This window comes from Chryseobacterium sp. Bi04, assembly GCF_918698085.1.
GTDB lineage: Bacteria > Bacteroidota > Bacteroidia > Flavobacteriales > Weeksellaceae > Chryseobacterium.
This window is the reverse complement of sequence record NZ_CAKKLP010000001.1, coordinates 921,955-979,625: the sequence shown is the minus strand read 5'-3', so window position 1 is coordinate 979,625 and position 57,671 is coordinate 921,955. Positions and strand designations below refer to the sequence as shown.

The following is a 57,671-nucleotide window of genomic DNA, read 5'->3' as shown; positions in this document are numbered from 1 at the left end:
AATGTTTTTCCAACATTTCCATGGCCTATAATTGCCAGGTGAACCGTTTTTGGTTTTTTGAATATTTCAGATTCTAAGATATTTCTGGTTTTTTCATCCTGTGACGATGTTACTACGATGTTTACTCTGTTTTCTCCTGAAACCTGGTTTAAAAGCAATGGAAAAACATTATTTCTGGCCAGCTCAGCAAGGACTTTATTAAAATCTTCTGCTACAAATCCAAGTACAGAAACATTATTGATGCTGTAGATTTGGGAAACTTTTCCCGATTTTCTTTCTGCTTCAAATTCATCGATAAGACAAGCCACTGCTTTTTCTGCATCATTTTCCTGAACCAAAATAGAGATTCCGTTTTCTATAGCTTGCTGGGAAATTACCCCTACACTGATACGCGCTAAAGTGAGCGCTTTGAAAATTCGTCCGTCAATTCCGATTTCTCCAAGGAAATCTTCTCCTTCAAATTTAATGATTGATCTGTTCTTCAAAAATTTTATTTCGTTAGCATTTTTCATGAGTATATAAAATATTTTTTATGATAGTATTTAATTGTTGGTATTCCATTAGGAAGGCGTCATGCCCATGTACTGATTGGATCTCGTGATAAGAAACATTCTTATTTTTCTCTGCCATTCTTTCAAAACACATCCTGATCTCAGAAGCAGGAAAGAATAAATCTGTATCAACGGAGATCATGTGCATTCGTGCCTGGATTTTATCCAGCATTGATTCATCTGCATTGATATTCATTAACAGATGGTTCATGAGCTTATATGCTTTTAAACTAAATCTATCGTTTAATGCATTACCGTGATAAACCAGCCAATCTTCCGATTCTAAGCTTTTTTTCTCCTTATTGTATTTGTTTTGAAATCTGTTATTGAGTGATTGTGGAGTCCGGTAACACAACATAGCATGAATTCTGGCTTTTTGCAGAGGTTCATCTTTATCATTCAATAAAAACTTCTGAACCAGACATTGTGCATGCAGCCAATCGTGAGTTCTGTAATCACAGGCTATAGGAATAAATATTTCCGCCAGTTTAGGCTGCTTTGTAAGCATTTCCCAAGCAATGCTTCCTCCCAGAGAGCCTCCAATAATGGCATATAGTTTTTTGATCTGTAAAGTTTCCAGCCCTTTCAAAAAGATATTGGCAATATCTGCCGGGGTGAAATCTTCATAATCTTCAATTAAAAAATTATCATATCCGTTTCCGGGAATATTAAAACACAGAACTGTATATTTTTTTGTATCAACTACCTGATTTTCACCAATTAATTGTTTCCACCATCCTTTTTCTCCGGATACATTTGAGTTTCCGGTTAGCGCATGATTGATTAAAATAATGGGTGCAGTAAACAGGTCTGTCCCGAAAAGCTCATAGCTCAACGGGATATAATATTCCTTTTGGGAATTGGTTTGATACGAAAGATTAATATAGTTTAGTTCTGTTTTCAATTCTATTATTTTTAATACAATTGAAAATGCCACAGGAAATGGCTGAAAAGAACTTCAGTAAGTTATCTGTCCAAAATTATTTTGGTAGAACGTAGCACCTTCTTTGCTTGCACAAAGGGTTGCTAAGGTTTCATAGGGTCTAATCCCTCAACCTTTCTTGATAACATTTTCAATATTTGAATGAACGAATGATGCAAAGGTAGTTTTTTTCTTTTAATTTCAAAAAAAAAAAAATTAATATTTTAATATCCCCAATAAATACAAGTATTTCAAGGGTATATTAAGAATTATTCAGATGATAGGAATTGGAATTACTTTTCAAAAAAACTAACTTCGTATAGAAAAATGATGTGATATGACCTCCGAAAAAGAAAGATTACAAGATTCCAAATGGAAAAACTGGGGACCTTATGTAAGCAACCGGCAATGGGGAAATGTACGTGAAGATTACAGCCCAAACGGAAATGCGTGGAACTTTACCAATCATAACAATGCAGAAAGCTATGCCTACCGTTGGGGAGAAGAAGGTATTGCAGGTATTTCCGATGTCAAGCAGCTGTTCTGTTTTGCATTTTCATTTTGGAACAAGAAAGATAAAATTGTAAAAGAGCGGTTCTTTGGGTTGAGCAATCCTCAGGGAAACCATGGTGAAGATATCAAAGAAATTTTCTATTACCTGGATAATACTCCTACTCATAGCTATATGAAAATGGTTTATAAGTATCCGATCAATGCATTTCCTTATGATGAGCTTCTTACAGAAAACGGAAAACGCAGCAAAAAGGAACCGGAATATGAAATTTTTGATACCGGAATCTTCAACGACGATGAATATTTTGATATTTTCATTGAATATTGTAAGGCTGACCATAACGATATTTTAGTAAGGGTTACGGTATGTAACCGAAGCCAGCACGCCGCACCAATTGTGGTAGCACCAACGGCATGGTTCAGAAACAACTGGAAATGGGGATATAATACCTATAAAGGCGAAATGACTTCTTCTCATGATGGGAGTATCAGCATTGGTCATGACAGTATTTCGATTAAAAAGCTATATTCCAGAAATGGGAATGCAAAACGGGTATTTTGTGATAATGAAACCAATACTTCCAAGCTTTACGGAGCTCCCAAGATTGAAAACACTTACTTCAAAGACGGTATTAATGACTTTATTATTCACAAGGGAGACACTGTAAATCCTGAGAAAAGAGGAACAAAAACATCTTTTCTGATTGACGAACTTATTGAAGGCGGACAATGTAAGATTTTTGAATTCAGACTGTGTCCTGACGAAACTGATGAACCTTTTCAAAACTTTGATGAGATCTTCAATACCAGGAAAGCTGAAGCTGAAGAATTTTACAGCGAAATTCAACATGACACCACTGATGAAGATGAAAGGAATGTTCAAAGACAGGCCTTTGCCGGGCTTCTCTGGAATAAACAGTTTTATCATTACAATATTGGAAAGTGGCTGAAAGGTGATCCTAATTTTGAAGCACCCAGAAACTTTAATGAATACGTAAGAAATACAGAATGGAATCATCTCCACAATAAGGATATTATTTCCATGCCTGATAAATGGGAATATCCCTGGTATGCTACCTGGGATCTGGCTTTTCACTGTGTTCCTTTATCCATGATAGATGCAGAATTTGCCAAGGGACAGCTTTTGCTATTGACCAAGGAATGGTATATGCATCCTAATGGGCAGCTTCCTGCCTATGAATGGAATATGAGCGACGTAAACCCACCTGTACATGCATGGTCCTGCTTCAGGGTTTTTAAAATTGATGAGAAAAATAATGGAAAACCTGATCTTTTATTTCTGGAAAAAGTATTCCAGAAGCTTCTCCTGAACTTTACCTGGTGGGTAAACAGAAAGGATAAAAATGGAAAGAATATCTTCGGGGGCGGTTTCCTGGGTCTTGATAACATTGGTGCTTTTGACCGGAATATGGTTTTAAAAGACGGGCAGCATCTTGAACAGGCTGACGGAACAAGCTGGATGGCTATGTACGCTTTAAATATGATGCGCATTGCAATGGAACTGGCCCAATATTACCAGGTGTATGAAGATATGGCTATTAAATTTTTTGAGCATTATCTTTATATCGCAGAAGCAATGGAAAATCTGGGTGAAGGAACCAAAGGCCTCTGGAATGAGGAAGACGGTTTTTTCTATGATGTTCTTCAACTTGGAAACGGAGACAGTGTATCTTTAAGGCTGAGAAGTATTGTGGGATTAATTCCTCTTTTTGCTGTTGAAATCGTAGACCACAGATTACTGGAAAAGATGCCGAACTTCAGAAGCAGAATGGAATGGATCTTAAAAAACAAACCTGAACTTACTAAGCTTGTTTCTCATTGGGATGAGGAAGGACATGGAAGGAAACACTTAATGAGTATCCTTCGTAAAAACAGACTGACAAAAGTTTTAACAAGAATGCTTGATGAAAAGGAGTTTTTAAGTTCTTACGGAATTCGTGCCATGTCTAAAGTATATGAAGAAAATCCTTTTATATTTTCTGTTCACGGAACGGAAAATATAGTTTATTATACTCCTGCAGAAAGTGACAGCAGAATGTTTGGCGGTAACAGCAACTGGCGTGGCCCTATATGGTTTCCTATTAATTTTCTGATTGTGGAAAGCTTACAGCGTTTTCATTATTATTATGGGAACAGTCTGAAAGTAGAGTTTCCAACAGGAAGTGGGGATAAAAAAAATCTTGATGAAGTAGCCCAAAATATCAGTAAAAGACTTTGCTCTATTTTCTTAAAGGATGAACATGGCCAACGTGCTTTTAACGGCGGAAATCCGAAATTTAATCATGATGAACACTTTAGAGATTATATCACTTTCTTTGAATATTTCCATGGAGACAATGGACGTGGCGTAGGGGCTTCCCATCAGACAGGATGGACTGCTACCGTAGCTAAACTTATTAAACCAAGGCTGACATTTTAATAGGCTGTGAATCATAAAAAAACCGGATGAGACATCCGGGTTTTTTTATTTTTTAAGACAATAGAATTAAATTTTATCTCCATTCACAAAAACTTCGTATCCGATTTCTACATTCGGTTCTAACGTTTTTGATACGGAACAGTATTTTTCAAAAGATAATTCTGCTGCTTTTAATGCTTTCTTAGGATCAATTTCTCCTTCCAAAAGGAATTTTACTTTAATAGATTTAAAAGGCTTTGCATCATCTACCTGAATTCTCTCTCCTTCCACTTCTGCCTGAAAGCTTTTAATATCCTGACGCTGCTTTTTTAAAATAGAAACCACATCAATTCCGCTGCAGCCTGCTACAGCCATCAGGACACTTTCCATTGGAGAAACACCTTTAGCTCCCGGCTGGGAAGTATTGTCCAAAAGAATAGAGTTTCCTTGGGAGTTGGTACATTCAAATAAAAAGTCGTCGTTTATTCTGTTGAGTGTTATTTTCATTATTGCTTGTTGCTTGTTGCTTGTTGCAAAGTTATAAAATTCCTCTCGCTTTTATCTCCAAGTATTTATTGATAACATCAATATTCAGGTTTTCAGGAAGGGTATATACGGTGTAAATTCCATATTTACGCAGCTCCTGGATAATTAGTTTCTTTTCAAATTCAAATTTTTCAGCGACGATCTCATCATATATCTCCTGCATATTTTCGGGATTTTTATTGATCAGCGCCTGGAGCTCAGCATTTTTGAAAAATACCACTACCAGCAAGTGATTTTTAGCAATTCCACGAAGGTATTTCAACTGGCGGTTTAATCCGTCCAGTGTTTCAAAATTGGTAAAAAGCAAAATTAAACTTCTCTGGTTGAGCGAATATTTTACATCCTGATACAACCGGTTGAAATCACTTTCAAAGAAATCTGTTTTAATATTGTAAAGGGCTTCTGAGATTTTTTTCAACTGTCCGGATTTATTATCGGCAGCAATTTTATTTTCTGCTTTTTTTGAAAAAGTCATCATTCCGGCCCGGTCTCCTTTTCTCAAAATAATATGAGACAATGCCATGGCAGCATTAATAGAATAATCCAGCAGACTTAGTCCATTGAAGGGCATTTTCATTGTTCTGCCTTTATCAATCAGTATAAAAATACGCTGTGATTTCTCATCCTGAAACTGGTTAACCATTAAGCGATTGGCTTTGGACGTTGCTTTCCAGTTGATGGTTCTGATATCATCTCCCGGAACATAATCCTTGATCTGTTCAAACTCCATGGTATGCCCTAACTTTCTGACTTTCTTAATTCCTCCCAGCATAAATTCGCTCTGCAAAGCCATCAGTTCATATTTTCTGAGATGGATAAAGGATGGATAGGAAGGTAAGATCGCATCCTTCTGAAAACTAAATCTTTTGGAAACCAATCCCAATGGTGAAGAGGCATATACATTCAGACTTCCAAAATGATATTCTCCTCTTTCTTTAGGTTCCAGTGCATATTGGAAAAAAGTATTTGTCCCGGAATGAATATGTTTTTCAATTAAAAAATCTCTTTTCTGAAACTGGAAAGGTATTTCATCAATAATTTTGGTGGTAATCTTAAAACTGTAATTGTTTTTAATATCAATTTTCACAAAGTTTTCGTCGCCATTGGATAATTTCTCCGGCACTATTCTTTGAGCCTGTAATGCACTTTTCTGATTAAAGAGAAGTAGGTAATCAACCATTACCGCAAGAAAACATACCAGTAACACGATATGGGCAACCCACATCAATGCCGGGAAGAAAAATGCCAAAACATACAGAACCCCCACTCCGATGAGCGTAAAGAAGAAACGTGTATTGATGTATAAGTTTTTCATTGTTTAGGTTGCAGATGACAGGTTTTAGGTGAGTGTTTATTAGCTTTATCACAATCATTTATTGCTACCTATCTCGGAATTTCTATTCCCTCTAAGATTTGACGGATAATTTCATCTGCCGTAAGACCTTCCATTTCTCTTTCCGGAGAAACGATCACTCTATGTCGCAAAACAGCATAACTTGCTTCTTTAATATCTTCCGGAGTTACAAAATCTCTTCCTCTCAATGCCGCAAATGCTTTTGAGGCTGTGAGAAGCGCCAATGAAGCTCTGGGAGAGGCGCCCAGATATAAAAACTGGTTTTCTCTGGTATTGATGATAATTTTAGCAATGTATTCCATCAACTGTGCTTCCACAATGATTTCTTTTACCAAATGCTGATAGCTCTTCAGCTGTTCTGCTGTAATTACATGATTTACGCCTTCGGTTTTATCTTCTTTTTTACTTTCATGCTGATTTCTGATAATGGCTATTTCCTGTTCAAGATTAGGGTATCCCACATTAATTTTGAATAAGAAACGGTCCAGCTGAGCTTCAGGAAGCCTATAGGTTCCTTCATGCTCTATTGGGTTTTGGGTAGCCACCACAAGGAAAGGTTCATCCATTATATAACGGGTACCATCCATTGTAATCTGTCTTTCTTCCATGACCTCAAAAAGAGCAGCCTGTGTTTTTGCAGGCGACCTGTTGATCTCATCAATTAATATGAAATTGGAAAAAATAGGTCCTTTTTTAAATTCAAACTCCGAATTTTTCACACTGAAAACCGATGTTCCTAAAATATCGGAAGGCATAAGGTCCGGGGTAAACTGAATTCTGCTGAAGCCTACATCAATCGTTTTTGCCAGTAGTTTTGCAGTAATTGTTTTAGCAACTCCCGGAACACCTTCAATTAAAACATGACCGTTTGAGAGTAATGCAGCCAACAGATGTTCTATCATATTCTCCTGCCCTACAATTACTTTTCCTATTTCAGATTTTACTTTATCAATGCTTGCACGAAGTTCAATCATATCTATTCTGGATTGAAACTGGTCTTCGCTTTTATTAAGGTTTCTCGTGCTTTGATTTTCTATGTTTTCGTTATCAAGGTTTTCCATAATTTTATCTTTGGTTTTTTGACAGGCTTCGTTCTATCTCTACATTGTCCAATCAGGACTTTACTTTATTTAAGAATCTCATCAAGGAGTTTATTGATCCTTGCCAGGTCTTCTTTCATGACACTTGCATATGGGTCCTGAGCTTTTTTAATAAGCCCTATTGCCTCATCTATCATCTCTATTGTTTTTCCGGTTTTCAATTGCAGTTTTTTTGCAAATTCCGAATCTAATTGCTGGGTATCAATCAGCAGGTCCATTCTCACTTTATTTAGGAAATATTGGGCTTTTTTGGCCATCATATCGTGAAAATCACCTTCCTGAAGATAAAGATTCCCTATGCTTTTAACAAAATCTAAAGAGGTATTTCTCAATGGTTCTATAACGGCTACTACCCTTTGCTTTCTTTTAGCATTAAAGAAAATAAACAGGGTAAGTCCGCCTAAAAGAACCCACCAGGCATATTTCAAAGCAGGATTTGACAATACAAACCTCATAAAGAAGCGTGATGCTTTAGTGCTGCTTGGTACAAACCAAACCGTTTCCCTATCCTGAAGATAAGAAAAAACATCCTGTGTGTATTTTACATTTCCGGGCTTCAGAAGATAGTAGTTGGTGAGGAAAAGCGGTTCACAGTGAGCATAAATATTACCTTTCCCAAATTTTACTTTAATAAAATTGGCCTGATCCGTATTCTTTCTTTCCACTGTCTTACCGAGTATCTCAATCTGGGGCTTAATAAATGAAAAACCTCTTCCGGACGGAAATTTATCCAGTTTTATAAAATCGTTCTGATATTTTTTATCGGTAAGCTTCAGCACATTCTCTTCTTCAAAAGAAATATCTGAGTCATAATAACCAATACTGTCGGATATTTCTTTGGGCATGCTGCGTTCCATAATCAACATCGCATCGGAACCATTGGATACCTGATCCAGGATTTTCTTCCATGACTCTTTGTCAATATTGTTTTCGATAACAACAATATTATGGATTCCTCTTTTATGTTGATTATAATACTCGTAAGGTGTCTGCTCAGTTTTTTTGAGCTTATTTTTAAAGAGATCCTTTGCTTCATTATTAAAAACAAACAGCCCGAAAGGAGACTTCTCGTTAATATCGAAGTTTTTGCGCCAGTTTGTAGTCTCTTTTTTGTTAACTTCAAGCAACGCCAGAATAACCATCACAACGATGAAAATTACAGCATATATTTTGAAAGTTTTATTCATGGTTAATCTTTAATTATGGTTTAAACACCTGATACTGGTTTTTAAATTTCCTGTAACTCTGTTCTTCAATATTGAATTCCCCATACCATACATAATCGAAGATATAGGCAAGGCTTGAAAATTCGTTTTTCAGATGGGTTGCTTTTAGCTCCATTGTATAATCTTTGTTCGTTTTTTCGGGGTTCCAGTCGATCAGTTTTTTATCACTTAATTTTTTAAGAATAAACAAGAACTGATAACGTACTGCCGAACGGTAATCTCCTTCATGTTCAAACTTTGCAATACTTTCAGGAAAATTAATCTCATGGATATTTTCATGAAGTTCTTCTACCTTAATATTTATTTTTTTATTCTTTCTACCAAAAATAAAGCTTCCGTCTTTTCCCAGCATATATCTGATGATAAAGTAGAGAAGAAATCCTACCAGGATAATGGCAAATAGCCGAATGAGAACTGTAGTGAGCTCTGCAGATTTGGAAAGAGCTGTTTCTCCAAAAATACTCTGCAAAAGCTGTCCAATCTTTCTCATTAGCTTCTGCCAGAAAGATTCTCTTGGCTTGGTTACAGAATAGTCGTATTCTTTACCTTTATATCTGGAAGGAATGTTTTCTTTAAATTCCTTTGAATATACCCTATTTTCTGATACAGGATTTTTCATCAATACAGAATCTGCACGCAGCATATTGTGGTAATGATTTCTACTCAAAGAATCTCCCAGATAGTCATCCACAGGAATATTTTCCTGAGCATTAATCAATTCCAGGGACAAAAAAAACAGTATGAAAAACAGAAATTTATTCATTATTACCAATGGTGTCTATTTCTTCAAGTTCCACTTTCTGGTGAAGATCTGTTCTGCTGTCATAATACATCAGCCCTCCGTTAATATACATCAGATTGGAAAGGAAAAATGAGAGAAGCATTGAAATACCATAAAAAACAAAAAAGGCAATACCTATTGCACCTGTAAAGGGATTTTGTTCAAAGTTTGCATCCGGAGCAGTGGTAAGGATTGATCCGTAAAAAAATATCATCGGAATGTAGGTAAAAAATGAAGCCACAATGGAGATAATAATCACCATCACAAATGCCGCTCCCCAATACTTCCAGTATGGAGATTTTTCACTTCCGTTCGGATAGGAAAACTGTGCCCTCATTGAATAACTCAAACTTTCAAAAAAACCTCTGTTTGAATTAAAATAATCATACATCAGAAATGTAGTGACATTAAATATTGTAGGATACACAAGAAATATCAGGAAAAAACCAATTACAATAAATATCAGGAGATAGGAAAATCCAATCACAAACAGGGCCAGCGGTGCTACAATAAAAATAATTCCAAGGCATAACTTCACTATTTTTCCGGCATTGTTTTTAAAATCACTCAGGATTTCATCGGTTTTTATATTTTTTGCCCCCTGGGCAATTCTTTTCACATAGAAAACAGGAAACAGATAATTGACGATGGCCAGGACCATAAAAAGTAAAAACGTAAGCAGCCCTACTACAATCAGCATTCCTCCGTTTTCTGAAAAATATTGCTCAAAATAGTACGTATCACCACCCAGATTGGATCCGAAAAGCTGAGAAAAGAGCTCTTTATATCCGAAAACCACGACAGTTACCATAAGAATTAACAATAAGCCATTAATCAAAAGATAGCTTTTGAAATAGTTTTTTCCGTATAATTTGAAAAAATTGAAACTGTCACTTATAAAAGTTCCAAAATCCCTTTTTTTATAAAACTGTATCATTGATTTGGTTATTAATTTTTTTATTGACGATTGACGGATATACAAAATAATAAAATCCAATAATCACAAGTGAACTGAAAATAATTGCTATGTTCAAAACCAAAGGCATTTTCAGCGCATGCCTTGTCACATATCCTTCAATAATTCCTGCACAAATAGTGAATGGAATGGTACTCAAAAATATTTTAAATGAATCTTTAAATCCCCTCTTAAAAGAATTAAACCTTGAAAAAGTTCCCGGAAACAAAATAGAAGCTCCTAAAATTAATCCACACATGGCTTCTACTACCATAGCAAAAATCTCAAAGACCCCATGGAGCCATATTCCTCTTGCACTGTCCTTCAAAGCTCCATATTCATAGAAAAAATACTGAAAAGAACCTAACATGACACTGTTGGAAAGAAGAGCAAACAGCGTTCCCACTCCTCCCGCAATACCATACATGTATAATTTGGCTCCTACCTGGATGTTATTAAAAATAATTCCTATGGTACTTCCCCATGTAGATCCGCTTTGATAAATTCCTACAGCATTGTTATTCTTTATATTTTCAATAGTTTCATTTACATAGCTTTCCCCAAGGATAATATTTGCAAAATCTTTATCATAGACGGCAGAGAGCACACCTATTGAAGTAAACAGAATAAAGAAAAGAAAAGCATACATCAGGTATCTTCTATACTGATAAACCAATAATGGAACTTCTGTTCGGAAAAAATAAATCAACCGGTTCTCTTCTACCCTTTTTGTTTTATAAATTTTCTGAAAAATCTGAGACGACAAGTGGTTTAAGTAAACAGTTGTATTGCTTTTAGGATAGTATGTCTGTGCAAAAGACAGGTCATTGATCAAATTAATATACAGTGAAGACAGGTCATCAGGATTTTTTTTAATTTTTCCTTGAATAACCTGTTCTATTCCCAACCATTTTTCTTTATTTTGTTTAATGAAATAAACTTCTCTCATAATTGTAAGGCTAAAATAATAAAAATTATGTCTCAAATTGCGATAAATACTTCACAAAATGTAAATATTAACTTCAATACGGCCAGTGTAGGAGAAAGAATGCTTGCATTTATTATTGACCTTTTGATAAGAGTTGCTTTTGTTGTTATCGTATTTTATACTTTTTTTAATATTTTAGATTTGGGATATTTATTAAGTGGCCTTGACCAGTGGTCTATGATGGCTGTTTATATTGTTCTTACCTTCCCAACTTACATTTATCCTGTAGTGTTTGAGAGTTTGACAGAAGGACAGACTCCCGGTAAAAAACTGATGAAAATAAGAGTGGTAAAGATTGATGGTTACCAGGCCAGCTTTGGAGATTATATGATCCGCTGGGTTTTCAGGCTCGTTGATGTTTCTTTTGCCGGAATAGTAGGTTTAGTTTCAATGATTATCACCAAAAACAATCAGCGACTGGGAGATATCGCTTCCGGAACAGCAGTAATTTCTTTAAAAAACAATATTAATATCTCTCATACTATTCTGGAAAATATCCACGAGGATTACATACCCTCTTTTCCTCAGGTTATTGCATTAAGTGATAACGATATGAGAATTATTAAAGACAACTACACCAAAGCATTGGAAATAGATGACCGTCAGATTATCACTAAGCTTTCCAATAAGATCAAGAGTATTTTAAAACTGGAGATAGACGCTACCCAAATGACGGAAAGACAGTTTATTAATGTAATTATCAAAGATTACAACTACTATACAGGAAAGGATAATTAATGACAATTAGCAATAATTGGCAATTTTGCGATGCAGTTGAATCGTCAATTTGAAAATACCCTGTAGAAACTCAAGATAAAGCTTATCTATAATTACTCATTACTGATCATTCATACTCATAGTAACCAGTGGTGCAATTTTTGCATCTTTAGTCCTAAAGCCTTACATCATGAATTTTGAAAACAATAAATCCGGAAACGGCGGAGTTCTGACACTAAATAATGAAATAAAGGAAATAGGAAGACTTACTTATACCATTTTCCCTGAAGACCATAAGCTGATTATTTCTTTCGTATTGGTTCACCCTGAATTTGAGGGAAGAGGAATGGGGAAATATTTGGTAGAAGAAGCCATAAAGTTTGCCAGAGAAAATAACTGGCAGGTATATCCTCACTGTTCCTATGCAAGATCAGTAATGATGAGAATGAGTGATGTAGATGATATCCTTTTAAAGAATTAGAACCTCATTCAACAGAATCTCCTCAATATTGTTGGGGTAGTCTACTTTTAAGTGATAGTCAGAAGCTACCCATTCCATAATTTCCTGTAGATTTAAAACTTTAGAATTTGGAATTCCCATTTTATCTAAAGCACAGGCATTACATTCCTGTTCATATTGATTATGAATAGGGATTACGAATAATTTTTTATCCATAAAAAGTGCCTCAGCCGGAGTTTCAAAACCCGCGTTGCATAAAATCCCCTCGCAGCCTTCAAAATATTTCAGATACTGGCTTTCATCTATAGGAAATACTTCAACATTTTTTACTTTCACCTGTACCTTGCTGTATTTAGAGAATACCTTCCACTCTACCGGAATTTTTCTAAGAACTTTAATAATATTTTCATCTGCAAAACTGGGAAGATAAACTACATAATACCCCTGTTTATAAGGATTCAGGTTTCTGATTTTCTTTCTTATAACCGGCTTCTTGATCTGAGGATGATAATTTTCAAAATGGAAACCTATTTTCCTTTCGCTGGGAACATAATATTTTAAGATCATTTCTCCGAGGAAATCTTTCTTTTCAGGTTTTGGGGTCTCCGAAAAGCTCATTGATGCCTGATGACTCAGTTCTATCATCGGCAGTTTCTTCAATTTGGAAGCCCATCCCGTTAGAGGCTCGTAGTCATTGATGATTAAATCATATTTAGAAAGCTCCAGTTCCTTTATTGTTTTGACAGCTTCCAGGAATTTATTCTCAGTAAATGTTTTGAGATAGGATAGACCGCCTGTTTTGTTATAAAGCAGAGAGATGCCTTTATGTTGGAAGTTGATGTCGAAATCAGCCTTTAATTGGGATTGATGACCACTGATCAGTGTATCTACCGAAGCATATTTTTTAAGAATAGGAATTATTTCCTGTGCCCTGGCCATATGGCCATTTCCGGTTCCTTGAAATGCATACAGAATTTTCATTTAAGTGAAATTGGTTACGATTTTTAAAAGGTCAGAGCTGTCCATCTCCTGAATTTCTTCAGCTTCGTCATCTTTCAGCAGATGTTTATGTTCGTCGTAGTAAAAGATACTCCATTTTTTCTCATTATATTCCAATGCCGATAAATTTTCTATCCAATCACCGGAATTTAAATAAGTACAGGATCCTTTTTTAGTAACGACCTCCCGAATCTGGGGCTGATGAATATGGCCACAGACAACATAATCGTAATGATTATCTATAGCCAGCTCAGAAGCAGTAAGCTCGAAATCTCCGATATACTTAATCGCTTTTTTCACATTATTTTTGATCTTTTTTGAAAATGAATATTTTTCTTTACCCATTTTTTCTAAAAACCAATTAACAACATTATTGATGATAATTAAAAGATCATATCCTTTTCCGCCAAGCTTGGCAATCCATTTGGAATGTTGAACTGATGCGTCGAACACATCACCATGAAAGATCCAGGTTTTTTTTTCGTCTATTTCCAGGCAGATTTTATTGCAGACCTTTAGTTTTCCCAATTCAAAATCAGTAAACTTGCGGAACATTTCATCGTGATTGCCTGTAATATAATAAACCTCTGTGTCTTTGGTAGCAAATGAAAGGATTTTTCTGATCGCTTTCAAATGAGGTTTAGGGAAGTAAGACTTTTTGAATTGCCAGATATCAATGATATCACCATTCAAAACTAACGTTTCGGGCTGGATAGAATTGAGATATCTCAACAATTCTTTAGCCTTACATCCATAAGTTCCCAAATGAACATCCGATATAACAACTAATTCAACGTTTCTTTTCATAGTTTTATACAAAGAAACTAATTGAAAATTAACTGTATATGAATGCTATATTATTTTTTATAAAGAGTTCATCAGCTCTTCGGTAATTTCCATGTTATGGTAAACGTTTTGTACATCATCATCCTCTTCAAAACGGTCAAGCATCTTCATGTTAGCTTTGAACTGTTCTTCGTTTACTTCTTTTGTATTGTTTGGAATTCTTTGAAGTTCTGCACTTTTAGCTTCAATTCCAAGTTCATCTAATTTATGAGATAAGGAACCGAAATCTTCAAACGCTGTTGTAATCATTACTTCATCTTCATCTTTTTCCACATCTTCTGCTCCCCCATCAATCATTTCCATTTCAAAATCATCCCAGTCCATTTTTACCTGAGCCAGATCAAGGGTAAAAATTCCTTTTCTATCGAAGATAAATGCTAATTCACCATTCTTCCCGAGGTTTCCGTCAAACTTATTGAAAATAGCCCTTACATTAGCTACCGTTCTCGTTGTATTATTTGTAGTACATTCTACAAAAAAAGCAACTCCTCCTTGCCCGTAACCTTCATAAGTAATCTCTTCGTAGTTTTCAGCATCAGCACCACTCGCTTTTTTAATAGCTCTTTCTACATTATCTTTAGGCATATTAGCCCCTTTAGCATTCTGGATGCATCTTCTTAAGGCCGGATTAGCCTCGGGGTCTGTTCCACCCGCTTTTACAGCCAGTGCAATATCTTTACCTATTTTGGAAAATGTTTTGGCCATCTTATCCCATCTGGCCATTTTAGAAGCTTTTCTATATTCAAATGCTCTTCCCATTTTAATTTTAAATTTTCAACAAAATTAACTAAAAGTCAACAAAAAAAAAATACCTCCAATCAAATTGGAGGTATTCATTATTTAGAAAAATTAATTATTTTCTTTTTTTAGCCGTAGCTTTTCTCTTAACTGGAGCTTTTTTAGCTTTTTTCACTACAGTCTTCTTCTCTACTACTTCTAGATCAGATTTCTTAAGTGAATCCCATGCAGCACCATTTACAGCTTCTACAACTACTTTTCTGTCAACCATTCTGTCAGCATCTGAAGCTTTAGCAGAAACTTGAGCATCTCTAGAACCAACACCAGTAGATTTTAACTGGTTAGCGTTAACTCCTCTAGACTCAAGAGCACCTACTACAGCAGCAGCTCTTTCTCTTGAAAGTTTCAAGTTGTAAGCAGCAGCACCTTTAGCATCTGTGTGACCAGTTACTAAGAATGTACCGTTAGAAGATTGCTTAATGATCTTAGCAGCTTCATCTAATTTACCATTAGATTCTGGTCTGATAGTAGCCTTGTTAAAGTTGAACAAGATTCCTTTAAGAGCACCAGTAGCTTCTTCACTGATTACTTTTTCTGGCTTAGGACATCCGTTGTATTCTGGAAGACCTGGAACAGTAGGACAAGCATCATCTTTATCTAAGATACCGTCACCGTCTGTATCTGGCCAAGGACAACCGTTGTTTTCAGCAGGACCTGCTACAGTAGGACAAGCGTCATCTTTGTCGATTACACCATCACCGTCTGTATCTGGCCAAGGACAACCATTGTTTTCAACTGGACCAGCAACATCTGGACATTGATCGTCTTTATCTGGAACTCCGTCACCGTCAGTATCAGGACATCCCTGGAATTCTGGTAAACCTGGAGTATCTGGACAAAGATCGTCTTTGTCTAGGATACCATCCTTATCTCTATCTCTGTTTCCGAATCTGAATAAGATAGATGCAGAAGCTTGCCAGAAGTTAGCAACAGTAGATTTATCACCTGGAGTTGATACATAGTCACCTTGAATACCAAGACCGAAGTTCTTAGTTACCCAGAAGTTAGCACCAGCACCTGTAGCTACAGCAAAGTGGTTAGCTTTACCATTCTCGTTTCCATCTTTTCCGTTTTCAACAGTTTCGATTGGGTTACCATTAGCATCTACACTCATTCTTGGGAAAGAAAGTGCAGTATAGTCATGTCTAAGGTAGTTAGCACCAACTCTTAAGTATGGATCAAACCAAGATTCTTCGTTCCATAAAAGACCTGCAGCGTGAGCCTGGAAACCAAGACCTGTCATCAAGAAAAATTCTTTCCCCATGTTGAATCTTTTGTTTTCAACATTTCCAACAGAAGTTTGCCAGTCAATCACTAAACCTTTTCCAACGTTTCTAGCAACTGTCAACTTAGATAATGGAGGTGTAATAGAGAAGTTGTTCATATTGAACATACTCTTTGTCAAATTTTTAGCAGAGAACGTATTACTGAAGTTACCTCTTGCTGCTACATGGTTTTCTGCATGAGCACCAACTCCGATTAACCACGGATTGTTGGTAGTCTGCGCGAAAACAGTAGAGGCTACAGTAAGCGCCAATGCTGAAATTCCTAATTTTAGATTTTTCATAGAATTAAATGATTAAATAATTGATAATGCAAAATAAATATAATTTTTCTTTATATACAAAGTTTTTCAAATGATTTTTAACTTTTCTTTAATATTCTGTCCAGGTTACGTTTATTTTCTCTATCTTTTATGGACTCTCTTTTATCAAAGAGTTTTTTCCCCCTACCTAACGCAATCAGCACCTTTGCTTTCCCCTTATCAGTGATATATAATTTTAATGGAATAATTGTATTCCCTGCATCTTTTAACTTTTTTTCAAGTTTTTGCAATTCTTTTTTGTGCAAGAGCAATTTCCGTTCCCTTTTTGTTTTGTGGTTATAAAAAGTTCCCAATTTATACTCATCAATCATCATGTTAATGATGTATAACTCCCCATCAATAAACTGACAGAAGGATTCTGTGATGGATGCTTTTGAAGAACGCAAAGATTTTATTTCCGTACCCGTCAAAACCATTCCCGCTTCATATTCTTCGAGAATTTCATATTCAAAACGGGCTCTTCTATTTAATATGCTAACTGTTTTTTCAATCTTCATCATTTTAAAATTTCGTTAATGAAATATAGAAAAAATACGATACATTTAAAAACTTGACTATTATATTATTACAAAATACCCAAATTCTTTTCGTAATTTTGCGCCAAATTTACAAAACTATATGTTAACAGTATCTAACTTATCTTTACAATTCGGGAAAAGAGTTCTTTTTGACGAGGTAAATATTATGTTTACCAAAGGAAACTGCTACGGGATCATCGGAGCAAACGGTGCAGGAAAGTCTACATTCCTTAAAATATTAACAGGAAAGCAAGATCCAACAACAGGACATGTATCTCTGGAGCCGGGAAAAAGAATGTCAGTTTTAGAGCAGGATCACTTTGCTTATGATCAATATACTGTTCTGGAAGCTGTTTTGAGAGGAAACAAAAAATTATTTGAGATAAAGGAGGAAATGGATGCGTTATACGCAAAAGAAGATTTCTCTGATGAAGACGGAATTAAAGCTGGTGAGCTGGGCGTAATTTATGACGAAATGGGTGGGTGGACTGCTGAATCTGATGCACAGACCATGCTTTCCAATGTAGGTGTTAAAGATGATATGCACTGGCAAATGATGAGTGAACTTGAGAACAAAGACAAAGTAAAGGTTCTTTTAGCTCAGGCTCTTTTTGGTAACCCTGATGTATTGATTCTGGATGAACCTACGAATGACCTTGATATTGATACCATTTCATGGTTAGAAGATTTCCTTGCTGATTACGAAAATACAGTAATTGTGGTTTCTCACGACCGTCACTTCCTGGATACCGTTTGTACGCACATCGGAGATTTAGATTATGCTAAACTTAACCTTTATACAGGAAACTACTCTTTCTGGTATCAGGCATCTCAGCTAGCTACAAGACAAAGGGCTCAGGCCAACAAAAAAGCTGAAGAGAAGAAAAAGGAACTTCAGGATTTCATTGCCCGATTCAGTTCAAACGTTGCTAAAGCTAAACAGGCTACTGCAAGGAAGAAAATGATCGATAAATTAAATATTGATGATATTAAGCCATCTTCAAGAAGATACCCTGCCATCATTTTTGAAATGGAAAGAGAAGCCGGAGATCAGATTTTAGATGTAAAAGGTCTTGAAAAAACAAAAGACGGCGAATTATTATTCTCCAATATTGACTTAAACCTTAAGAAAGGTGATAAAGTAGCGGTACTTTCTAAAAACTCTTTAGCAATAACAGAATTTTTTGAAATCTTAGCGGGTAATACTGAAGCTGATAAAGGTGCTGTGGCTTGGGGAGTTACTACTACTCAGTCTCACATGCCTTTAGACAATACTAATTTCTTCCAGGAAGATCTTAGTTTGGTTGACTGGTTAAGACAATTCACCAAAAACGATGAAGAGCGTCATGAAGAATTCGTAAGAGGGTTCTTAGGAAGAATGCTTTTCTCCGGTGATGAAGCGTTGAAATCCTGTAAGGTACTTTCAGGGGGAGAAAAAATGAGATGTATGTTCAGCAGAATGATGCTTCAGAAAGCCAATATCCTTTTATTGGATGAGCCTACTAACCACTTGGACCTTGAAAGTATTACGACATTAAACAACTCCTTATCCAACTTTAAAGGAAATATCATGTTGTCATCTCATGACCACGAGATGCTTTCAACAGTCTGTAACAGAATCATTGAACTTACTCCTAAAGGAATTATCGACAGAGAAATGACTTATGATGAGTATCTTAGTGATAAGAAAGTAAAAGAATTAAGAGAGCAAATGTATTCTTAATCTAAACAACATTCGTGTTGATATAAAAATACCTCGAAGAAATTCTTTGAGGTATTTTTTTTAACAATAAATAAAATAATTATTTCGTCAGTTTTGTCGTTGGAATAGAAACCGTTCCCGGGTCTTTCCATAAACCGTCTTTTTCCGCTTTTTTCTTAATAGCCTGTGCTCTTTTTTCACTGTCAGGATGAGAGTTAAACATTTTTTCAAAACCGGTTTGTGTACTTCCCTGTGAAAGTAATGCTAACTTCTTAAAAGCTGTATATGCTCCTACAACATCATACTTGTTAGTCTTCATAAAGTCATAGGAATAGGTATCAGCCTCGGATTCTTGTTTTTTACTGTGAGAAGCATCTAAAAATGCATTAGCCATTTTCCCAACCTGGCTATCATTAAGAGTAGCCACTTGTGAAGATGCTGAAGATGCAGCATCCAGTGCAGCTGCTTTCAGGTAGGCAGATTTCATAGCATCTTTTGTATCCTGATTTTTCACGTGACCAATTTCATGGCCGATAACCGCTAATAATTCATTATCTGACATGATATCCATTAATGAGGAAAACACACGAACACTTCCGTCTGCACAAGCAAAAGCATTGATATCTTTCACTTTATACACCTTATAATTCAGACTTAGCCCGTCTTGAGATTTGTGCTTTCCAAACAATTTATTCAATCTTACAGTATAGGGGTCTTTTGGCCCTGCTACCTGATTATTTTTATCCATCCAATCTACAGATTCTTTGGATAATTTGACGGCATCTTCGTTGGTAAAAGATAAAGCCTTGGCACCATTAGAAACAATACCGGCTGCTTTTCCCAGGTTAATTTTTTGGGCATTGACAGAATACGCTGTTCCTAAAAACAATAAACATAGAGTAATTTTTTTCATAACTATTCAAAATTTGGAAGGCAAATGTAGCCAATTTTTAACAACTATAATGTAAAAACTTCACTTCCCATCATTTCAGAATGCTATTTTTTTTCCTTATTTTTGTGAAATGAGTCAAAAATGGATTTATAAACCCGAACCCGATGAGGAAGTTGTGGACGGACTAAGTTCGTCACTTGGTTTTGGTACTTTTGAATCTAAGCTTCTTGTTCTAAGAGGAATTGACAATTATCAAAAGGCCAGAGAATTTTTTAAACCGAACCTTAATGATATACACAACCCTTTTTTAATGGCAGATATGCAAAAAGCTGTAGAGCGTATTGCAACCGCTATTGAAAATGGAGAAAAGATACTGGTATACGGGGATTACGATGTAGATGGAACTACGGCAGTAGCTCTGATGTATCTTTACCTCAGCAAAATTGTAGAGAAAAAATATCTGGACTATTATATTCCGGACAGGAATTCTGAAGGATATGGAATTTCTACGGAAGGAATAGACTTTGCCAAAGAGAATGGATTTTCTTTGATCATTGCATTAGACTGTGGTATCAAAGCTATTGATATGATACAATATGCCAAAGATCTTGGTGTTGATTTTATCATTTGCGACCATCACCTTCCCGGAGAAGAAATTCCCAATGCTGTGGCTGTTCTGGACCCTAAGAGAAATGACTGCAGGTATCCATTCAAAGAACTTTCAGGATGTGGTGTAGGATTTAAGCTTTGCCAGGGACTTAATACCATTTATAAACTTCCGGAAGCGGAATTATTTGAGCTTACTGACCTTCTTGCTATTTCCATTGCTGCAGATATCGTTTCTATGACGGGAGAAAACAGAGTACTGGCTAAAATGGGGCTGAAAATTCTCAGAAAGACCAGAAATCTAGGCTTAAGGTTACTTATTCCTGAAGATAAACTTTCTCATTTTGAAATTTCAAATATTGTTTTTGAAATTGCTCCGAAGATCAATGCTGCAGGGAGAATATCTCATGGTAAAGCCGCAGTGGAGCTTATGGTTTCTGATAATCTGAAGCATGCCAACCAAATTGTGAGTGACATTATGGATCTTAACGATGAAAGGCGTGAACTGGATATGAATTCTACACTTTCTGCTTTGAATCAAATCATTGAATCTCAGCAGGAAACAAAACATACAACCATTGTTTATCATCCTGAATGGAATAAGGGAGTGATCGGTATTGTGGCTTCAAGGCTTATTGAAACTTACTACAAGCCCACTTTGGTATTTACAAATGGTAACAATGGAGAAATGGTAGCTTCAGCAAGATCTGTTTCGGATTTTGATGTACATGAAGCCCTTGATCTGTGCTCTGAATATTTTCTGAAATTCGGTGGCCATCATGCAGCAGCCGGACTTTCTATGGAAAAAGATAAATTTGATGCTTTCAAGGAAAAATTTGAAAGAATTGTTTCTGAAAAGATACAGGAGCATCAAAAGGAACCCTCCATTAGTATAGACTGTGAGATTAATATTAATGAAATCAACAGAGAGTTTATCAATTTCCACCGGAAATTAGCTCCTTTTGGGCCTCATAATATGAAACCTATTTTCACCCTGACCAACCAGAAACTTGCCGGCTATGTGAAGACTATGGGAAAGGATAACAATCACCTTAAGTTTTATATTAAACAGGAAACCACAGGCCGGAATATTGAATGTGTAGGCTTTAAACTGGGACCTTTTGCGGAAGATTTTAAACATAAGAATTTCGATCTTGCCTTCACCCTGGAAGAAAACCATTGGAAAGGTAATGTGACCCACTATCTCAATATAAAGGATGTGAAGTTTAGAGATTAATAGGCTGCAGGATTAGATTATTAAGTAACAAAACCAACATTTAATAATTCCCTGCAAAACCTCAAATAGTCTGCCTATTATATTGATAACTTTTTTACTATAACCTATTATCTGCTACCTGTTACTTTACAAAAAATGAAAAAAATCGGTTTATTTTTCGGATCTTTTAATCCAATACATATCGGACATCTTATTCTGGCCAATTACATTTTGGAAAATTCTGATATGGATGAATTATGGTTTGTGGTAAGCCCTCAAAATCCTTTTAAAGAAAAGAAATCGCTGCTTAACGATCATAACAGACTGGATATGGTACAGCTTGCGGTAAAAAATTACCCTAATATGAGAGTCTCTAATGTTGAGTTTTCTCTTCCAAAGCCAAGCTATACCATCGATACACTAACCTATCTTCATGAAAAGTATCCGGAATATTCTTTCAGTCTCATTATGGGAGAGGATAATCTGGATAATCTTCATAAATGGAAAAACTCTGATATCCTTATTAAAAATCATCATATTATTGTTTATCCGAGAGTATTTGAAGGTGAAAAGAAAGATTCTGAATACCTGCAGCATGAAAACATTTCACTGATAAAGGCTCCCGTAGTAGAACTTTCGGCTACGGAAATCCGCAGTATGCTCAAAGACGGTAAAAATGTGAGGCCTATGCTGCCTCCTGAAGTATTTGAATATTTGGACGGAAGCAGTTTTTATAAGTAATTTTGCAAATAAGAAGCTAGAATTTAGAAGTTAATAGAGTTGCATTCTCTATTTGTAACTCTTACCTTATACTTTACAACATGGAATTTCTCGAAAAAATTTTCTCAAAATATCCTCAGGAAAAAGTAATCAGATGGTTTAAGCAGATCTGCCTGGCCGAAGCTGTTTCATGGTTTTTTTTATTCACAGCAATGACCTGGATACGTATTGATCCGGAAGGTATATTTCCAATTGTGTACATCAGTACTATCGGCAGTATCCATGGTTTTTTCTTTACATTGTACCTGATATTTTTACCTGCCATAAGAAAAATATATAAATGGGATGATGAAGATAGCGTTTTCGCATTAATTGCCGCATTTTTTCCATTTGCCACAATTTGGATAGACAAAAAACTAGCCCGTTTCGACAGAGAATAACTTTATTTTTCATAAAATTTCAAATTTTCCTGTAACAAAATCATTGTTATGGTTGTCTTATTACGTAGAAAGGCAAAGCAATAAAAAAATAATTTAAATTTTATCAACTGATAATCAAATACTTACATTTGTTTAATATTATTTTTAAGTACTTTGTATTGCATAATACTATTTTTATTACATATCTTTGCTATGTTAAATAATAACACATACAAGCTATTACCAATTAAAAAATAATGATCATGAAAACTCAAATTCTAATTGCAGCCTTATTTTTCAGCGGATTCGTTAATGCCCAGCAATCTAAGGATAGTCTGAAAGTAAAGAATATTGAAGCAGTCAATATCAAGAAACAAGTTTTCAAAAAACAGGGAGACCGCCTTGTTTACGATGTAGCCTCTTCTCCTATTGCCAAAGGAACCAATACGTTCAATCTTTTGAAGCAAACTCCAATGATTTCCAGCATAGACGGAAAAACACTGAAGATCTTAGGAAAATCTGATGCGATTATTTATATCAACAACAAAAAATCAAATATGGATTCTGAGGCATTAATTGAAATGCTAAAGTCTACTCCATCTGAGGATATTCAGAAAATTGAAGTGATTACTGTTCCAGGAAGTGAATTTCAGGTGGAATCTAAGGAAGGTGTGATCAACATCGTCATGAAAAAGAATAAAAATAATGGCTACAACGGAACGATGAAGATGAATAATGAACAGGGGTATTACAACAATCCGTCAGCCGGTGCTTCTTTTAATTTCAGGCAGGGTAAATGGTCCGGAAACTCAAATTTCAGAATGGGAAGCTGGACAGAGAGACAAAAATATACCTTATCTAACGGTGACCCTAGTTTTAGAAATGAGTCTTTCGGATACAATGATGATCCCAACAAAAACTTAGGTGGAGGCTTCAATGTGGATTATGAGATCAATAAGAAACAAAGTATCGGGTTCTCTTACAATATGAGATACAACAAAAGTTTCAACTCTGTTCTTGATATAACTAATTGGCAAAATGGCCTTTTAACCAACAGAACGGTAAATAATGAGGATGCACAGACAAGGAATCATACGTTTAATTTAAATTACGAAATAAAGACAGATTCTTTGGGCAGTAAGCTTACTTCTAATATATCTTATCTTTGGTTCAACAGAGATAAAGCCAGCTTTAATGAAAGCTTCCCATTAGACAGCAACCCTGATAACAACTATTCGGCCCTGTACCAGTCAGTACCACAAATCATCAATAATTATGCTGCCAACATAGATTATCTGAAAAAAACATCTAAAGGCGCAACCTGGCTGATGGGAATCAGCTACAATCACACCAATACGGATAATGATACCAGACAGGAAAGACTTAAAAACGGTGATTTTGTAATAGACCCCAAGCAGACTAATCATTTCATTTATAAAGAAAATATCTTAGGAATTTATCTAAACTATGAAAGAAAGCTGACTGAAAAGCTATCCGGAAAAATAGGAGCCCGTTATGAAATGACCAGAAGTACAGGTGATATCCTTGACAAAACAGGATTCGAAAGAAATTATAATAACCTGTTACCTTATTTGAATTTAAATTATGCAATCAGTTCAGACCATAACCTAAGCTATACTTTTTCCAGCAGAATCAGAAGACCAAGATTCTGGGAGCTAAACCCTTCCAGAACCTATTTCACTCCTACGAATTATACCCAGAACAATCCATTTATACTGGCTTCAAAGTTCTATAATCAGGAACTGAATTATATGTATAAGAATGCCTACTATGCTAATTTAAGTTTTAATATGGTAGAAGATGCTTCTGCTTCTGATCTGCTTCCGTTGCAGGGAACCGTAACGGCTCCTAAAAGGGATGAAAATGGCAATATCATTTATGACAATAATGGCAATAAGATCATGGAAACAACAAAGTTTCTAAGATACATAAGAACCAATTATGGGAGCAACAGAGAAGTTAGCTTAACTCTTGGAATGAACAAATCATGGTTCAAAGATATATGGACTACTAATTATTCTGTCAACTTAGGTTATGTTACTTATAAAGGTGCAGTATTGGAAGATCCTACGTCCGCACCGACTCCTGAAGAAACGGAAGTCCTTGAACCTTACATCATTGATGTTAAAAATTACAATATGTCTGCTACCATCAATAATACGGTTCGGCTTTCTTCCAAAAAAGACTGGTTTTTAGGAGTCAATTACTTTTTTGCCAGTAAAGTGGCAATGGAAGGTGGTGTGATTGGCGCAAGACAAAGCTTCGATATCAGTGTGAAAAAAATTATAGGTGACTGGACTGTTATAGCGGAAGTAAATGACTTGTTTAATCAAAGTTTTTATAGGGTTAACGGAATACAGCCTAACGGGCAATACAATAATATAACCAACTTCAATTATCCAAGGCTACTGAGTATCGGAGTTACCTACAATTTCGGAAATCAGAAACTGAAAAAAGCAAGGGAAATGAAATCAGCGAACGATGCTGTAAAATCGAGAACATAAGCTTTTAAAACTACTACACATCATTCACATTTAAAGAAAACAGACATGAAACGCACTCTCTTATCCATCGCTATTATATTCGGAACTTTTGTTTTTGCTCAGGAAAAGAAAACCGACACTACAAAGACAAAAAGCATTGAAGGAATTACCATAACAAAACAGGTTTTTAAAAAGCAAAGCGACCGTTTTGTATATGATGTTGCAGCTTCTCCTGTTGCTAAAGGAAATACTACTTTTGATCTATTGAAACAAACTCCGCTTTTATCTTCTACAGATGATAAAACCCTGAAGATAGCCGGTAAAAACAATGCACTGATCTACATCAACGGCAGAAAAACCAATATGGACGCTGAATCCCTGGTGCAGTTCCTTAAAAACACACCTGCTGAGAATATTCAGAAAATAGAGGTTATTACGGTTCCGGGAAGTGAGTATCAGGTAGAATCTTCAGATGGGATCATTAATATTGTTTTAAAGAAAAAGATGAGTGATGGTCTCAGCGGGAACATGAGATTTTCCAATACACAAAGTAAATATAATGCAAGCCAGACCAGCTTCTCCGCCAATTACAGAAAGAATAAACTGGGCATCAGTGCCAACCTCAACGGTGGTGAAAATATTCAGGCTCAGACTTATACTTTAAGAAACGGAACGGTTGACACATCCAATGAATCTACCGGAAATATCGATGACCCGAACAAAAATATAGGTGGCTATCTCAATGTTGATTACCAGCTGACGGACAACAGTAATCTTGCTCTTTCCTGGAATACCTGGGCTAACAAGAGTTATAATTCCACAGTAAGTTTGTTTAATACTATAACCAATGGAGGGAAGACAAAATATACATGGTCAAAAAACAAAGAGGATTCAAGGTCATATAACAACTCTTTAAATTTAAATTATGAGTTAAAAACTGATTCTCTGGGCAGTAAATTAAATGTAAATGCTGCTTACCTGAATTATAAAAGATTTCAGTTTACGGATAACAGAACGTATGCCTCTAGTATCAACGGAGAGATAGGAGATAAAACTACACAGGTATTTCAGGATCTCCCTCAGATCATTAATAATTTCTCCGGAATGGTAGATTATATCCAGAAGTTTAAAAACGATCTTACTATTTCAGTAGGGGGAAATTATAATAAAACGAAAACAGACAACGATTCTAAAAGCGATACTTACTTTTTTGATCCTGTAGCTTCAAAATCAGCACCTAATCACTTTATTTATGATGAAAACATATATGGTGTTTATATTACCGCAGAAAAAAAATTCTCGGATAAATTCTCAGGGAAAATAGGTACCCGATATGAAATCACCAACAGCCTGGGAACTTCAGACAATGCACCTACAGAAGAGCTGAAAAGGATAAAAAGGAATTATAACAATATCCTTCCCTATTTAAGCTTTAATTATGCTATTAATGATAAAAACAATCTATCCTATTCCTTTTCGAGCAGAATGAGAAGACCTAGCTTCTGGGAAATAAATCCGGTAAGAAACATCCTGACTGACGATAATTACACCCAAAACAACCCTTTTGTAAAGGCATCTTCAACATATAATCAGGAGCTGACCTATATGTACAAAAACTCTTATTTCCTGATTCTTAGCCATTCGTTTTTTAAGGATGCCATCACTCAGGTTCCTTTACAGGGATATCCTGAATCACCTAATGGAAATATTGGAAAAAACCCTGTATTAAGATATATCAGAACCAATTTCGGAGATAAACAGGAAATGTCTGCCATGGTAGGAATTCAAAAGTCATTTTTCAAACAATATCTGACTACAAACTTCAATATTGGAGTACAGCATAATATTAACAACGGAAGTCTCGATACTGATCCTACAACCGGAGACCGATTCAGAAATAAAGAGGGAGACTATATCGTATATACCAATAAAACGAGCTCTACAAGTCTTTTGATCCAAACCAACAATACCATCCGTCTGGATAAAAAGAAAACCTGGTTTTTGGGTGTTAATTATTTCTTTGTGGACAAACAGCAGATTGAGCTTGGTACATTGAAAAGCTTAATGAGCTTAGATCTCAGTATCAAGAAAACATGGAATGAATGGACCTTTGCAGTGAATGTAAATGATATTTTAAGAACGAACATTATTAAGATTGAAGACTTCCAGGCAAACGGTAACTACAACTACATTCATCAAAACCAGTACCCTAGAAGCTTAACAGTAAGTCTTACCTATAACTTCGGAAATCAAAAAGTGAAAAAAGTAAGAGATATTGAAGGCGCTTCCGATTCTATTAAAAGCAGAACAAGATAAAAAATTATCTTTCTTCATATTCAACTCAATTATTTTGTATTATAACCCGTTGATTGATCAGCGGGTTTTTTATCTTTAGAGGTATGAGAAAAAATTTAATTTTCATTGTGGTAAGTCTCCATATATTATGTCTGCTCCTGAACTGCAAAGAAAAAAAGGTAAGTCTCGGTAGCGGTATTCATTTTGACAAAGAGGAAAATATTCATTATGGAAATGATCCTGACCAGATAATGGATCTCTATCTTCCGCATGAAAACCCTTCAAAGAAAAGAACTGCTTTTATCATTATACATGGTGGAGGCTGGCGCAGCGGGAACAAATCTCAGCTGACATTCTTTACCCTTTCTATGATGCAGAAATTTCCCGATTATATTTTTGCCAATATCAATTACAGATTGGCTTCGGTCAATCGGTACGGTATTCCTAATCAAATGGAAGATATTAGAAAAGCTACCGTATTTTTAAAAAATAAATTAAAGTATAATCCTAAAATCATTCTTCTGGGAAACAGTGCCGGTGGGCATTTATCCATGATGTATGCCTATCATTTTGATCCTTTAAAAAATGTAAAATCTGTTATTAATATCGTAGGACCCGCTGATCTTTCTGATGAAGGTTTTAAAACTTATGAAGAGTATTCATTTGTGGAAAAACATCTTATAGATCCTAAAATTCTTCCTGCGGGCATGACCGCCAACAGGTTTTCCAGTCCTGTACAATGGATTACATCCAATACCCCATCTACTCTCTCTTACTATGGAAATACAGACCGTGTCATTCCTCTGAGCCAGAAAAGGATTTTAGATTCTGTTTTAAATAAAAATAACGTGATCAATGAATCTTATGAGTTCAATGGCGGACATCTGGATTGGGATAAAAAGCCAAATAATACTTTCCTCATTAAAAAAATTGAAACGTTCCTTAAGAGGACCGATACATAATAAAAACGCTCTGAAAGTTTCAAAGCGTTTTATTCTTAGTATCCCAATGCTTTTTTAGCTTCAGTAGCCGCAGTATTCAGGGCATTCATACATTTCGGAAAGTTTTCCATATTGTTTCTGAGATCCCAGAACGGCAACAATACAATCACTGAAAAATCGGTCTCAGGATCATAAAGCATCATGGAAAGGTAACCTTCAGTAGCTCCGTTATGACCGTAGCCAACTCCCGGAAGGTGAAAACATCCTAATGCATAATCATGATCTTTGACAGCCGTTGCCGGCCCCTTACTGGTTTTCATTTGTTCAATACTTGAAGCAGTAAGTACATTCTCTGCTTTCATTGTGCTCCTGATATAATCGGAAAGTAATTTCATGGTCCCGATTCCGTTTCCTTCCCCTATATGAGCGCTGGCATTTTTAAGATGGGTAACCTCATCGTGGTCATCATATTTAATGAAGCCTGTCACATATGGCATAGGCAGCTGCTTATCCGAAGCAAGCTCTGGAAACCTGATTTCCAGCGGAACCTTTGTTCCGGGCCCTACAATATGGTCGTACATATAATTACCATAGGTTTTGTTCGCTCCTGTTTTTTGAGAATAAATTCTGGCTATAATTTCACTCAGAATAGAATATCCGGTATTTGAATAATGATACACCATATTCGGTGCTCCATAGGTAAGACTTTTTTCTGCTAAAATTTTCACATAATCCGAAGTGGAAAACTGGTGATCCGGGAAATGCTCAAGCATATAATCGGTATAGCTCTCCCCATCTATATTATATTTGCTGGTGTCATTGGTAATATCATAGACTCCCGCATTATGCTGTAGAAGCTGGCGAATAGTTATCTGCGATTTGTGGGGAAAGTCCCATGCTGCTCCATCGGGAGTATAAGGGACATTTGTTCCGGGAATCATAGCTGTAATTTTATCATCCAGGTTGAGCCAGCCTTCCTGCATCATTTTTAAAATTGCCGTAGAAGTAAAATTTTTGGTATTGCTGGCAAAACGGAAGTAAGTGTTTTTGGTTACCGGAATACCATTTACTCCGGTAGCCGTACTGAAAAGAGTTCCTTTTGGTGAAACTACATAAACGCTCAGTGAAGGAACATCAGTCTTTAATTCTTTCTGAAGGTTAGCGTGAATATCCTTTACGGCTGTATCAAGATTTGACCGGTAATCCTCGTTATCATTTTTTCCACAGCCTAAGGAAGCAAGCAGAAAAAGGGAACACCCAATAGTTTTTAGTTTTTTCATGGTATATCGTTGGTTTATTGTTTTAATTATTCAGATTTTACAATCTCTGTTTTTTCAGAAACCCCGTTGGCATTAAAAGCTTCAATCTGAAAAAAATAGGCATCCGCTCTATCAGCTCCTGTAAAGAAATATTCATTTTTCCCATACACCATAATATTTCCATAGAGCTTGTCAGGAGATTTTCCCCAATAGATCACATAGCCGTCTGCTTCCGGGTTTTGCTGCCATTTCATCCAGATGCTCCTTCTTTCACCATATTTCTTCGGATCGGCTCTTAAAGGCACGAAACCTTCTACTTTTTTAGGCTTTTCTCCTGCTCCTTTTCCAAATACCCTGAAGCCACTTAATGCAAATTTTCCGGTAGGCATTTTAAGATTCTCCATTTTAAGGAATCGTGCCTGTGCCGGTTTTTCCAATTCAATATAATCGTGGGGAACATCTTTGGTATTTTTACTTTTATCAACAATTACTTTCCACTTTTTCCCATCATTAGAGCCATAGATTTTATACTGGTGCATTTTTCCTGAAGTTTTCCCCAAAAATTCAGCATCCTGATCTGCATAGTTAACCTGGATTGCATTAATTGTAGAAACTTCACCAAGATCGGTTTGAAACCATTCGCCGGAATTTCCTGTTTTCGCACTCCAGTAGGTCTTAATATCTTCGTCTACTGCGTAATTGGGCTGATAACCGCCTAAAGTGGATGAAACCTGAACAGGTTTATTATAATTCAGCAGCATCCATCCTGCAAAAAGGCCCTTAGTGAAATCTTTACCCTGGGCATATTGGGGAAGGTAAGTAGGATAATCTCCATAGGCCGTATTACAATACATTACATCATCTTTATCAAAACCGGCCGGCCAGATTCCGAGTCTTCTTTCAAAATTATTTTTAGTAGAAATAAAAATGGTCGAAATATGCCACCAGTTTTTGTAATTATCTTCAAAAGTAGCGCCATGGCCTGCTCCTCTTGCAAAACCTCCCGGCTTATAGGAAAACGGATTATGCTGCTGGTATTCGAACCCTTCCAACGGGTTTTTACTGACATATACCCCATCTGAATATCCGCTGAATTCTGTAGCCGGAGCACCATACTGCATATAATATTTCCCATTATGCTTTGTCATCCATGCTCCTTCTACAAAAGGCTGAAGAAAAACATTGTCATTGTATTCCCCGAAACGTTCCCATCCATGGTCTTCAGGTTTTAATTTAATAATCGGCTTTACAAAACCTTCTGACTGAAGGTTTTTAACTTTTACTTCTGTTCCCAACAGCGGCCATTCATTGCTTGATCCCCAATACAGATAAAGCTTATTTTTATCTTCATCATAATGAAACGCAGGATCCCATGCGCCCACTTTTAAAGTATCTACTGCAATTTTCCAGTCATCCTGGGTAGGGTTTGTACTTTTCCAGATGGGAAAGTCCTGCTCCCATGTAGAACCATAGACGTAGAGTGTGTCTTTCATAGCCCAGACTGCCGGAGCATTCAGATCATGAATATATTTGTTGTCTCTGAGGAATTTTCTTTTTACAAACTTCCAATCCAGCATATCATCACTGTACCAGTATCCTTCCTGATTGGTAGAAAAAAGAAATAACTTATTCTTAAAATTGACAATTACCGGATCAGCGGTAGCCCGGTGTTTTCCCTGTTTTGAAAAAGCTTCAAAAGGGGTATAACCATAATCAATATTAATAGGGTTACAGAATGTTTTCTGCTGACCTCCAGCCCATATTCCCAGGAAAATAGCCAATGATAATAAGTAGTGCCGCATCTTTATATTTTTTGCCTTACAAGCAAATTTAGTTAACTTTTTTTGGTTTTCTCCAAATAAACCCATCCAAAAGATAGTGGGTAAGCTGTGGTACTGCCAGCAGTGGGATCAAAAATGAAAGGATATTCTCTGATATTGTAAAGTTCAGGGAGAAGTGTTCATTCCAGACCAACGTTTCCCACAAAAGCTCTTCAAAGAAAGCGAAAGCCAAAAGTACTCCTGCAAATAAAAAGATTCCTGTTACAGATTTAAAGATCAGCAATCTATTCAACTGCTCATCATCTTTCTGTTTGATTTCACGGATATAGATCAATGCGATATAAGGGATTCCATGGGAAATAACATTTAGAAAAGTAAAAATAAGGTCATCATTAAAATAGACGATTCCAAAATACCATGAAAGATAGGTTCCGGTAATAAGTGATGTTTTGGGAATATTCAGTTTTCTATTTTTCACCGCAACAAAAACAGTCTTTGAAATCCATATTAGAAGGATAATAACATATAAAACGGTTATAAGACCAGTATAATCCGGGAGCCTTTTAAACCAATCGAATTCATTGCTGACAAACCAAGTGAAGGCACGTGGTGTTTTAAACCAATACAGCATTGGATAAATGGTGGCAGCATACACCGCAACCTCATCTATTCTTTTACTCCAATTACCGGGTTCAAAGCGGACATAAATCCTCATAAAACCATACTGCTGACGGATAAAGTGAAAAACAGCCACCAATGCTAACACCGACCAAAACGTCAGATTGCCAAACTGAAATAAGGCAATCCCCAGCAACCAGCTTAGCATCGGGATTCCCAAATACAGCAGCTTTCTTTTTTGAACCCGGCCTTTTACCAGGTAAGTTTTGAATAAGGTGGAATAAACATGGGCAACATCCACAAAAACAATAAGGAAGAGCCAGGTATAGAAAGAATAACTGCTTTCGAGTTCCTGAATCTGCTTTTGAAAAAGGAAGATGATCAGCAGAATAAGGAATGGTGGGGACAAAATAAACCACCAGTCTGTTTTTGCATTATGTATCCAGGGCTGTTTCATGTGGATATTAATTTGTTTTTAAATAGTCATTTATAGTCTCAGCATTGTCATTTGTCCTGAGGTTTTATCAGTCAAAAGCGATTTCATATCATTTGCCCGGCAGCTCTTCGTCCCTGATAAAACGCTTCTTCAAAAATAGATATTCCGGAAAGATCAGAGTGTGCAAAGAAAACTTTGCCGTCTATAGGTTCTTTTGCTGCCTGGGCAGCCTCCCCAAAGATCTGGCTGGGAACAGGGGCAATCATGGCATGTCCTATTTTATGAAACTGCATATCCAGAATAAAGTCTTCTATCAGCGGATGGGCTTTCTTTAAATCTTCCAGTACAGAAGATTTAAGCTCGTCTTCTTTCATTGCATACAGTTTCCTCCTGGCTTTTCTGCAGTCATTGGTAGAGAAGCTTTTGTAATAGGTAATCACCTTTTCACCCATAATCTGATTAACATTCTGATGCTGATCATAAATATAACCCAAGCCGGCTGACCTGTAGATCACATTATCCCACGCCAGTTCTTCATCACCTCCAAATTCATTTTTCAATGTAATGGTAGTGAGTAACCAGGGAACATAGTTAAATGATGATGCTTTTTTATGATTGAAAATTCTCTCGTTTACAAATTGAGGTACTGCACATAAAACCTTTTCAGCAATGATCTTTTTGGTTTTCTTCTCTGTATTATCAAAGCTCAATACTTCAACGGAATTACCAATTTTAATATCAAAAACTAAATTTTTAGGTAATAATTTCCCTTTGGTATATTTGGAAAAATGCTGTACCAGTCTGGCATTTCCTTCCGGCCAGGTGAAAACCTGATCTTTGTATTTTTGGCTCCAGTTATTTTTTCTGCCTGCAAAATAATGAATCCCGGCCCATGCAGAAACAAACTCAATCCCTAAACCATAATCATCTTTGCATGAATAGTCCAGCAACCACAAAAGCTCTTCAGACTGAAAATAATATTCTTTCAGCCAATCCTTAAACAGCATATTTTCCAGCCTTACTACTTCATCTTCCCTGCTGGAATCCTCAACAGGAATAGCAAACCAATATTTTCCAAGTGCATCTTTCTTCAGACGGAAACCATCCATCATTTTGAAAAACCGGTCAAGTTCTTTCTGGGTTTCTGTGGAGATTCCTTTTTGAGGAACAATATCATTTTGCCATGAGTTTTTGAAAAACAATCTCTCCTGCTGTGGAAAAGTCATCTGGTACTCATCAAGAACAGGCTCACCGTGCTCGTCTGTACCCAGATATATTTTACATTCCTCCAGGAAATCAATGATTTCAATATTTTCTTTATTGGGTAAGGGTAGATAATGGGCTCCCAAAGGGAACTTGGAGAATTTATTCTTTCCGTTGGAGGAATTACCCCCTAAATGATTCTCCATTTCCAAAATAAGATAATCGTTCTCGTTATTCTGGCTGAAAAATCGGCAGGCTGAAAGTCCGGAGATCCCACTACCCACAATAAGGTATTTTGTGTGGATAACTTCAGAAAATTGTGGAAAATCTTTTGCCCACAACTTATGTCCCAAAATATGATTGGTCCCGGTAATATGAAGAAGCACAGCCTTCACTTTCTTTCCACAATACTGTAGAAAAGGAAGCATCAAACTGCCCAGCAATACTGTTGTAAGAAAATCCTTCCTACTGAACTTTCCCCCACTCTTCATCGAAATAACGAACTAAAATCTGGTTATCCAGACGGTTAACTTCTACCTCTTTCACCTTCATATCCTTATTAAAGTAGGATAACTGTGAAAAATTGTAATCATAATATTTTAAATTGGGAAGCTTTCTGAAAATCCTGTTGTTTACCGGTTCATAGGAAGCCATTGAAAATCCCCACTCTCCAAATGAGGGAACATAGGTATGGTAAGCAGCAGTAAAAGGGAATATCTGATTCATTGTTTTCTCTATACACCAGAAAGATTTGGGAGCAAAATAGGGTGATGTTGTCTGCACTACAATTTTAGTCTCCGGCTTTGTCAATCTTTCAAGTTCTTTATAAAACTGTAAGGAATACAGCTTTCCCAGGCTGTAATTGGATGGATCAGGAAAATCGATAATCACAACATCAAACTTCTTTTTGTTCTCTTTTACCCATATATAAGCATCTTTATTAATCACTTCCACCTTAGGATTGGATAGGGAACTTTGATTCAGCCCGCGCATGGTTTCATTGGTTTTGAAGAAATGGGTCATCTCTCCATCAAGATCTACAAGACTAATTTTTTTTACTTCTTTATATTTCAGTATTTCACGGACTGCAAAACCATCGCCTCCTCCCAGCACCAGAATATTCTCAATATTTTTCGCCATAGACATCGCGGGATGCACAAGCGCTTCATGATAACGGTACTCATCTGTGGAAGAAAACTGTAAGTTATTATTTAAGTATAACCGAAATTCATGATTATTTCTTGTTAAAACAATTCTCTGATACGGTGAACTTTTGGTGTAGACCACATTTTCACCATATAACTTCTCTTCAGAATAGGATAAAATGGTATCTGAAAAAATGAAAAGGCCTATCAACAAAGCAAATGCTGCTATTGATTTTATCCTTAAAGAAATCGGTTTTGATAATTCTTTTTTAAGATAAAAGCATAAAAATATGGCGATAGAAATATTAATCAGTCCAAAAAACAAAGGCGTTTTTACAATTCCCAACTTCGGAATTAAGACTAAAGGAAAAAGGATCGAGGCCAATAAGGCACCAATATAGTCGAAAGCAAAAACGTTTGAAACTAAATCTTTAAATTTAACCCTGTCTTTTAAAATATTCATGAGCAATGGAATTTCCACCCCCACTAAGCATCCTGTAAAAAAGACAAAAAGATATAAAACACTTTCAAAATGAGCTAATGTATTAAAGAGAACAAACAATACAACAGAGCTTATTCCGCCAATGATTCCCACCAAAATTTCAATCTCAATGAATTTATCGATGAGATTTCCTTTCACAAATTTCGCAAGATAGGAACCTACTCCCATTGAAAAAAGGTAGACTCCAATAATGAAAGAAAACTGTTTAACAGAATCTCCCAAAAGATAACTTGCCAAAGCTCCGGCAACCAATTCGTAAATCAGTCCGCAGGTAGCGATGACAAATACAGAAAACAGCAAGAGTAATTCATGAGAGATTCTCTTTTTATCCATGAATTGCGGCGCTTATAATCATTGAAATTCCTATGATAAATGCTCCGAATACAATGGCCAAAGCGATATTTTTATTCTGAGAGATCTCATGCCATGTTTTTTCAGGGGTCAGTTTTTCTATAATGAAATAGCACACCAGTAAAATAGCGATTCCTAAAAATGAATAGAGAACCGAATTGATTATGGGTAATACATTGAAGTTGTCCATAGTTTATAATTTATTTGTGATAATATCTGTAAAATCCTCTTCCGGTAGAATGGGCTCTGGTAGTTCCGTCACGGTAAGTTTCTGTTTTCTGGCAGTCACAAACCTGATTTCCCTGATAAGTAAGGTATACAAACCAGCTCAGGAAAAGCCCTCCTACCAGCGAAAGGAGCCAATTTTCTCTTATATAGTTAAAAATATTTGTAATCATGCTTGGTAAGGTGAGTTTGAACTATTTTTCCACTTATTAAAATTAAAATAATACCTTCCAACGCGCATGAGCACGTAAAGAATAATCATGATGACTAATATAAATGTAAAATTCCAGAATGAAACGGGAAGCCATGTCGCTTTGATCTGAACAGAAGAATTATCTGAAGATAGGCCGGCGGAAGACCTGATGGCTTCAGCAGTAATTAAAGAATCCAGTTTCTGTGTTCCAAAAGATTCTCTCATCAGTTTTGCTGTTTCCGATGAATCTTTATCCAGCGTTTTTCCGTCTGTAAAAGTTGTAGAAAGTCCTTTAAAATTGTCTGTAACCCCTATATTTCCCATTTTATCGCGAGAGATTGTCACCTTTGAATCCGGTGATTGGAAATTGGTTAATACAGGGTAAGATCCTTCATTTTCTGCTGAAATTACAAAATGATATTTCCCTGCTCCTACTCCACAAAGGTTGAATTCTTCAGACTGGCTTCCTTCAGACCAGCTTTCACCATCTTCATAACCATGATACTGTTCTATATCCTTCGAGGTATATACCGCTTCATTGGTATTTTCATTGACAAGGCTCAACTGAACATTTGCCCACGAGTTATCAACATTCGAGAAAACATTTACCTTTAGGGGTGCTGAGCCTCCTGAAAGGGTAAAGCTTTTACTGATAAGCTCTTTATCCCGTACATCTGAAAAATTAACCGTCTGCTCTATAACCGTCTCATTGGTTCTGGAAGTATACACATACAACTGGAACAGGCATATTAAAAGTCCCGCTACGCAAAAGATATTAACAGCTTCCTTCATATTCACATAATAGGGCTGAACGATTCCAATGCCTGAAGAGTTCGGCATATGGGAAAGCGTAAAGGCCCGTTTAATAGTATGCTTTGAAATATGAGTTCCGTAAAAATAGTTTGTTTCCCTTCCTGAATTCTCCTGAGAAATCATATGAGTCCCATTTACATATTCTTTGTAAGTAGCCAGGGTGAAATCAAGTTTATCTTCAAAAAAACCTGTTGCTGCATGAATACTGCATTGAGAAGTTTCGTACCAACGATAGTTTTTACCGGCATAAGTGGCCAGTTTAGAATTTTTACTCTTAAAATCATTAGGATGCATGGGGGTAAGAAATACCCAATGGCCATCACTTTCACTCAGGAAAGCACCTTCTCCTTTATTGTTCTTCAGATAATATTCACGCCAAAAAATATTGGCTCCATATTTTCTGACTATAATAGCAACGACTGTGTATTCTACATTTTCAATTTTCCCTTTTTTCCCAACGTCCAACACTACATTTTCTGTAGGAACATTCAGGTGTTTTGAAGATTTATTAGTAGTTAGGTCAATGAGATGAGAACAGATTTGACAAACGTATTCTTTGACAGGAAACGTAAGGTCTAATTTATTTTCTGAATCACATGCAGGGCAGACATAATGCATTTTTATCTGTTAATTTTGTGTTTTTGAATGGTATTAGCTTTAAAATACTGAATTACCTCATCTGCAATCTGCTCTACCTTTGAAGTATTGTCCTGAGTATAGTTACAAAGAAAAACGTCAAAAGTAAGCTGTTTAAATTCCGGCCAGGTATGAATACAAAGATGGGACTCCTTGAGACATACTGCAGCCGTGAAGCTCTGATTGTCAAAAATATGATTGGTAATTCCTACAATTTCCACATCTTTAGTGGCCAGGATACTTTCCGTAAATTCCAGAAAACCCTTGCTGTCTATTAACAAATCTTCTGACTCTGTTTCCAAAGTCAGAAGAATATGTAAACCTTTACTTGATAATGGTTTCAATTAATTTTTTTTGTAAATATATTATTTTTTTGGCAGAAAAACTTCAGCAAGCATACATCTCGCACTTCCACCACCATTTACTTCAATGGTATTAAGATCGGAATAGATAATTTCACAATACTTTTCAATGGCTGCTACCTGCTCAGGATGTAAAGACTGATATGCTGTCTGGCTCATTACCAGGAACTTTTCTCCATTTTTATTTTGAACCTGAAGCATATTTCCTGCAAACTGCTGCATTTGTTCTTCAGAAATTTCTACAATCTCTTTTCCGGAGTTTTTGATGGTTTCAATTACTTTTTCTCTTTCCAGCTCATCATCAATACAATCAAGACAGATTACCACAAATTTGTCTGCCACACACATCATTACATTGGTGTGATAAATGGGAAGCCTTTCTGTACCTACGGTCTGATAGGAATGAAAAACAATCGGTGTGAAATCATATTTTGCACAGAAGTCTCTGAATAACTGCTCATCCAGCCTTAGAGAGACAGATCCATAAGCAATCTTGTTATCATGATCGAAAATCATACTTCCTGTTCCCTCCAGAAAATGTCCCTGAGTTTCAGAAAATGACCAGTCATCAATTTCAGCAACATCGAATCCCTGATCCTTGATGCTTTCAATAATATCTTCTCTTCTTTCCACTCTTCTGTTGGATGCGAACATCGGATATAAAACCACTTTTCCATCCTTATGGAAGCTCACCCAGTTATTAGGGAATATAGAATCCGGGGTATGAGGATCCAATGTATCTTTTATGGAAATCACGTTGATTCCTTTATTTCTCAGTTTTCCGACAAAAGTGTTGAACTCAGCCAAAGCCTTTGACTGGATATCAACCCCTGTCTGTTCAATCTGAAAATAGTTGTTTTTCGCAGTTTCTGCGTTATAACCGAATGCTATCGGCTCTATCATTAATACGGTATCTGTTGTCTGCATATTTTTTAATTTAAAAATTAAAAGATTGAAAGATTAAAAATTCTCTCACACTTTTAAACTCTACTACCCTACAACTCAATTATTCTCTCACAAGGGGCATTGTAGAGCATCTCAATAAACCACCCATTTTAGAGATTTCTCGGTAAGGTATTTCTTCTACTATCATTCCCCATTCGTTTCTCAAATGGTTATTCATTCTGGTAAAAGCTTTATCGGAAACTACAATTTCGGGCGAAATAGAGAAAACATTCGGGAACATTTCAAACATCTCTTCGTCATTGATATGGAAACAGTTCTCTTCTCCAAAAATATCAATAATTAAGCGATAATCGCTTTCGTCTACGAATCCGTTTTTATAGATGATACATTTGTCTTCTCCAATCGGGTTAAAGGTACAGTCCAAATGCAAAATTCCTTCAAATGGAATTTTATCATTTTTCTTCAATTCAAGATCAATGATTCTTTTCTTGGGAAAATATTCTTTTAAAATTTCTATGGCATATTCATTCGTTCTTGCCGTTTTATAATTTCTATAATCTTCGCTGAAGCATGTTCCTATAAAAAGAAAATCATTCCATACAATTACATCTCCGCCTTCAATATGTGCTGTTTCCGGAAGGTTGATAATTTTTCTCCAGGCTACTTTTTCAAAAACGCTTTTGTATGCTTCCTGCTCATCTGCTCTGTCAGCAATCACATTGGAAATAATCATTTTATCATCAATAACAAAGGCTACATCCCGTGAAAAAACCTGATTATAGTCTTCGATAATGCTAGGGCGAAGTACTTCAACATCATACTTCTTCAATACCGCTTCAAAAGCGTTCATTTCATTGATAATATCCACCTCTTTAGGATAGATATTGTGTTCGATTGAGTAATATGACTTGGCGTCATAACTTTCTTCTAATGTGGGAACGGGTCCCAAAGAATTAGGCTGGCCTAGAACTACTGACTTCAGCCTTCCCGTTTCGTTTTTAATGTTTAGTCTCATAAAGATTTATGCAATACTACAAATATAAGTAAAGGACTCTACCTGCAAAACTTTTGCATTATTTTATCCAGCAATTTTGAATTTATTAATACAATAACTCCACCAGGAATTTTCACTTCCTTCTTACTATTTTACCCGATATCCGGGAATAAAATCAAAATCTCTCATTACATATGATCTACAACCTGCTATATTTCATCTACATAAGAATGAAAAAAAATAGTATAATCATAGAATATCTTCATACCTTAGTGATATAATTCTCGCGAAATTATAATTAAAACTTAACTACTTAACATCAAAACAACAAAATCATGAACAAGAACAATCCAGTGCTGAAAAATGCACAAAAATTAGGAAGAGAGCAACAAAAATCCGTTATGGGAGGAGCTCCTATCTCAACTGGCAGAAGATGCTGCGAATGGGACGAAAATGGAGTATGCTTTATATGGACGTGCGACAGATGCCAATGTCCATAATAAATTAAGAACCTGCTTTTTCAAGCAGGTTTTCTTTTATCTTGCCCTATTCTCTTCTTCTGTCTTCTGAATTTCTTTATTCTGGTATTTTGAGCTTCCAAAATTATAACTCAATGAGAGAAAGAAGCGGCTGCTATCCCACCAATGGGTAAAACGATTATCCATAATCTGTTTATGCCGGAATTCCAGGCGCTGATCATAAGAATCAAGAATATTATTATAACCAATTTTGGTGTTCAGTTTGTTATCCAGCCAAAATTTTTGGACTGAAAGATCTACTGTGTAACGTGGTTTTATGATGTAAAGGCTGTTACCGGTTTTGGATTCATAATTCGCAAACAGAGTAATGGTATATCCTTTAGGCAGAGTAAAAACCTGGTTCAGTCTGATTTCATAATTATAGATCTTCAATGCAAAAACCTCGTCAAGATAGGGTCTGAATTCATAGTTATAGTATCCTGCAAACTGGCTTGTTACGCTCCACCACTTATTAATTTTAACGGGAAAACTGGTTTCCAGAGCGGCAAATTTCCGGTAAGGAAGATTGGTTCCCAAGTATTCCAGTACATTGGTTTCCGGATTATACAGCGGATATCGTGTCATTACATCTTTTTCTTTTCCAATGGTAAAACTTGTGATCCAGTTTTTGTGTCGGTAAGTAGCCTTGATCTGGCTAGTAAAAGAAGGTAACAGATAAGGATTTCCTATCCAGTAATTCAACGGGCTGAAATAAAACCGGAAGGGATTAAGCTGTAAAAAAACAGGTCTGGTTATTTTTCTGCTGTAAGAAAAAGACAGCTCATTAGAGGTATCAATGGTATAGCTTGCACTGAAAGAAGGCAGCCATTCCAAATAATTTCTTGAGACGATAGAATCTACCGTAACTGCATTAGAAATACTGTTTGTGTTTTCAAACCGTATTCCTGCATTGATCTGAAGCTTTCCAAATTTTTGCCTGTAAGCCAAATAACCAGCCCATATTTTCTCTTTATACGAAAATATATTGCTTCTTGCCGGGTCAAATGTAAACTGTCCAGCTACTGATAAGGTATCATACCTGATATTGTTATTGGTATCGGACTGACTGTATTTAATTCCTGCTTCTATATCTGCGTTTCCAATCTTTTGGGAAGCATCAATTTGGCCCGTGTAAATACCAATTTTATTAAAAAGATCAGATTTCCAGTAGGATAATAATTCTGATGAGCCTTTATTTCTATTGATAAAATCGTCCTGCTGTTTGTTCTTAACGGAGAGATAATTACCCAAAAGATCAATTTTAAAGCCTTTATTTTGAAAAGAATAACTGGCTGTTATCCCGTAATTATCCTGGGAATAAGCGATTGGATTTTCACTTTCGGTATGAGAAACAAGTTTCGTTTCACTTTTGTCAGTGGTATATAAAGATCCTGAACGGATACGGTCATTTTCCCGGAAATTCCCTCTTAGATTTACACTTGCCCGGTTCTTATCATTCAGCCTGAAATCTGCGCCGGCTTGAATGCTATAGACTGTTCCCATATCTTCCTGATCGGTATTGGTTCGCATAATGTTCGTATTGGCCAGCCGCTGCAGTGCCTGATAACGATATCTTGAGATTCCGTCAGTGTATCCTGCTTGCAAATTATAAGCAATCTTTTCTGTATTATAAGTTAAATTCAGAGAATTCTCCCGGAAACTGAATTTATTGACATAAAGATTTCCATTATAGCTTCCCTTCCAGCCAAGATTGGTATTCTTTTTTAATTTAATATCAATGATACCCTTGAATTCAGCATCATATTTTGAAGAAGGATTGGAATTGACTTCTATTGATTCTACCATTTCTGGTGACAGTGACCGTAGATACGCCTGTAATTCCTGGTTACTCATCACTACAGGTTTTCCGTCAATAAATATTGCGGGGGTTAGTCTTCCCCCAATAAAAATTCCGTTTTCCTGATCTACCGAAACTCCCGGAGTTTTCCTAAGAACTTCAAGAAGATTTGTTGATGTTTTAAAATCTTTATTACCGGAAACAGCCATCACTATATTTCCATTATTTAACTTTAGATTTCGTGAAGCAGATTGGATAATCACTTCTGAAATATTTGTCGTTGCAGATTTTATGTGAGTAAGAGAATCTGAGACCTTTCCTTTTAAAACATCCTGAGCTTTTCCAGAAGTTGACAGAAACACAAGCAACAGAAGCACCCATAATTTGATATTCATAAATTTTAAATTTTATGAATCAAAAGTATTGGCTTGCAGTAAGAATAGGGTTTTGAAGTTTAAATTCCGCAGTACGAAATTATAAATTTGAACTCTGAAACTTAGAATCAGAAGGGGCTTGCAATTGCTTATACAAAAGAGGCGTAGTATTTTTAAATCTCTTAAATGTAGAGAAAAATGTAGACTTGGAATTGAATCCCACTTCATATCCTATCTCTTCAATCTTTAAACAGGACCCATTTTCAATTTTTTCACAGGCTTCATCAATTCTGTATTCATTGATATATGTGGAAAAGCTTTTTCCCAGATTGTCATTCAGCAACTGGGAGAGCTGATGAGCAGACATATTCATTCTGGAAGCGAGATCACTTAATTTCAGATTTGGATTTTTATACAGTTCTTCTGAATTCATCAATCGTTCCAGCTTTGAAACAAAACTGTCTGCCCGTTCTTCAGAGATTTTCTTATTAGAATACTTATTAAGTTCTTTGGTAGAAACCTGTTGATGGTTTTTGTTAAATAAAATGAGAAAATTAGCATACAATACAAATGAAAACACCAGGCTTCCTCCTGCACAATAGATCGCCACCCAACCTGTAGAGATCAGCTGATATGTCAAAAAGATAATCACATTACTGATCAGTACCGGAAGAACAAATTTGTTGGCAGTTTTACTATTCTGCTTTGACAATATATAATACTGGTATATGGCCAGAAATACAAATACTGACCAGGCTGTATAAATAAAAGTTCCAAAATAATGATCCCATGTAACCGGAAAGAATAAATACAGTAATCCTACAGCTCCTAAAATAAGGGTTAATATTCCAAAAAACCGCCGGCAGCTTCTCAAATCAAAGTCTTCCTGCTGAAAGGAAGATTTAATGTAATACAATAAGGCAGGACCTGTAAAGAACAATGCTGACAGTCCCAAATGTGGAATAATCCTCGGTAAGTCCGGATAGAAATAGATACCTACTGAAGTTCCAACTCTTAGACTTAGCATCAACAGCAGAAGCCCCAGGAAAAAATCCGGAAGATATTTCAGCTTTTTGACAAACAACAGGTAAATTCCAAGCAAAAGCCCATTGAAGGCTCCTACTGCACTGAAGAAAAATAACATCTGTTGTCCAAAGGTCATGATTTACTAATTTTTATTTTTTTACAGAAATAGGTTACAAAGCCACCCATAGAAATAAACTTTAAGTTCGTTTTAATTCATTTAGCTTATTCATTTAGCTTTAGTCAGTAAATTTAATAAATTATTGAATTGAAATTCAAATAGATAAATATTTTTTAGGTTTTGGCTAAAGCCAGTGGATTTTTTTCTATTTATTAACAGGCTAAAGCCCGTTTCTATTGAATGATAAACGTTATGGATAAAACATTATTTATATCCTTGGGCCGGAAAAGATATAATATAGACAAAGACTAAGGGTCATAATGAGAATAGTTGTATTGATTATTTATCACTTATTATTCATTACCTATTACTCACCTCTATACTCTTAGCCCCTATAGTAACGGTTACCCCGCAACATAAGCTGGAAAGCCGGAGGATATGGGGGTGATAAGGTATTGGAGTGAGGAGTATGAGTGGATAGCGGGAAATAGCTTCTGATCCTGAAAAAATAAAAAATCCCAAAGCGTGCTTTGGGATTTTAATATGATAAAATGAAAGATTATCTGCTTGCAATATCGATGTAGTTTCTTTCCTGAGCTCCTTGGTAAACCTGTCTTGGTCTTCCGATTGGGTCTCCTTTCAGTCTCATCTCTTTCCATTGGGAAATCCATCCCGGAAGTCTTCCTAATGCAAACATTACTGTAAACATTTCTGTAGGAATTCCTAATGCTCTGTAGATAATACCTGAGTAGAAGTCTACGTTTGGATATAGTTTTCTTTCGATGAAGTACTCATCCTCAAGAGCTACTCTTTCTAACTGCATGGCAATGTCCAGAGCTTTATCCTGAATCCCCAGTGCAGTAAGGATATCGTCAGCTGCTTTTTTAATGATTTTCGCTCTTGGGTCGAAGTTTTTGTAAACTCTGTGTCCGAATCCCATTAGACGGAAGTTATCATTTTTATCTTTAGCTTTAGCCACATATTTGGATACATCACCACCGTCTTTCTCGATAAGCTCAAGCATTTCGATTACTGCCTGGTTAGCACCACCGTGAAGAGGTCCCCAAAGTGCAGATACTCCAGCAGAGATAGAAGCGAAAAGACCAGTGTGTGCAGAACCTACCATTCTTACTGTAGAAGTAGAACAGTTTTGCTCGTGGTCAGCGTGAAGGATTAATAATTTATCTAATGCATTGACTACTACCGGATCGATTTCGAAATCAGCGTTTGGTAATCTGAATGCCATTTTGTAGAAGTTCTCTACATAGCTTAGATTGTTATCCCCGTGGTTTAATGGTAAACCTTGAGTTTTTCTGTATGTCCAAGCACAAAGGTGAGAGAATTTAGCGATCATCAGCTCAGCAGCGTGATCCATTTCTTCTTTAGAGTTTACGTTAACGGCTTTAGGGTTAAAAGCTGTCAATGCAGAAGTCATAGAAGATAAAACTCCCATAGGGTGAGCAGAACGAGGAAAAACATCAATGATCTTTTTCATCTCATCTGCGATGAAGTTATATTTTTTAATATTGGTGTCGAAAGAAGTAAATTGATCCTGAGTAGGTAATTCTCCATGTAATAAAAGGTACATTACTTCTGTGAAGTTAGATTTCTCAGCAATCTGCTCGATTGGATAACCTCTGTAGAATAGCTCCCCTTTATCTCCGTCTAAGTAAGTGATGTCGCTAATAGTAGCTCCTGTATTTTTGTAACCTAAATCCAGAGTGATTAAACCTGTCTGGTCTCTTAATTTTGAAATATCAATCCCTCTGTCTCCGATAGTACTATCCACGATAGGATATTCATATGAATTACCGTCGTAATTCAATATTACTTTGTTGTCTGACATTATTTATTATTTTTTTTAAATATACCACTTTCCATAAAATACGGCAAACAAAAATTATCGCTTGCCGTTATTTATAAATTCAATTATCTTTTAATTTTAAAAGCCTCTAATCCCGGGAAAATTGCTGTTTCACCTAAAGCCTCTTCTATTCTCAACAGCTGGTTGTATTTTGCCATTCTGTCTGATCTTGAAGCAGACCCCGTTTTGATCTGTCCACAGTTCATAGCTACCGCTAGATCAGCGATAGTAGCATCTTCTGTTTCTCCTGATCTGTGAGACATTACTGAAGTGAATTTGTTATTCTGAGCCATTTGTACTGCAGCCATTGTTTCGGAAAGAGATCCAATCTGGTTTACTTTTACAAGAATTGAGTTTGCAATTCCTTCTTTTACTCCTCTTGAGAGTCTTTCTACGTTTGTTACGAATAGATCATCACCTACCAATTGTACTCTGTCACCGATTTTATCTGTTAACATTTTCCATCCTTCCCAGTCATTTTCCTGCATACCATCTTCGATAGAAATAATAGGATATTTAGCGGCCAATTCTGCTAAGTAAGAAACCTGCTCACTGCTTGAGAACTGAGCAGCATCCGGAGTTTGGAATTTTCTGTAATCGTATACTCCATCTTTGTAAAATTCTGAAGCAGCACAGTCTAATGCTAACATCACATCATCACCTGGCTTATATCCAGCTTTTTCAATAGCCTGAAGTAAAGTATCCAAAGCATCTTCAGTTCCTTTGAAAGTAGGTGCGAAACCACCTTCATCACCTACTGCCGTAGATAAACCTCTTGAATGAAGAATAGATTTAAGGTTATGGAAAATCTCAGTTCCTTTTCTCAATGCATGAGAGAAAGAATCAGCTTTTACCGGCATCACCATAAATTCCTGGAACGCAATAGGAGCATCAGAGTGAGATCCACCATTGATTACGTTCATCATAGGAACAGGAAGTGTGTTTGCATTTACTCCTCCTACATATTTGTATAAAGGCATTCCCAATTCTGCAGCAGCAGCTTTTGCTACGGCTAAGGAAACTCCTAAAATGGCGTTAGCTCCTAGGTTTCCTTTGTTTGGAGTTCCATCAAGATCAATCATGATCTGATCGATATAGTTCTGTTCAAAAACCGGCTGTCCAACTAAATTTTCTGCAATTACTTCTTTTACATTTTCAACAGCTTTCAGAACTCCTTTTCCTAAATACTCTGAACCGCCGTCACGCAGCTCTACTGCTTCATGTTCTCCTGTAGATGCTCCCGAAGGTACAGCTGCTCGTCCCATTGCTCCGCTTTCTGTAAATACATCCACTTCAATGGTAGGATTACCTCTGGAATCTAAAATTTGTCTTGCTTCTATATAAGAAATTGCACTCATTTTTTATTTTTTTAGTTTATACAAATTTAATCAAAATTTAACTTTTAGGGGTATTTCGAGGTGTTATTTTAAAATTATTCTGAGTTAAATTTTAGTTAATTTCAATATTATGATAAGTAAGAATTCAAAAACGGGAGAACCATTTCCTAATTTTATTCCCCGTCCCATTTAATACAAGAAAAAAACCTTCTTTGATTTGTTTCAAAAAAGGTTTTATCATACTTACACTTTTTCTAATTTTCCATTTTTTCAGAATAGACTTAAAAGACACTAACAACTATCAGTCAGACAGGTTCGCTGCTATGGAAAAAAAGCCAAAAAGATTTCCGTTATCCGGATCATATTTCACTGTTATCGGCAGCCAAACAGCTTTGAACAGGTTTATTCTTAAAGTAGAATTGAGACTGAAAATACTTTTTGGAGAATTGTAAGTTTTTCCGAACTGGTGTTCTAACTGAGTGAAGAACTTAAATTCCATCTTGGGTTCGTTATCTTTATTCTCAAGTAACACTTTATTCATCCCAAAATTGATTAAACCTACCTGATTATCATAATTTGTGGCTTGGTTCAGTGTATCTTTAGAAACTTTAAATGTGGCATTGGCTTCTATTTCCCAGGGTTTTCTTTGGAGTTTATTAGAAATCCCTACCGTCATTTTTGTTGCCATATTATAAATTCCCTGTTTATTTTCTCTGTCGTACTCCATAGCCGGAGAAACGGTCCAGAGCATTCTTCTTGAATAGGTTTCAGCAACTTCTTTATGCAGCATTTTAAGAGGGTCTTTTCCTTCCCGGTAGTTTTTTACAATTCTCTTATAATCTTCATCTTTTGTGACTTCTCTAAAAACATCACCATCAAAATTAATTTGGTTAATATCATTTGTAAGCGCCATAAAATCGCTTTTTTCTTTAGCATCGTCCCATTTTTTGTTTAAAGATTCCAGTTCTTTAGTATTGATATAGTCTTTTAGTGCTTCCAGTTCCCCATCTATATCTGTCTGTACTTTGCTTATTTCCTTATCTTCTAACCCTTCCAATACATCATCAAATTCTACTTGTTTCGATTGGCTTTCTTCATGGCTTAAATTCACCTTTGAAAATAAAGCCCGTAATCGTTTGCTTATTTTTGTCTGGGCAAAGCATGTATCCTCATATTTTGAGCTCTTATGTAATGATTGCAATATCGTATTGATCTGCGCTTTTACCGAATCAATTTTCTGATTACTTATTTCTTCTTTTTTTAGGAGTAAAGCATACAGTGATTTTTTAATATCAGCCTGTATAAACACATTCTTTTCAAGGGCTGCAAAATCTTTGGAATCCAATTTTTTTGTTTTTAAATCTTTATTATTAACAATTGCAGTTGTAAATCCAAAATAAATACTCGATACTGAATTTTGTTCGTTGGCTTTTAGCTTAAAATCAAATGAGGTTTGCTTAATAAAATCACTGGGTTCATCTTTTGAAAGATGGAATAAGGAATCAATGGCATACAATGTTGTATTAATACTGAATGATTTCTCTTCACTTGTAATGTTGTTCAATGCCGTTCTAAGAAATGTTGTCAGGATTTCTTTTGTATTATCTGTTTTGTAAAGATTAATAGCTTTATTGATCTCAGCTTTATCTTTTGATAATATTTCTATCTCTTTCTTTTGTGCTTTTATACAACAGCTGAAACATAAAAACACAAATACTATGATATTACCTATTGTTTTCATTTCTTTGTTTTTATGATATATCCTGGTGAAAAATCTGTATTTGAGAATGAAGCCTGAACAGGTTTTGCAATATCACCTGTGATGTTCATTTCAAATGTTCCAAACGTAAATCCTGTAATATCCACAATGTATGAAGTCCCTGGCTCCAGGTCATCAAGCTCAAAAATGAAACTTTTGTAGAATACTTTTCTTACATCATAGGGTTTATTGGTGGCATTAGAACTGAATACATCAATTATTGCCATATTATTTACACCTGTGCATGTTCCTTGAATGGTTAATTTTTTCATGATCTTAGTTTTTAATTATTGTTTATTGGGAGAATGAGTTAACGATCTTGTAAAAGAAATTTCATGGCTATTTGTTTTATATCTCAAATTTCCGCCTAAAAAACACGCCTGTCAATTACCCAAAAGGGTGATTATAAAAAGAAAACAGCACCATTTAAAATGATGCTGTTCAAAAAAAGCTAATAATTATTTACAGTGTTATCTTAAAGAGTAAGCAGGTTCCCGATTCTCCGGAGGACTGTTCAAACTCACCACCTTGTTCATTCATCCTTCTTCTCATATTCCGAAAGCCATTTCCTTCCCGCTGCCCTTCGGAGATTCCAATCCCGTTATCTGATATTTTCATAGTAAAGACATTTTTTTCCTGGGAAAATGAAAGTTTCAGTTCATCTGCGCGGCTATGCTTATACCCATTATTAACCGCTTCTTTCAAACATAAAAAAAGATTCCGTCTCAGTTCTGTAGAGATGGGAATTTCTGATACAATATCTATGCTTTCTGACCATAGTTTTATTTGGGTCTTTTTAAGAAAATGATCAGCATATTGAATTGCATAGTCTATAAAGCTACCCAACGTATCATTTTCTGAATTCAGGCTCCAAAGCATTTCCCGCATAGAGATATTCATTTCTTCAGAGGTTTTCAGCAATTCATTGATATCATCCTGCACATCATCGTTTTCCACTTTCTGTTTTAGGAATTCAGCCTGAAGTTTAAGGGCCGAAATGCCTGCTCCAAGATCATCATGCATATCATGGGAGATACGTTCCCGCTCCTGCTCTATAGACTTTTGTTTTTCGAGTTCTTTTTGAAGAAGCTGGTTTTGATGTTCAGCTTCTTTAAGTTGCTTCTCCTTGAGGTATAAAAGCTGTCTCTTATTATACATTAACACCACAAAAACAATAAAACAGACAAAGAACATCATTACTGAAATTGCAATAATGTAAGCCAATTTGATATCATCCTGAATATGGGTCATTGATGTGATTGTTGTCTTTCATATGTAAGTAATGATATATAAAACATACTATACATCATGATGTTAATAATATTTTGTCCAACTTTTAAAAACTGCAGAAATTCGTTATCATTCTCTGCGAAAAAAAACATTGGGGTTACTCTGAAAATAAAAAAACAACTCCACATCAATAGTGCAGTAGAAATCCAGAAAACAGGATCATTTGTAATTTTATGCTCATCAAAAAAGGATATTTTCTGATAAAACCAGAGCATTGCATTAATAATATAAAATAAGGTAATTGTTATTCCTATTCTCTTATCAAAATCATTTTCTAAAAAATGAGTACAAAAAATGATATAACCTAATGATATCAATGTACTTAACAGTGCTATTTTTTTTAAAACACCTTTAAAAAGCTGTGAATAGTAAAAATAAAAGAATACAATACAAAAGATAAAATAAAGATTGTACTGCAGCCCTACCTTTACATCCGGATTACATTGATCTCTGGTGAAGGAAAGCCACTCATTCATAAAAGTGATGAGAAAATAAACAAAAAGATAATTCTGGGCAGAGAAAGAATATTTTCTACCCAGATAAAAAGATTTTATTAAAGGAAATAATAATAGTATCTTATATATAATTCCTATCAGCATTTTGATTAGGGTTTTAAGTCACCTGCATCATAATAAAAGTTGATAATATCACTTGATATATTCACATCCCTTGCCGCACTTGTATCATCGTAATTCGTTTTTACAGCAAATGAAATTCTTGAGTCTTTATTTTTGGTGTAGTCTATTAAAGTACTGTCTTTTCTGGTAAAATCTTTAAACTGAATGTATTCAAACTGAAGATCAATAATTTTATGCAGCGTCATTTTTTCAATTTCGCGTGTCATCTGAAGATATTTTTTTATATCATCAATGGTATATACAATCATGTCACAAGGATCATTTTTGCTAACATGGTCCACCAGATTAGTTTTGAAAAGATCAAATCTTTTCTTTTTATCTCTAAATGTATTATTCGCATCCGGTATAAAATGGTCACCTGATAAAGTATAAAGCACATCTTTATCATGTTTCAAAGCATTATCATCTGATAAGGTCATTCCTAAAGATAAAGAGTCGTGTTCATCTGTAAGGAAAAAGAACTTTGCATATTTTTTTTGAGTGCCATTAATCATTTTTTCAAAGTCACTGTAGTTTAAATTAATTTTAAGATCAGATTTTAGATTCAGTTTTTTAAAATTCTCTTTACCCTTTATTATTTCTTCATTCGAAATCCTGTCCAGAAAATCTATTTTAAGGTTCCCTTTTTTATCTGTCAGTACATTTTTATTTGTATCTGACACTACGGTATCTCCGGTCTTTTTACACGTTATTAACAACAACAGTGTTATTAGCGGAATAATTTTTAAAATTTTAATAGTTTTCATGGTTTCTTAGTTTTTAGTTTGGTTGAGTTTATTGATGGCCTCCACTTTATTATTGACGTGAAGTTTTCTGTAGATATTTCCAACATGTTTTTTTACCGTATCCATGCTGATGAATGTTTTATCGGCAATTTCTTTGTACAGAAGCCCTTGTGAGAGGAGTTCCAGGATTTCTTTTTCGCGCTCGGTAAGCTCATCAAAGCCTTCAACCTCAGGAGATTCTTTTTCAAAATGATGCAGAACTTTGCGGGCGATAGAGAAACTCATGGGAGCGCCTCCGTTGTGTACGTCCCGGATAGAGGAAAGAATTTTATCCATACTTTCCCCCTTTACAAGATATCCCATAGCCCCTGCTTTTAAGGAATTGAAGATTTTTTCATCCTCTTCAAAGCTTGTACACATGATAAATTGAGTATTGGGCATGTCTTTACGCAACTTGAGTATGATTTCAATTCCCAGCATATCCTGTAACTGAATATCCATCATCACAACATCCGGAGAAATACTGGCGAGATTATTCAGGGCATCATTGCCATCAAAGAACTGAGCAATTACTTTCATGTCCTGTTGATAATTGATTACCTTCTTCAACGCATTGTTGTAGTTCTTCTCGTCTTCTACTATGGCTATAGAAATACTCATGTCCTTTTTGTTTGAAACAAATTTCAATAGAAAACAAAGCCGAATCAATTACCCCTTTGGATAATTTTAAAATCAGAGTTTACATTTATGGTTCAGTCTTTAGTTTTATTAAATTTAACTAATTTTTCGCTTTAAAAAATAAATTATTTAATAATAATTTCAATTAAATAAACTTAACGTTGAATTAATAATAATTTTATAGCCGAAAAATCATCAGTTATTTCACAAGCTGTTCCAGAATCGGATGATCAATACTGCTTATCGAATTGTTATTTTCAAAAATTTGTTCGAATATCTGAATCTTATTGCTGCCTTTTTTCAACCAGACTCCGGGAATGTATAATGTTTGCTGAGGGCCCACTTTACTCCAATAGCGTCCTATATTTTTTCCGTTGATGAAAACGATTCCTTTACCCAGTTTCCGCATATCAAGAAAAGTATCTCCCGTTTCGTTAAGCATAAACTCAGCTTCCTGAATCACGGGGGAATGAGAAGCTATATTTTTTACTTTGTCAGAAAGATTTGGAAATGTATCAAAAGGTAAAGGAAGCATTTCCCAATTTCCGGAAACTTCAGTGCCTCCCATTTTTACCGGGCTGATAATGCCTTTTGTATTGTGAACAATATCAGCTCCATAATTAATCCGACCCATATTTTCCACCAAAATCTCCAGCCTGCTTCCGGCTTTTATTTCAAGATCAAGATCGTATTTTTTGTTAACCCTGTTAAGCTCTCCTTTCCAAATGCCATTTATGTAGACATTGGCATAATCCCTCAATCCTTTTATCTCCAATATGCCTTTCTGATCTTTGTCGAATTTCCTTCTGTACAAAACGTACCCATGTCCGGTATTTAAGTCTTCAAAAGTGAGTGGCTGATTATTAACAACAGGCTTCTGCTGGTCAGTTATATCAAACAGGCTATTGAGCTTTGAAAACTTAATTTCAGGAATTGTAATTACTTTCATGGGTTTGGGAACTTCCGGAAGATGATCAGGATTGATTTTCTGAAAAGCTTCTCTCAACGCATTATATTTCGGAGTAGCCCAGCCTGCTTCATTGATAGGTGCATCATAATCATAACTTGTAAGATCAGGCTGAATATCGTGGTCTTTATCATAATTAGCTCCACTTGTAAAACCAAAATTTGTCCCTCCATGAATCATATAGTAATTAAAGGAAATTCCATTTTTTATATACAGCTCTGTCTGTTTCAGCACCTGTTCCGTGGAAACTTTTACAAATGGTTCTGCCCAATGATCCAACCATCCCGGATAATATTCCGCAACCATATAAGGCCCTTTTCCGTTATTGTACTCATTGATGCTTTTCTTTAAAACATCAATATCACTTTCACCATTTGCAGTAGGTAAAGCTCCGATAATAGATCCTCCTTTGAAAAGGGAACTTCCATCTGAAGTAAATAAGGGTGTGGAAATCCCAGCCTTCAAAAGCATATCTTTTATTTTGTGGCTGTATTTACGATGTTGGTCTAAAGGAATATCTTTTCTTTGGGCAACATAAGATCCAAATTCATTTTCTGCCTGAACCATAATCACAGGGCCTCCGTTATTAATCTGCAGGGGAACAATTTGTTTAGCCAGCTGATTGATGTATTTTTCACATTCATCTAAAAAGGCTTTATTATCTGTTCTTATTTCAAGATCTTTATTCTTTTGCAGCCACCAGGGATATCCACCAAACTCCCATTCTGCACAGACATAAGGGCCGGGACGAATAATAACATACAATCCTACTTCTTTTGCTGTTTTAATGAATTTCTGCAAATCCTTCTCACCGGAAAAATTCCATTTGCCGGGAGTTTCTTCATGGTAATTCCAAAAGACATATGTAGTAACAGTATTCAACCCCATTGCTTTCATCATTTGAAGGCGGTGCTTCCAATATTGTGATGGCACTCTCGGGTAATGCATTTCACCGGAATAAATGGTGAATGGTTTTCCATTTAATAAAAATTGACCATTTTTAACTTCAAAATTTCCTTTTTGAGAAAATATTAGATTTATGGAAAGAAAAAATAGAATTACGTACAGGTATTTACTAAGATTTTTCATATTTGTGAGGCATGATTTTTGTAAATATAAAGAATAAAAATCATGCTTAATATCAAACTTAAAGAATCATGAAAAAAAGTCTCATTGCACTAAATGTTATACTGACATTATCGCTAGTTAGCTGTAAAAAATCAAGTGAAAGCGGAAACAAAAGCGTTATCAAAGCAGACAGTTCGGAAACCTTAGTAACGGATACCAACGGAAAAGTGGATTCAGTAACGCAAAGCTCATCAACAATAGAGGTGAATGGTCAAAAAACTGAAAAAACCGATTTTGTTTATAAGGCAACAGACGGGACATTGGTAAAAGTAGTTTTCAAAAATGATCCTAAGGAAAATACAGTAGCTATCACCAGCAACAAGAAAACTTTCACTTTGCCTAAAACGGAAACCAAAGACGGTGAAACCATCTATAAAAAAGATGATATGACAGCCAGGGTAAAAGGAGACAGTCTCCACCTTGAACAAGGCAATAATATTATTGAACTGAAAAGAACGAAGATCTAAATTGTAATCCAGGTTTCGGGTTTCAGCATATATAAATTTGATATAATAAAAAAAACCATCCGGAGTCCGGATGGTTTTCTATTTATATCTGAATGAATATTATTCTTCAGTTTTTTCTTCAGTAGTATCAGCTTTTGCTTCTTCTACTTTTTCTTCTACTACTGGAGCATCAGCAACTACTGCTTCAACTTTTTTAGATGTAGTAGCTCTTCTGCTTCTTCTCGTAGCTTTTTTCTCTTCAGCATTAGGGTTGTAAAGCTCGTTGAAATCTACCAATTCGATAAGAGCCATATCAGCAGCATCACCTGGTCTGAAACCTGTCTTAATGATTCTTGTATAACCACCGTTTCTTTCAGCGATTTTAGGAGCTACAGTTCTGAATAATTCAGCAACCGCAAATTTATTTTGAAGGTAAGAGAATACTACTCTTCTGTTATGTGTAGTATCTTCTTTTGCTTTTGTTAATAGAGGCTCAACATATACTCTTAAAGCCTTAGCTTTAGCTACAGTAGTGTTGATTCTTTTATGCTCAATTAGAGAACAAGCCATATTAGAAAGTAAAGCACTTCTGTGAGAAGCTGTTCTTCCTAAGTGATTGAATTTTTTACCGTGTCTCATTATTAATTATTTATCAGCGTCTAACTTATATTTTGCAACGTCGAAACCGAAGTTAAGACCTTTTGAATGCACTAATTCTTCTAGTTCTGTCAAAGATTTTTTACCAAAATTTCTGAATTTCATCAAATCAGACTTACTGTAAGAAACAAGTTCTCCAAGAGTTTCTACTTCAGCTGCTTTCAGACAGTTAAGGGCTCTTACAGAAAGATCCATATCTGCTAATTTAGACTTAAGTAGCTGCCTTGTATGAAGAGTTTCTTCATCGTACTGGATAGATGCTTTTACAGCTTCAGTTTCAAGAGTGATTCTCTCATCAGAGAATAACATGAAGTGATAAATTAATATCTTAGAAGCTTCTGTTAAAGCATTTTGAGGACTGATGGAACCATCAGTTTCTATATCTAGTACAAGTTTTTCGTAGTCTGTTTTTTGCTCTACACGATAATTTTCAATGCTGTATTGAACTTTCTTGATTGGCGTGAAAATAGAGTCAATAGCAATAGTACCAATAGGTGCATTGTTTGACTTATTTTGTTCTGAAGGAACATACCCTCTACCTTTTTCAATGTTGAAAGTAATTTCGAAAGTTACATCACTATTTAGGTTGCAGATCATTAGATCCGGGTTCAGCACCTCAAATCCGTTGATAGACTTTCCTAAATCACCAGCAGTAATAACCGTTTGACCTGAAACTTTAGCAACAACCTGCTCATTAGCCTGGCCTTCTGCTGTAGCTTTTAATCTTACCTGCTTAAGGTTAAGAATAATTTCGGTAACATCTTCGATTACTCCTGGAATAGTTGAAAATTCGTGCTCTACACCTTCTATTTTGATAGATGAAATAGCGTATCCTTCCAGAGAAGAAAGTAACACTCTTCTCAAAGCATTACCTATTGTAAGCCCGAAACCTGGTTCTAAAGGTCTGAATTCAAATTGACCTTTAAATTCATCAGAGTTAAGTAAAATTACTTTATCGGGTTTTATGAATTGTAAAATTGCCATATTATTGGGTTGAGCAAAAATTTGATTAAAAAATTATTTAGAGTAAAGTTCGACGATAAGGTTCTCCTTGATGTCTTCCGGAATCTGGATTCTTTCAGGAGCAGAAATGAAGGTACCTTCTTTCTTCTCATCGTTGAATTGTAACCACTCATAATTTGCTTTAGAAGCTAATGCATTTGTTACCACATCAAGAGATTTAGATTTCTCTCTTACAGCGATTACATCACCAGCTTTTACCAAATACGAAGGGATGTTAAGAATTTCTCCATTCACAGTGATGTGTCTGTGAGAAACTAGTTGTCTAGCACCAGATCTAGTTTTAGCAAAACCTAATCTGTATACTACGTTATCCAATCTTGATTCGCAAAGTTGTAAAAGAACTTCACCTGTTACTCCTTTGTTTCTGTGTGCTTTTTCAAATAGGTTAGCAAACTGTCTTTCTAAAATACCGTAAGTATATTTAGCTTTTTGTTTTTCAGCTAACTGAATTGCATATTCTGATTTTTTAGCACCTCTTCTTTTGTTAGGACCATGCTGTCCTGGTGGTTGGTTTTTTCTCTTTTCGAAGTTTTTATCATCTCCGTAGATTGCAGCTCCAAACTTTCTAGCAATCTTAGTTTTAGGTCCAATATATCTTGCCATAATGGGTAAATTCTAAAAATTAAACTCTTCTTCTTTTAGGTGGTCTACATCCATTGTGTGGCATTGGCGTCACATCAACGATTTCGCTAACTTCAATTCCTGAATTGTGGATTGTTCTGATAGCAGATTCTCTACCTGCACCAGGACCTTTCACATACACCTTTACTCTTCTTAATCCAGCTTCGTGAGCAACATTAGAGCAATTTTCAGCTGCCATTTGAGCAGCAAAAGGAGTGTTCTTTTTAGAACCTCTGAATCCCATTTTACCGGCAGACGCCCAAGAGATAACCTCTCCACTTTTATTTGTTAAAGAAATGATGATGTTATTGAAAGAAGCTTGAATATGTGCTTCACCAATAGCTTCAACTTTTACTTTTCTTTTTTTAACTACTTTACTTTGTTTTGCCATAATTCCTAACGATTATTTACTTGCCTTTTTCTTGTTAGCAACTGTTTTTCTCTTTCCTTTACGGGTTCTAGAGTTGTTTTTCGTTCTCTGGCCTCTTAAAGGTAATCCTAGTCTGTGACGTATTCCTCGTTGGCATCCTATGTCCATCAATCTCTTGATGTTCAATTGCACTTCAGATCTTAATTCTCCTTCTACTTTTACGTTGTCAGAGATATATGTTCTGATTGCAGCCAATTCATCGTCATTCCATTCGTTGACTTTCTTGTCTTCGCTGATACCGGCAGCTTTAAGGATT

The 57,671-nt window shown here is 35.7% G+C and carries 50 protein-coding genes, 1 pseudogene and 1 riboswitch (2 of these 52 only partly in view); of the genes and pseudogenes, 11 read left to right on the top strand and 40 right to left on the bottom strand.

All coding sequences use genetic code 11. The features are described 5' to 3' along the window. A pseudogene (locus tag LQV47_RS22530) lies at window positions 1-1,434 on the bottom strand (alpha/beta fold hydrolase); it reaches 1,027 nt to the left of the window's first position. A gap of 80 nt (window positions 1,435-1,514) precedes the next feature. Next, a riboswitch (SAM riboswitch) is annotated at window positions 1,515-1,622 on the bottom strand. A 188-nt stretch (window positions 1,623-1,810) separates the two neighbouring features. Between LQV47_RS22530 and LQV47_RS04325 the strand changes: the two are divergent. Continuing rightward, window positions 1,811-4,426 (top strand): glucosidase, encoded by a 2,616-nt coding sequence (locus LQV47_RS04325; protein WP_230034191.1) that lies wholly within the window; start codon window positions 1,811-1,813, stop codon window positions 4,424-4,426. Between the two features lie 66 nt (window positions 4,427-4,492). Here LQV47_RS04325 and LQV47_RS04320 read toward each other — a convergent pair whose 3' ends face one another. From LQV47_RS04320 to LQV47_RS04290, 7 genes are all read right to left on the bottom strand, one after another. After that, window positions 4,493-4,912, bottom strand: a complete 420-nt coding sequence (locus tag LQV47_RS04320) for an OsmC family protein (RefSeq protein WP_230034189.1) — start codon at window positions 4,910-4,912, stop codon at window positions 4,493-4,495. A 31-nt stretch (window positions 4,913-4,943) separates the two neighbouring features. After that, window positions 4,944-6,266 carry a DUF58 domain-containing protein gene (locus tag LQV47_RS04315; protein ID WP_230034187.1) on the bottom strand — a complete coding sequence of 441 codons (1,323 nt, stop codon included), beginning with the start codon at window positions 6,264-6,266 and terminating at the stop codon, window positions 4,944-4,946. A 68-nt stretch (window positions 6,267-6,334) separates the two neighbouring features. Continuing rightward, complete coding sequence (locus LQV47_RS04310) at window positions 6,335-7,366, bottom strand: MoxR family ATPase (protein WP_230034185.1); 1,032 nt, start codon at window positions 7,364-7,366, stop codon at window positions 6,335-6,337. A gap of 65 nt (window positions 7,367-7,431) precedes the next feature. Further along, window positions 7,432-8,592, bottom strand: a complete 1,161-nt coding sequence (locus tag LQV47_RS04305; RefSeq protein WP_230034183.1) for a hypothetical protein — start codon at window positions 8,590-8,592, stop codon at window positions 7,432-7,434. A gap of 13 nt (window positions 8,593-8,605) precedes the next feature. Then, a complete protein-coding gene (locus tag LQV47_RS04300) occupies window positions 8,606-9,394 on the bottom strand; it encodes a DUF4129 domain-containing protein (protein ID WP_230034181.1) in 789 nt (262 codons plus the stop codon). After that, window positions 9,387-10,349, bottom strand: a complete 963-nt coding sequence (locus LQV47_RS04295; RefSeq protein ID WP_230034179.1) for a DUF4013 domain-containing protein — start codon at window positions 10,347-10,349, stop codon at window positions 9,387-9,389. The genes LQV47_RS04300 and LQV47_RS04295 overlap by 8 nt, the downstream gene beginning before the upstream one ends. Further along, window positions 10,333-11,316 (bottom strand): stage II sporulation protein M, encoded by a 984-nt coding sequence (locus tag LQV47_RS04290; RefSeq protein WP_230034177.1) that lies wholly within the window; start codon window positions 11,314-11,316, stop codon window positions 10,333-10,335. Before LQV47_RS04290 ends, LQV47_RS04295 begins: the two co-directional genes overlap by 17 nt. A 27-nt stretch (window positions 11,317-11,343) precedes the next feature. On the opposite strand from LQV47_RS04290, the gene LQV47_RS04285 reads away from it, so the two are divergent. Beyond that, window positions 11,344-12,093: an RDD family protein gene (locus LQV47_RS04285; protein ID WP_230034175.1), complete on the top strand. Its 750-nt coding sequence runs from the start codon at window positions 11,344-11,346 to the stop codon at window positions 12,091-12,093. 169 nt (window positions 12,094-12,262) lie between these two features. Next, the gene (locus LQV47_RS04280; protein ID WP_230034173.1) at window positions 12,263-12,553 is read left to right on the top strand and encodes a GNAT family N-acetyltransferase; all 291 of its coding nucleotides are present in this window, start codon (window positions 12,263-12,265) and stop codon (window positions 12,551-12,553) included. On the opposite strand, the gene LQV47_RS04275 is transcribed toward LQV47_RS04280, so the two are convergent. From LQV47_RS04275 to smpB, 5 genes are all read right to left on the bottom strand, one after another. After that, window positions 12,542-13,513: a glycosyltransferase family protein gene (locus LQV47_RS04275; protein ID WP_230034171.1), complete on the bottom strand. Its 972-nt coding sequence runs from the start codon at window positions 13,511-13,513 to the stop codon at window positions 12,542-12,544. The genes LQV47_RS04280 and LQV47_RS04275 overlap by 12 nt on opposite strands. After that, complete coding sequence (locus LQV47_RS04270; RefSeq protein ID WP_230034169.1) at window positions 13,514-14,338, bottom strand: UDP-2,3-diacylglucosamine diphosphatase; 825 nt, start codon at window positions 14,336-14,338, stop codon at window positions 13,514-13,516. A 57-nt stretch (window positions 14,339-14,395) separates the two neighbouring features. Beyond that, window positions 14,396-15,136, bottom strand: coding sequence for a YebC/PmpR family DNA-binding transcriptional regulator (locus LQV47_RS04265; RefSeq protein WP_230034167.1), 741 nt, complete (start codon window positions 15,134-15,136; stop codon window positions 14,396-14,398). Between the two features lie 94 nt (window positions 15,137-15,230). Beyond that, entirely contained in the window at window positions 15,231-16,742 is a 1,512-nt protein-coding gene (locus LQV47_RS04260) for an OmpA family protein (protein WP_230034165.1), read from the bottom strand. 77 nt (window positions 16,743-16,819) lie between these two features. Further along, window positions 16,820-17,278: an SsrA-binding protein SmpB gene (smpB, locus tag LQV47_RS04255; RefSeq protein WP_230034240.1), complete on the bottom strand. Its 459-nt coding sequence runs from the start codon at window positions 17,276-17,278 to the stop codon at window positions 16,820-16,822. A 121-nt stretch (window positions 17,279-17,399) separates the two neighbouring features. Between smpB and LQV47_RS04250 the strand changes: the two genes are divergently transcribed. Then, complete coding sequence (locus LQV47_RS04250; RefSeq protein ID WP_230034163.1) at window positions 17,400-19,022, top strand: ATP-binding cassette domain-containing protein; 1,623 nt, start codon at window positions 17,400-17,402, stop codon at window positions 19,020-19,022. Window positions 19,023-19,101: 79 nt separating this feature from the next. Here LQV47_RS04250 and LQV47_RS04245 read toward each other — a convergent pair whose 3' ends face one another. After that, entirely contained in the window at window positions 19,102-19,914 is an 813-nt protein-coding gene (locus LQV47_RS04245) for a M48 family metalloprotease (RefSeq protein ID WP_230034155.1), read from the bottom strand. Between the two features lie 109 nt (window positions 19,915-20,023). On the opposite strand from LQV47_RS04245, the gene recJ reads away from it, so the two are divergent. The 6 genes from recJ to LQV47_RS04215 all read left to right on the top strand — a co-directional run bounded on the left by recJ (window position 20,024) and on the right by LQV47_RS04215 (window position 28,615). Next, complete coding sequence (gene recJ / locus LQV47_RS04240; RefSeq protein ID WP_230034153.1) at window positions 20,024-21,736, top strand: single-stranded-DNA-specific exonuclease RecJ; 1,713 nt, start codon at window positions 20,024-20,026, stop codon at window positions 21,734-21,736. A gap of 135 nt (window positions 21,737-21,871) precedes the next feature. Beyond that, window positions 21,872-22,456: a nicotinate (nicotinamide) nucleotide adenylyltransferase gene (nadD, locus tag LQV47_RS04235; RefSeq protein WP_230034151.1), complete on the top strand. Its 585-nt coding sequence runs from the start codon at window positions 21,872-21,874 to the stop codon at window positions 22,454-22,456. A gap of 80 nt (window positions 22,457-22,536) precedes the next feature. Then, window positions 22,537-22,875, top strand: a complete 339-nt coding sequence (locus tag LQV47_RS04230; protein ID WP_230034150.1) for a DUF3817 domain-containing protein — start codon at window positions 22,537-22,539, stop codon at window positions 22,873-22,875. Between the two features lie 242 nt (window positions 22,876-23,117). Next, a complete protein-coding gene (locus LQV47_RS04225; protein WP_230034149.1) occupies window positions 23,118-25,379 on the top strand; it encodes an outer membrane beta-barrel family protein in 2,262 nt (753 codons plus the stop codon). A 45-nt stretch (window positions 25,380-25,424) separates the two neighbouring features. Next, the gene (locus tag LQV47_RS04220; protein ID WP_230034148.1) at window positions 25,425-27,674 is read left to right on the top strand and encodes an outer membrane beta-barrel family protein; all 2,250 of its coding nucleotides are present in this window, start codon (window positions 25,425-25,427) and stop codon (window positions 27,672-27,674) included. Window positions 27,675-27,757: 83 nt separating this feature from the next. Beyond that, window positions 27,758-28,615 (top strand): alpha/beta hydrolase, encoded by an 858-nt coding sequence (locus LQV47_RS04215; RefSeq protein WP_230034147.1) that lies wholly within the window; start codon window positions 27,758-27,760, stop codon window positions 28,613-28,615. 35 nt (window positions 28,616-28,650) lie between these two features. Here the strand turns inward: LQV47_RS04215 and LQV47_RS04210 are convergent, their stop codons facing one another. The 21 genes from LQV47_RS04210 to LQV47_RS04110 form a co-directional block, all read right to left on the bottom strand. After that, complete coding sequence (locus tag LQV47_RS04210) at window positions 28,651-29,874, bottom strand: serine hydrolase domain-containing protein (RefSeq protein WP_230034146.1); 1,224 nt, start codon at window positions 29,872-29,874, stop codon at window positions 28,651-28,653. Window positions 29,875-29,900: 26 nt separating this feature from the next. Then, window positions 29,901-31,655, bottom strand: a complete 1,755-nt coding sequence (locus LQV47_RS04205) for a discoidin domain-containing protein (protein ID WP_230034145.1) — start codon at window positions 31,653-31,655, stop codon at window positions 29,901-29,903. A 28-nt stretch (window positions 31,656-31,683) separates the two neighbouring features. Beyond that, window positions 31,684-32,709: a hypothetical protein gene (locus LQV47_RS04200; protein ID WP_230034144.1), complete on the bottom strand. Its 1,026-nt coding sequence runs from the start codon at window positions 32,707-32,709 to the stop codon at window positions 31,684-31,686. Window positions 32,710-32,792: 83 nt separating this feature from the next. Next, entirely contained in the window at window positions 32,793-34,382 is a 1,590-nt protein-coding gene (locus LQV47_RS04195; RefSeq protein ID WP_230034142.1) for an NAD(P)/FAD-dependent oxidoreductase, read from the bottom strand. Then, window positions 34,357-35,871: a polyamine aminopropyltransferase gene (locus tag LQV47_RS04190; RefSeq protein ID WP_230034140.1), complete on the bottom strand. Its 1,515-nt coding sequence runs from the start codon at window positions 35,869-35,871 to the stop codon at window positions 34,357-34,359. The genes LQV47_RS04195 and LQV47_RS04190 overlap by 26 nt, the downstream gene beginning before the upstream one ends. Continuing rightward, window positions 35,864-36,079 (bottom strand): DUF350 domain-containing protein, encoded by a 216-nt coding sequence (locus LQV47_RS04185; protein WP_230034139.1) that lies wholly within the window; start codon window positions 36,077-36,079, stop codon window positions 35,864-35,866. The genes LQV47_RS04190 and LQV47_RS04185 overlap by 8 nt, the downstream gene beginning before the upstream one ends. A gap of 10 nt (window positions 36,080-36,089) precedes the next feature. Further along, window positions 36,090-36,287 carry a hypothetical protein gene (locus LQV47_RS04180; RefSeq protein ID WP_230034137.1) on the bottom strand — a complete coding sequence of 66 codons (198 nt, stop codon included), beginning with the start codon at window positions 36,285-36,287 and terminating at the stop codon, window positions 36,090-36,092. Next, window positions 36,284-37,738 carry a DUF4178 domain-containing protein gene (locus LQV47_RS04175; RefSeq protein WP_230034135.1) on the bottom strand — a complete coding sequence of 485 codons (1,455 nt, stop codon included), beginning with the start codon at window positions 37,736-37,738 and terminating at the stop codon, window positions 36,284-36,286. Before LQV47_RS04175 ends, LQV47_RS04180 begins: the two co-directional genes overlap by 4 nt. Before the next feature lie 2 nt (window positions 37,739-37,740). After that, the gene (locus LQV47_RS04170; protein ID WP_230034133.1) at window positions 37,741-38,100 is read right to left on the bottom strand and encodes an S-adenosylmethionine decarboxylase; all 360 of its coding nucleotides are present in this window, start codon (window positions 38,098-38,100) and stop codon (window positions 37,741-37,743) included. Between the two features lie 21 nt (window positions 38,101-38,121). Next, window positions 38,122-39,045: a citrulline utilization hydrolase CtlX gene (ctlX, locus tag LQV47_RS04165; RefSeq protein ID WP_230034131.1), complete on the bottom strand. Its 924-nt coding sequence runs from the start codon at window positions 39,043-39,045 to the stop codon at window positions 38,122-38,124. A 79-nt stretch (window positions 39,046-39,124) separates the two neighbouring features. Beyond that, window positions 39,125-40,039, bottom strand: a complete 915-nt coding sequence (locus tag LQV47_RS04160) for an arginine deiminase family protein (RefSeq protein WP_230034129.1) — start codon at window positions 40,037-40,039, stop codon at window positions 39,125-39,127. A 515-nt stretch (window positions 40,040-40,554) separates the two neighbouring features. Then, on the bottom strand, window positions 40,555-42,729 hold the full coding sequence (locus LQV47_RS04155; RefSeq protein ID WP_230034127.1) for an outer membrane beta-barrel protein: 2,175 nt from the start codon (window positions 42,727-42,729) through the stop codon (window positions 40,555-40,557). Window positions 42,730-42,808: 79 nt separating this feature from the next. Beyond that, on the bottom strand, window positions 42,809-43,870 hold the full coding sequence (locus LQV47_RS04150; RefSeq protein ID WP_230034125.1) for a helix-turn-helix domain-containing protein: 1,062 nt from the start codon (window positions 43,868-43,870) through the stop codon (window positions 42,809-42,811). Between the two features lie 541 nt (window positions 43,871-44,411). Then, window positions 44,412-45,698 carry a citrate synthase gene (locus LQV47_RS04145; RefSeq protein ID WP_230034123.1) on the bottom strand — a complete coding sequence of 429 codons (1,287 nt, stop codon included), beginning with the start codon at window positions 45,696-45,698 and terminating at the stop codon, window positions 44,412-44,414. An 83-nt stretch (window positions 45,699-45,781) separates the two neighbouring features. Beyond that, entirely contained in the window at window positions 45,782-47,074 is a 1,293-nt protein-coding gene (gene eno, locus LQV47_RS04140) for a phosphopyruvate hydratase (protein WP_047491487.1), read from the bottom strand. A 280-nt stretch (window positions 47,075-47,354) separates the two neighbouring features. Further along, window positions 47,355-48,794, bottom strand: coding sequence for a hypothetical protein (locus LQV47_RS04135; protein ID WP_230034115.1), 1,440 nt, complete (start codon window positions 48,792-48,794; stop codon window positions 47,355-47,357). Then, window positions 48,791-49,084, bottom strand: a complete 294-nt coding sequence (locus tag LQV47_RS04130; protein ID WP_230034113.1) for a hypothetical protein — start codon at window positions 49,082-49,084, stop codon at window positions 48,791-48,793. Before LQV47_RS04130 ends, LQV47_RS04135 begins: the two co-directional genes overlap by 4 nt. 190 nt (window positions 49,085-49,274) lie before the next feature. Then, window positions 49,275-50,063: a histidine kinase gene (locus LQV47_RS04125; RefSeq protein WP_230034111.1), complete on the bottom strand. Its 789-nt coding sequence runs from the start codon at window positions 50,061-50,063 to the stop codon at window positions 49,275-49,277. Window positions 50,064-50,706: 643 nt separating this feature from the next. After that, window positions 50,707-51,486 (bottom strand): hypothetical protein, encoded by a 780-nt coding sequence (locus tag LQV47_RS04120; protein WP_230034109.1) that lies wholly within the window; start codon window positions 51,484-51,486, stop codon window positions 50,707-50,709. A gap of 6 nt (window positions 51,487-51,492) precedes the next feature. Continuing rightward, window positions 51,493-52,125, bottom strand: coding sequence for a response regulator transcription factor (locus tag LQV47_RS04115; protein WP_230034107.1), 633 nt, complete (start codon window positions 52,123-52,125; stop codon window positions 51,493-51,495). 217 nt (window positions 52,126-52,342) lie between these two features. Further along, window positions 52,343-54,199: a beta-galactosidase gene (locus tag LQV47_RS04110; RefSeq protein WP_230034105.1), complete on the bottom strand. Its 1,857-nt coding sequence runs from the start codon at window positions 54,197-54,199 to the stop codon at window positions 52,343-52,345. Between the two features lie 68 nt (window positions 54,200-54,267). On the opposite strand from LQV47_RS04110, the gene LQV47_RS04105 reads away from it, so the two are divergent. After that, a complete protein-coding gene (locus LQV47_RS04105; protein ID WP_230034103.1) occupies window positions 54,268-54,705 on the top strand; it encodes a hypothetical protein in 438 nt (145 codons plus the stop codon). 99 nt (window positions 54,706-54,804) lie between these two features. Here the strand turns inward: LQV47_RS04105 and rplQ are convergent, their stop codons facing one another. The 5 genes in view from rplQ to rpsM are tightly spaced (at most 33 nt apart) and all read right to left on the bottom strand, a layout consistent with a single transcriptional unit that may run on beyond the window. Beyond that, complete coding sequence (gene rplQ / locus LQV47_RS04100; protein WP_047491461.1) at window positions 54,805-55,323, bottom strand: 50S ribosomal protein L17; 519 nt, start codon at window positions 55,321-55,323, stop codon at window positions 54,805-54,807. A gap of 6 nt (window positions 55,324-55,329) precedes the next feature. Beyond that, window positions 55,330-56,325: a DNA-directed RNA polymerase subunit alpha gene (locus LQV47_RS04095; RefSeq protein ID WP_047491458.1), complete on the bottom strand. Its 996-nt coding sequence runs from the start codon at window positions 56,323-56,325 to the stop codon at window positions 55,330-55,332. A 33-nt stretch (window positions 56,326-56,358) separates the two neighbouring features. Further along, window positions 56,359-56,967: a 30S ribosomal protein S4 gene (rpsD, locus tag LQV47_RS04090; RefSeq protein WP_230034101.1), complete on the bottom strand. Its 609-nt coding sequence runs from the start codon at window positions 56,965-56,967 to the stop codon at window positions 56,359-56,361. Window positions 56,968-56,986: 19 nt separating this feature from the next. After that, entirely contained in the window at window positions 56,987-57,376 is a 390-nt protein-coding gene (gene rpsK, locus LQV47_RS04085) for a 30S ribosomal protein S11 (protein WP_047491454.1), read from the bottom strand. 12 nt (window positions 57,377-57,388) lie between these two features. Next, window positions 57,389-57,671: the 3' portion of a 30S ribosomal protein S13 gene (gene rpsM / locus LQV47_RS04080; protein ID WP_047491452.1), read on the bottom strand. The gene runs 95 nt beyond the window's last position; the window shows 283 of its 378 coding nt (coding positions 96-378); its start codon lies beyond the right edge, outside the window; the stop codon is at window positions 57,389-57,391.

Coding starts and splice junctions, on each gene's coding strand:
- LQV47_RS04325 (WP_230034191.1), top strand. CDS start 1,811: ATGACCTCCGAAAAAGAAAGATTACAAGATTCCAAATGGAAAAACTGG.
- LQV47_RS04320 (WP_230034189.1), bottom strand. CDS start 4,912: ATGAAAATAACACTCAACAGAATAAACGACGACTTTTTATTTGAATGT.
- LQV47_RS04315 (WP_230034187.1), bottom strand. CDS start 6,266: ATGAAAAACTTATACATCAATACACGTTTCTTCTTTACGCTCATCGGA.
- LQV47_RS04310 (WP_230034185.1), bottom strand. CDS start 7,366: ATGGAAAACCTTGATAACGAAAACATAGAAAATCAAAGCACGAGAAAC.
- LQV47_RS04305 (WP_230034183.1), bottom strand. CDS start 8,592: ATGAATAAAACTTTCAAAATATATGCTGTAATTTTCATCGTTGTGATG.
- LQV47_RS04300 (WP_230034181.1), bottom strand. CDS start 9,394: ATGAATAAATTTCTGTTTTTCATACTGTTTTTTTTGTCCCTGGAATTG.
- LQV47_RS04295 (WP_230034179.1), bottom strand. CDS start 10,349: ATGATACAGTTTTATAAAAAAAGGGATTTTGGAACTTTTATAAGTGAC.
- LQV47_RS04290 (WP_230034177.1), bottom strand. CDS start 11,316: ATGAGAGAAGTTTATTTCATTAAACAAAATAAAGAAAAATGGTTGGGA.
- LQV47_RS04285 (WP_230034175.1), top strand. CDS start 11,344: ATGTCTCAAATTGCGATAAATACTTCACAAAATGTAAATATTAACTTC.
- LQV47_RS04280 (WP_230034173.1), top strand. CDS start 12,263: ATGAATTTTGAAAACAATAAATCCGGAAACGGCGGAGTTCTGACACTA.
- LQV47_RS04275 (WP_230034171.1), bottom strand. CDS start 13,513: ATGAAAATTCTGTATGCATTTCAAGGAACCGGAAATGGCCATATGGCC.
- LQV47_RS04270 (WP_230034169.1), bottom strand. CDS start 14,338: ATGAAAAGAAACGTTGAATTAGTTGTTATATCGGATGTTCATTTGGGA.
- LQV47_RS04265 (WP_230034167.1), bottom strand. CDS start 15,136: ATGGGAAGAGCATTTGAATATAGAAAAGCTTCTAAAATGGCCAGATGG.
- LQV47_RS04260 (WP_230034165.1), bottom strand. CDS start 16,742: ATGAAAAATCTAAAATTAGGAATTTCAGCATTGGCGCTTACTGTAGCC.
- smpB (WP_230034240.1), bottom strand. CDS start 17,278: ATGAAGATTGAAAAAACAGTTAGCATATTAAATAGAAGAGCCCGTTTT.
- LQV47_RS04250 (WP_230034163.1), top strand. CDS start 17,400: ATGTTAACAGTATCTAACTTATCTTTACAATTCGGGAAAAGAGTTCTT.
- LQV47_RS04245 (WP_230034155.1), bottom strand. CDS start 19,914: ATGAAAAAAATTACTCTATGTTTATTGTTTTTAGGAACAGCGTATTCT.
- recJ (WP_230034153.1), top strand. CDS start 20,024: ATGAGTCAAAAATGGATTTATAAACCCGAACCCGATGAGGAAGTTGTG.
- nadD (WP_230034151.1), top strand. CDS start 21,872: ATGAAAAAAATCGGTTTATTTTTCGGATCTTTTAATCCAATACATATC.
- LQV47_RS04230 (WP_230034150.1), top strand. CDS start 22,537: ATGGAATTTCTCGAAAAAATTTTCTCAAAATATCCTCAGGAAAAAGTA.
- LQV47_RS04225 (WP_230034149.1), top strand. CDS start 23,118: ATGAAAACTCAAATTCTAATTGCAGCCTTATTTTTCAGCGGATTCGTT.
- LQV47_RS04220 (WP_230034148.1), top strand. CDS start 25,425: ATGAAACGCACTCTCTTATCCATCGCTATTATATTCGGAACTTTTGTT.
- LQV47_RS04215 (WP_230034147.1), top strand. CDS start 27,758: ATGAGAAAAAATTTAATTTTCATTGTGGTAAGTCTCCATATATTATGT.
- LQV47_RS04210 (WP_230034146.1), bottom strand. CDS start 29,874: ATGAAAAAACTAAAAACTATTGGGTGTTCCCTTTTTCTGCTTGCTTCC.
- LQV47_RS04205 (WP_230034145.1), bottom strand. CDS start 31,655: ATGCGGCACTACTTATTATCATTGGCTATTTTCCTGGGAATATGGGCT.
- LQV47_RS04200 (WP_230034144.1), bottom strand. CDS start 32,709: ATGAAACAGCCCTGGATACATAATGCAAAAACAGACTGGTGGTTTATT.
- LQV47_RS04195 (WP_230034142.1), bottom strand. CDS start 34,382: ATGAAGAGTGGGGGAAAGTTCAGTAGGAAGGATTTTCTTACAACAGTA.
- LQV47_RS04190 (WP_230034140.1), bottom strand. CDS start 35,871: ATGGATAAAAAGAGAATCTCTCATGAATTACTCTTGCTGTTTTCTGTA.
- LQV47_RS04185 (WP_230034139.1), bottom strand. CDS start 36,079: ATGGACAACTTCAATGTATTACCCATAATCAATTCGGTTCTCTATTCA.
- LQV47_RS04180 (WP_230034137.1), bottom strand. CDS start 36,287: ATGATTACAAATATTTTTAACTATATAAGAGAAAATTGGCTCCTTTCG.
- LQV47_RS04175 (WP_230034135.1), bottom strand. CDS start 37,738: ATGCATTATGTCTGCCCTGCATGTGATTCAGAAAATAAATTAGACCTT.
- ctlX (WP_230034131.1), bottom strand. CDS start 39,045: ATGCAGACAACAGATACCGTATTAATGATAGAGCCGATAGCATTCGGT.
- LQV47_RS04160 (WP_230034129.1), bottom strand. CDS start 40,039: ATGAGACTAAACATTAAAAACGAAACGGGAAGGCTGAAGTCAGTAGTT.
- LQV47_RS04155 (WP_230034127.1), bottom strand. CDS start 42,729: ATGAATATCAAATTATGGGTGCTTCTGTTGCTTGTGTTTCTGTCAACT.
- LQV47_RS04150 (WP_230034125.1), bottom strand. CDS start 43,870: ATGACCTTTGGACAACAGATGTTATTTTTCTTCAGTGCAGTAGGAGCC.
- LQV47_RS04145 (WP_230034123.1), bottom strand. CDS start 45,698: ATGTCAGACAACAAAGTAATATTGAATTACGACGGTAATTCATATGAA.
- eno (WP_047491487.1), bottom strand. CDS start 47,074: ATGAGTGCAATTTCTTATATAGAAGCAAGACAAATTTTAGATTCCAGA.
- LQV47_RS04135 (WP_230034115.1), bottom strand. CDS start 48,794: ATGAAAACAATAGGTAATATCATAGTATTTGTGTTTTTATGTTTCAGC.
- LQV47_RS04130 (WP_230034113.1), bottom strand. CDS start 49,084: ATGAAAAAATTAACCATTCAAGGAACATGCACAGGTGTAAATAATATG.
- LQV47_RS04125 (WP_230034111.1), bottom strand. CDS start 50,063: ATGACCCATATTCAGGATGATATCAAATTGGCTTACATTATTGCAATT.
- LQV47_RS04120 (WP_230034109.1), bottom strand. CDS start 51,486: ATGAAAACTATTAAAATTTTAAAAATTATTCCGCTAATAACACTGTTG.
- LQV47_RS04115 (WP_230034107.1), bottom strand. CDS start 52,125: ATGAGTATTTCTATAGCCATAGTAGAAGACGAGAAGAACTACAACAAT.
- LQV47_RS04110 (WP_230034105.1), bottom strand. CDS start 54,199: ATGAAAAATCTTAGTAAATACCTGTACGTAATTCTATTTTTTCTTTCC.
- LQV47_RS04105 (WP_230034103.1), top strand. CDS start 54,268: ATGAAAAAAAGTCTCATTGCACTAAATGTTATACTGACATTATCGCTA.
- rplQ (WP_047491461.1), bottom strand. CDS start 55,323: ATGAGACACGGTAAAAAATTCAATCACTTAGGAAGAACAGCTTCTCAC.
- LQV47_RS04095 (WP_047491458.1), bottom strand. CDS start 56,325: ATGGCAATTTTACAATTCATAAAACCCGATAAAGTAATTTTACTTAAC.
- rpsD (WP_230034101.1), bottom strand. CDS start 56,967: ATGGCAAGATATATTGGACCTAAAACTAAGATTGCTAGAAAGTTTGGA.
- rpsK (WP_047491454.1), bottom strand. CDS start 57,376: ATGGCAAAACAAAGTAAAGTAGTTAAAAAAAGAAAAGTAAAAGTTGAA.